Annotated in this window: 56 protein-coding genes, 4 tRNA genes and 1 riboswitch (1 of these 61 running past the window's edge); of the genes, 34 read left to right on the top strand and 26 right to left on the bottom strand. The window is 41.3% G+C overall.

Annotated features, from left to right (window positions below; genetic code table 11):
* From KQH97_RS01935 to KQH97_RS01925, 3 genes are all read left to right on the top strand, one after another.
* A protein-coding gene (locus KQH97_RS01935) for an IreB family regulatory phosphoprotein (RefSeq protein WP_022288225.1) crosses the window boundary here: on the top strand, positions 1 to 145 show its 3' portion. It extends 101 nt beyond the left edge of the window; the window shows 145 of its 246 coding nt (coding positions 102-246); its start codon lies beyond the left edge, outside the window; it ends in the stop codon at positions 143 to 145.
* Positions 146 to 275: 130 nt separating this feature from the next.
* The gene (locus KQH97_RS01930) at positions 276 to 1,115 is read left to right on the top strand and encodes a polysaccharide deacetylase family protein (RefSeq protein WP_216552382.1); all 840 of its coding nucleotides are present in this window, start codon (positions 276 to 278) and stop codon (positions 1,113 to 1,115) included.
* 159 nt (positions 1,116 to 1,274) lie between these two features.
* The gene (locus KQH97_RS01925; protein WP_216552379.1) at positions 1,275 to 2,912 is read left to right on the top strand and encodes a DUF6583 family protein; all 1,638 of its coding nucleotides are present in this window, start codon (positions 1,275 to 1,277) and stop codon (positions 2,910 to 2,912) included.
* Positions 2,913 to 3,016: 104 nt separating this feature from the next.
* Here the strand turns inward: KQH97_RS01925 and KQH97_RS01920 are convergent, their stop codons facing one another.
* From KQH97_RS01920 to KQH97_RS01905, 4 genes are all read right to left on the bottom strand, one after another.
* Positions 3,017 to 3,259, bottom strand: coding sequence for an RNA-binding S4 domain-containing protein (locus tag KQH97_RS01920; RefSeq protein ID WP_022288222.1), 243 nt, complete (start codon positions 3,257 to 3,259; stop codon positions 3,017 to 3,019).
* Between the two features lie 66 nt (positions 3,260 to 3,325).
* Entirely contained in the window at positions 3,326 to 3,616 is a 291-nt protein-coding gene (locus tag KQH97_RS01915) for an HU family DNA-binding protein (protein WP_256319968.1), read from the bottom strand.
* Between the two features lie 24 nt (positions 3,617 to 3,640).
* Complete coding sequence (mazG, locus tag KQH97_RS01910; RefSeq protein ID WP_216552378.1) at positions 3,641 to 4,438, bottom strand: nucleoside triphosphate pyrophosphohydrolase; 798 nt, start codon at positions 4,436 to 4,438, stop codon at positions 3,641 to 3,643.
* A 58-nt stretch (positions 4,439 to 4,496) separates the two neighbouring features.
* Positions 4,497 to 6,209: a polysaccharide biosynthesis protein gene (locus KQH97_RS01905; protein WP_216552376.1), complete on the bottom strand. Its 1,713-nt coding sequence runs from the start codon at positions 6,207 to 6,209 to the stop codon at positions 4,497 to 4,499.
* 223 nt (positions 6,210 to 6,432) lie between these two features.
* Here KQH97_RS01905 and KQH97_RS01900 point away from each other — a divergent pair, with 223 nt between their 5' ends.
* The 5 genes from KQH97_RS01900 to ychF are packed head-to-tail and all read left to right on the top strand — an operon-like array spanning position 6,433 to position 12,313.
* Complete coding sequence (locus tag KQH97_RS01900) at positions 6,433 to 7,626, top strand: PLP-dependent aminotransferase family protein (RefSeq protein WP_216552373.1); 1,194 nt, start codon at positions 6,433 to 6,435, stop codon at positions 7,624 to 7,626.
* Between the two features lie 6 nt (positions 7,627 to 7,632).
* Complete coding sequence (locus KQH97_RS01895) at positions 7,633 to 8,097, top strand: hypothetical protein (RefSeq protein ID WP_216552371.1); 465 nt, start codon at positions 7,633 to 7,635, stop codon at positions 8,095 to 8,097.
* Between the two features lie 23 nt (positions 8,098 to 8,120).
* On the top strand, positions 8,121 to 10,928 hold the full coding sequence (locus tag KQH97_RS01890) for an ABC transporter permease (RefSeq protein ID WP_216552369.1): 2,808 nt from the start codon (positions 8,121 to 8,123) through the stop codon (positions 10,926 to 10,928).
* Positions 10,929 to 10,942: 14 nt separating this feature from the next.
* Positions 10,943 to 11,200 (top strand): hypothetical protein, encoded by a 258-nt coding sequence (locus tag KQH97_RS01885; protein WP_195220347.1) that lies wholly within the window; start codon positions 10,943 to 10,945, stop codon positions 11,198 to 11,200.
* A gap of 18 nt (positions 11,201 to 11,218) precedes the next feature.
* The gene (ychF, locus tag KQH97_RS01880) at positions 11,219 to 12,313 is read left to right on the top strand and encodes a redox-regulated ATPase YchF (RefSeq protein ID WP_041337323.1); all 1,095 of its coding nucleotides are present in this window, start codon (positions 11,219 to 11,221) and stop codon (positions 12,311 to 12,313) included.
* A 145-nt stretch (positions 12,314 to 12,458) separates the two neighbouring features.
* On the opposite strand, the gene KQH97_RS01875 is transcribed toward ychF, so the two are convergent.
* Together KQH97_RS01875 and KQH97_RS01870 are read right to left on the bottom strand one after the other, a co-directional pair.
* Positions 12,459 to 13,403: a DDE-type integrase/transposase/recombinase gene (locus KQH97_RS01875; RefSeq protein ID WP_216552367.1), complete on the bottom strand. Its 945-nt coding sequence runs from the start codon at positions 13,401 to 13,403 to the stop codon at positions 12,459 to 12,461.
* A gap of 452 nt (positions 13,404 to 13,855) precedes the next feature.
* On the bottom strand, positions 13,856 to 14,041 hold the full coding sequence (locus KQH97_RS01870) for a hypothetical protein (protein WP_216552365.1): 186 nt from the start codon (positions 14,039 to 14,041) through the stop codon (positions 13,856 to 13,858).
* A gap of 183 nt (positions 14,042 to 14,224) precedes the next feature.
* On the opposite strand from KQH97_RS01870, the gene KQH97_RS01865 reads away from it, so the two are divergent.
* Together KQH97_RS01865 and KQH97_RS01860 are read left to right on the top strand one after the other, a co-directional pair.
* On the top strand, positions 14,225 to 14,410 hold the full coding sequence (locus KQH97_RS01865; RefSeq protein WP_216552363.1) for an Arc family DNA-binding protein: 186 nt from the start codon (positions 14,225 to 14,227) through the stop codon (positions 14,408 to 14,410).
* Between the two features lies 1 nt (position 14,411).
* Positions 14,412 to 14,648: a hypothetical protein gene (locus KQH97_RS01860; protein ID WP_216552361.1), complete on the top strand. Its 237-nt coding sequence runs from the start codon at positions 14,412 to 14,414 to the stop codon at positions 14,646 to 14,648.
* 47 nt (positions 14,649 to 14,695) lie between these two features.
* Here the strand turns inward: KQH97_RS01860 and KQH97_RS01855 are convergent, their stop codons facing one another.
* From KQH97_RS01855 to KQH97_RS01820, 8 genes are all read right to left on the bottom strand, one after another.
* Positions 14,696 to 15,487: a zonular occludens toxin domain-containing protein gene (locus tag KQH97_RS01855; protein ID WP_117958251.1), complete on the bottom strand. Its 792-nt coding sequence runs from the start codon at positions 15,485 to 15,487 to the stop codon at positions 14,696 to 14,698.
* A 4-nt stretch (positions 15,488 to 15,491) separates the two neighbouring features.
* Positions 15,492 to 15,692 carry a hypothetical protein gene (locus KQH97_RS01850; RefSeq protein ID WP_118164636.1) on the bottom strand — a complete coding sequence of 67 codons (201 nt, stop codon included), beginning with the start codon at positions 15,690 to 15,692 and terminating at the stop codon, positions 15,492 to 15,494.
* Positions 15,682 to 15,882, bottom strand: a complete 201-nt coding sequence (locus KQH97_RS01845) for a hypothetical protein (protein ID WP_117958249.1) — start codon at positions 15,880 to 15,882, stop codon at positions 15,682 to 15,684. Before KQH97_RS01845 ends, KQH97_RS01850 begins: the two co-directional genes overlap by 11 nt.
* 260 nt (positions 15,883 to 16,142) lie before the next feature.
* Complete coding sequence (locus tag KQH97_RS01840) at positions 16,143 to 17,801, bottom strand: hypothetical protein (protein WP_216552359.1); 1,659 nt, start codon at positions 17,799 to 17,801, stop codon at positions 16,143 to 16,145.
* A gap of 73 nt (positions 17,802 to 17,874) precedes the next feature.
* Positions 17,875 to 18,057 carry a hypothetical protein gene (locus KQH97_RS01835; protein WP_118164627.1) on the bottom strand — a complete coding sequence of 61 codons (183 nt, stop codon included), beginning with the start codon at positions 18,055 to 18,057 and terminating at the stop codon, positions 17,875 to 17,877.
* Between the two features lie 22 nt (positions 18,058 to 18,079).
* Entirely contained in the window at positions 18,080 to 18,343 is a 264-nt protein-coding gene (locus KQH97_RS01830; RefSeq protein WP_216552357.1) for a hypothetical protein, read from the bottom strand.
* Positions 18,344 to 18,492: 149 nt separating this feature from the next.
* Complete coding sequence (locus KQH97_RS01825; RefSeq protein WP_186491970.1) at positions 18,493 to 18,684, bottom strand: hypothetical protein; 192 nt, start codon at positions 18,682 to 18,684, stop codon at positions 18,493 to 18,495.
* 17 nt (positions 18,685 to 18,701) lie between these two features.
* Positions 18,702 to 19,694: a replication protein gene (locus KQH97_RS01820; RefSeq protein WP_186491971.1), complete on the bottom strand. Its 993-nt coding sequence runs from the start codon at positions 19,692 to 19,694 to the stop codon at positions 18,702 to 18,704.
* Positions 19,695 to 20,042: 348 nt separating this feature from the next.
* Here KQH97_RS01820 and KQH97_RS01815 point away from each other — a divergent pair, with 348 nt between their 5' ends.
* Positions 20,043 to 21,410, top strand: a complete 1,368-nt coding sequence (locus tag KQH97_RS01815) for an MATE family efflux transporter (protein WP_216552355.1) — start codon at positions 20,043 to 20,045, stop codon at positions 21,408 to 21,410.
* Between the two features lie 44 nt (positions 21,411 to 21,454).
* On the opposite strand, the gene KQH97_RS01810 is transcribed toward KQH97_RS01815, so the two are convergent.
* From KQH97_RS01810 to KQH97_RS01760, 11 genes are all read right to left on the bottom strand, one after another.
* On the bottom strand, positions 21,455 to 24,808 hold the full coding sequence (locus KQH97_RS01810; RefSeq protein WP_216552354.1) for a DUF4132 domain-containing protein: 3,354 nt from the start codon (positions 24,806 to 24,808) through the stop codon (positions 21,455 to 21,457).
* A complete protein-coding gene (locus tag KQH97_RS01805) occupies positions 24,805 to 26,535 on the bottom strand; it encodes a hypothetical protein (protein ID WP_216552353.1) in 1,731 nt (576 codons plus the stop codon). Before KQH97_RS01805 ends, KQH97_RS01810 begins: the two co-directional genes overlap by 4 nt.
* 11 nt (positions 26,536 to 26,546) lie before the next feature.
* A complete protein-coding gene (locus tag KQH97_RS01800; protein WP_216552352.1) occupies positions 26,547 to 27,689 on the bottom strand; it encodes a VWA domain-containing protein in 1,143 nt (380 codons plus the stop codon).
* A complete protein-coding gene (locus KQH97_RS01795; protein WP_216552351.1) occupies positions 27,686 to 30,082 on the bottom strand; it encodes a DUF5682 family protein in 2,397 nt (798 codons plus the stop codon). Before KQH97_RS01795 ends, KQH97_RS01800 begins: the two co-directional genes overlap by 4 nt.
* Positions 30,043 to 31,149 carry an AAA family ATPase gene (locus tag KQH97_RS01790; protein ID WP_216552350.1) on the bottom strand — a complete coding sequence of 369 codons (1,107 nt, stop codon included), beginning with the start codon at positions 31,147 to 31,149 and terminating at the stop codon, positions 30,043 to 30,045. The genes KQH97_RS01795 and KQH97_RS01790 overlap by 40 nt, the downstream gene beginning before the upstream one ends.
* A gap of 194 nt (positions 31,150 to 31,343) precedes the next feature.
* On the bottom strand, positions 31,344 to 31,745 hold the full coding sequence (gene rpsI, locus KQH97_RS01785; protein ID WP_041337331.1) for a 30S ribosomal protein S9: 402 nt from the start codon (positions 31,743 to 31,745) through the stop codon (positions 31,344 to 31,346).
* A gap of 16 nt (positions 31,746 to 31,761) precedes the next feature.
* Positions 31,762 to 32,190, bottom strand: coding sequence for a 50S ribosomal protein L13 (gene rplM, locus KQH97_RS01780; RefSeq protein ID WP_022287500.1), 429 nt, complete (start codon positions 32,188 to 32,190; stop codon positions 31,762 to 31,764).
* A gap of 393 nt (positions 32,191 to 32,583) precedes the next feature.
* Positions 32,584 to 32,790, bottom strand: coding sequence for a helix-turn-helix transcriptional regulator (locus KQH97_RS01775; protein WP_117877749.1), 207 nt, complete (start codon positions 32,788 to 32,790; stop codon positions 32,584 to 32,586).
* Complete coding sequence (locus KQH97_RS01770) at positions 32,790 to 33,257, bottom strand: hypothetical protein (RefSeq protein ID WP_117877750.1); 468 nt, start codon at positions 33,255 to 33,257, stop codon at positions 32,790 to 32,792. The genes KQH97_RS01775 and KQH97_RS01770 overlap by 1 nt, the downstream gene beginning before the upstream one ends.
* Before the next feature lie 10 nt (positions 33,258 to 33,267).
* Entirely contained in the window at positions 33,268 to 33,750 is a 483-nt protein-coding gene (locus tag KQH97_RS01765; protein WP_216552349.1) for a hypothetical protein, read from the bottom strand.
* Between the two features lie 217 nt (positions 33,751 to 33,967).
* A complete protein-coding gene (locus KQH97_RS01760) occupies positions 33,968 to 34,732 on the bottom strand; it encodes a hypothetical protein (RefSeq protein ID WP_216552348.1) in 765 nt (254 codons plus the stop codon).
* 211 nt (positions 34,733 to 34,943) lie between these two features.
* On the opposite strand from KQH97_RS01760, the gene KQH97_RS01755 reads away from it, so the two are divergent.
* The 10 genes from KQH97_RS01755 to KQH97_RS01710 all read left to right on the top strand — a co-directional run bounded on the left by KQH97_RS01755 (position 34,944) and on the right by KQH97_RS01710 (position 47,745).
* Positions 34,944 to 36,926, top strand: a complete 1,983-nt coding sequence (locus KQH97_RS01755) for a type IIA DNA topoisomerase subunit B (RefSeq protein WP_022287505.1) — start codon at positions 34,944 to 34,946, stop codon at positions 36,924 to 36,926.
* 21 nt (positions 36,927 to 36,947) lie between these two features.
* A complete protein-coding gene (locus tag KQH97_RS01750; protein WP_216552347.1) occupies positions 36,948 to 38,072 on the top strand; it encodes a DUF6688 family protein in 1,125 nt (374 codons plus the stop codon).
* 5 nt (positions 38,073 to 38,077) lie between these two features.
* A complete protein-coding gene (locus tag KQH97_RS01745; RefSeq protein ID WP_216552346.1) occupies positions 38,078 to 40,315 on the top strand; it encodes a DNA topoisomerase (ATP-hydrolyzing) subunit A in 2,238 nt (745 codons plus the stop codon).
* A gap of 129 nt (positions 40,316 to 40,444) precedes the next feature.
* Positions 40,445 to 41,227, top strand: a complete 783-nt coding sequence (locus KQH97_RS01740; RefSeq protein ID WP_216552345.1) for a zinc ribbon domain-containing protein — start codon at positions 40,445 to 40,447, stop codon at positions 41,225 to 41,227.
* A gap of 127 nt (positions 41,228 to 41,354) precedes the next feature.
* A complete protein-coding gene (locus tag KQH97_RS01735) occupies positions 41,355 to 43,181 on the top strand; it encodes a PASTA domain-containing protein (RefSeq protein ID WP_216552344.1) in 1,827 nt (608 codons plus the stop codon).
* A 129-nt stretch (positions 43,182 to 43,310) separates the two neighbouring features.
* Positions 43,311 to 44,273 carry a 6-phosphofructokinase gene (gene pfkA / locus KQH97_RS01730; RefSeq protein WP_117939498.1) on the top strand — a complete coding sequence of 321 codons (963 nt, stop codon included), beginning with the start codon at positions 43,311 to 43,313 and terminating at the stop codon, positions 44,271 to 44,273.
* 38 nt (positions 44,274 to 44,311) lie between these two features.
* Positions 44,312 to 44,413, top strand: a riboswitch (THF riboswitch).
* 117 nt (positions 44,414 to 44,530) lie between these two features.
* A complete protein-coding gene (locus KQH97_RS01725) occupies positions 44,531 to 45,169 on the top strand; it encodes a folate family ECF transporter S component (RefSeq protein WP_216552343.1) in 639 nt (212 codons plus the stop codon).
* A gap of 175 nt (positions 45,170 to 45,344) precedes the next feature.
* The gene (proC, locus tag KQH97_RS01720) at positions 45,345 to 46,145 is read left to right on the top strand and encodes a pyrroline-5-carboxylate reductase (RefSeq protein WP_216552342.1); all 801 of its coding nucleotides are present in this window, start codon (positions 45,345 to 45,347) and stop codon (positions 46,143 to 46,145) included.
* A gap of 50 nt (positions 46,146 to 46,195) precedes the next feature.
* On the top strand, positions 46,196 to 46,789 hold the full coding sequence (locus KQH97_RS01715; protein ID WP_216552341.1) for a stage II sporulation protein M: 594 nt from the start codon (positions 46,196 to 46,198) through the stop codon (positions 46,787 to 46,789).
* A 71-nt stretch (positions 46,790 to 46,860) separates the two neighbouring features.
* On the top strand, positions 46,861 to 47,745 hold the full coding sequence (locus KQH97_RS01710) for a YesL family protein (RefSeq protein ID WP_216552339.1): 885 nt from the start codon (positions 46,861 to 46,863) through the stop codon (positions 47,743 to 47,745).
* A 45-nt stretch (positions 47,746 to 47,790) separates the two neighbouring features.
* On the opposite strand, the gene prfB is transcribed toward KQH97_RS01710, so the two are convergent.
* Positions 47,791 to 48,909, bottom strand: coding sequence for a peptide chain release factor 2 (prfB, locus tag KQH97_RS01705; protein ID WP_117898073.1), 1,119 nt, complete (start codon positions 48,907 to 48,909; stop codon positions 47,791 to 47,793).
* A gap of 159 nt (positions 48,910 to 49,068) precedes the next feature.
* Between prfB and KQH97_RS01700 the strand changes: the two genes are divergently transcribed.
* The 13 genes from KQH97_RS01700 (at position 49,069) to KQH97_RS01640 (ending at position 57,175) form a co-directional block, all read left to right on the top strand.
* Positions 49,069 to 50,013, top strand: a complete 945-nt coding sequence (locus KQH97_RS01700) for an RING finger protein (RefSeq protein ID WP_022287516.1) — start codon at positions 49,069 to 49,071, stop codon at positions 50,011 to 50,013.
* A 130-nt stretch (positions 50,014 to 50,143) separates the two neighbouring features.
* Positions 50,144 to 50,434 carry a 30S ribosomal protein S6 gene (gene rpsF / locus KQH97_RS01695; protein WP_022287517.1) on the top strand — a complete coding sequence of 97 codons (291 nt, stop codon included), beginning with the start codon at positions 50,144 to 50,146 and terminating at the stop codon, positions 50,432 to 50,434.
* Positions 50,435 to 50,456: 22 nt separating this feature from the next.
* On the top strand, positions 50,457 to 50,981 hold the full coding sequence (locus KQH97_RS01690) for a single-stranded DNA-binding protein (RefSeq protein WP_117877763.1): 525 nt from the start codon (positions 50,457 to 50,459) through the stop codon (positions 50,979 to 50,981).
* 46 nt (positions 50,982 to 51,027) lie between these two features.
* Positions 51,028 to 51,273: a 30S ribosomal protein S18 gene (gene rpsR / locus KQH97_RS01685; RefSeq protein WP_022287519.1), complete on the top strand. Its 246-nt coding sequence runs from the start codon at positions 51,028 to 51,030 to the stop codon at positions 51,271 to 51,273.
* A 160-nt stretch (positions 51,274 to 51,433) separates the two neighbouring features.
* Positions 51,434 to 53,845 (top strand): endopeptidase La, encoded by a 2,412-nt coding sequence (gene lon, locus KQH97_RS01680; RefSeq protein WP_216552337.1) that lies wholly within the window; start codon positions 51,434 to 51,436, stop codon positions 53,843 to 53,845.
* Positions 53,846 to 53,856: 11 nt separating this feature from the next.
* On the top strand, positions 53,857 to 54,579 hold the full coding sequence (yihA, locus tag KQH97_RS01675; RefSeq protein WP_041337343.1) for a ribosome biogenesis GTP-binding protein YihA/YsxC: 723 nt from the start codon (positions 53,857 to 53,859) through the stop codon (positions 54,577 to 54,579).
* A gap of 111 nt (positions 54,580 to 54,690) precedes the next feature.
* A complete protein-coding gene (locus KQH97_RS01670; RefSeq protein WP_041337345.1) occupies positions 54,691 to 54,993 on the top strand; it encodes a YerC/YecD family TrpR-related protein in 303 nt (100 codons plus the stop codon).
* Positions 54,993 to 55,745, top strand: a complete 753-nt coding sequence (locus KQH97_RS01665; protein ID WP_117904242.1) for a class I SAM-dependent methyltransferase — start codon at positions 54,993 to 54,995, stop codon at positions 55,743 to 55,745. The genes KQH97_RS01670 and KQH97_RS01665 overlap by 1 nt, the downstream gene beginning before the upstream one ends.
* Positions 55,746 to 55,749: 4 nt before the next feature.
* The gene (gene hslO, locus KQH97_RS01660; RefSeq protein ID WP_195387668.1) at positions 55,750 to 56,619 is read left to right on the top strand and encodes an Hsp33 family molecular chaperone HslO; all 870 of its coding nucleotides are present in this window, start codon (positions 55,750 to 55,752) and stop codon (positions 56,617 to 56,619) included.
* Between the two features lie 162 nt (positions 56,620 to 56,781).
* Positions 56,782 to 56,857 (top strand) — tRNA-Val (locus KQH97_RS01655).
* A 26-nt stretch (positions 56,858 to 56,883) separates the two neighbouring features.
* Positions 56,884 to 56,960 (top strand) — tRNA-Asp (locus KQH97_RS01650).
* A 61-nt stretch (positions 56,961 to 57,021) separates the two neighbouring features.
* A tRNA-Gly gene (locus tag KQH97_RS01645) sits at positions 57,022 to 57,097 on the top strand.
* Positions 57,098 to 57,101: 4 nt separating this feature from the next.
* Positions 57,102 to 57,175, top strand: a tRNA-Cys gene (locus KQH97_RS01640).
* The last annotated feature ends 496 nt before the right edge of the window (positions 57,176 to 57,671 follow it).

Here is a 57,671-nt window from a genome sequence, read left to right as displayed (position 1 = left end):
TAATCCTATTAATCAGATCGTAGGTTATATTCTTTCTGAGGACCCGACCTACATAACAACATACAATAATGCCAGAAGTCTTATTCGTCATATTGACAGAGATGAGCTTTTGCAGGCATTGGTGAAGTCCTATCTTGAGTCATAACTGATATTTAAAGGCGGTAGTTTTTACCGCCTTTTTTGTTTTACGTCAGAATTTACCTGAAACGTATTTTTGTATAAAGCCGTTTTCTGAACATAATAGTATAAGATGATAAGAAAACGGAGGGTTTCATATGAAGATAAGAAATTGCATGGCACTTATTTGTGCAGTTGTGGCACTCAGTGCTTGCGGCAGGACAGTGATAATGCGTGAGGAAAATTCATCAGAGGGAACAAGCTCGGCGGTCATCGAGCCTGTGGCTGTGGGAAAGAAAACAGCTAAGGAAAAGATAGATCTTTCGGGGCTTTCACATGACAAGGTGGGATATGGTCAGGGCGTTTTGGTCGATGATAAGAACAGGACAACGGGTGCGCTTGATTTTAATGCACAATACGGTAAGCTTAACGCAAAGGCTATAAATAATGATGACAAGATATATCTGACCTTTGATCAGGGGTATGAGAACGGATACACTGAAAAGATACTCGATGTGCTGAAAGAGAAAAAGGTCAAGGCGACGTTTTTTCTTTTGCAGGATTATGCAGAGAAAAATCCTGAACTTGTGAAGCGTATGATAGACGAGGGGCATATTGTGGGAAATCATTCGGTACACCATTATTCTATGCCGACGCTTGGGCAGGCGGAATGTGAGTCGGAGATAAAGGATTTCCATAAGTATATGGAGGATAACTATGATTATACCATGACAGTGTTCAGACCGCCTATGGGCGAGTTTTCGGAGTTCTCTCTTGGAGTGACGGCAAACTGCGGTTATAAGACTGAGCTTTGGAGCTTTGCTTACGCTGATTGGGACGTAAACGATCAGCCTGATGAAGGGCAGGCACTTGAAAAGCTTGTGAATTCGGCTCACCCGGGGGCTATTTATTTGCTTCACTCGGTATCGAAAACCAATACTGATATTCTTGGGGAATTTATCGACAGAGTGAGGGCTGGCGGATTTGAATTTGGCTGATAAGAGAATATGATGAAGAGAGGCCTTGTGCCTCTCTTTTTGTTGTTTTAGGGGAATTTGTAGCTGATTTGTAATATATTAGTCTATTGACAAATTGTTAAAAGTATGTTATATTTTAAATACGAACAGAAACATGAGTTTCTTTAAGGAGGAAATAAAATGGTAAAAAACAAGGTGCTTACACCTGTATTGGCAGGAGTTTTGGGTCTTAGCATAGTTGGTTCAGGTCTTGGCTATTATTTTGTAAATAAAGACAGTAATGATGGTAAAACTGAGGGCGGCAAGGCTAAGCTTACTCAGGTGGCAGATAATATAAACAACACTCTTGGCACGGCTGAAAAGGCTATCAAGGGCGAACTTGATTTTGCTTACAACGCAACGGCTACTGTTTCATTCGGCGAGGGCTTCACAGAGCAGGCAGGCGTTAGCTTACAGCCTATTTCTGTGACAACTGTTACAAAGCAGAAGGGAAGCAACACTGCAGCAGATGTTTCGCTGACATATGGCGGAAATAATCTTGTGTCTGCTAATGCTGTATATTCCAGAGATAACAAGTCGGCTTATGTTCAGATACCTGAGCTTTCTGACGCTTATCTTATGGTTAACGTTGACAGCCTTAAAGACAAGGTAGGCAGTGAGCTTTCTTCACAGGGCATTGACCTTGATTCTCTCTTTGATTCTGCTGAGGGCGCTGATGTTGATTTTGATACTGACGCACTTGAAAAGGATCTGGAGGAATACAAGAAGGTTATGGAGGACTCTTTCCCTAAGCCTGTTGACGGTGAGAAAAAGACTGGTGACATTGACGGAAACGAGTACAGCTATACAACTAAGGAATACACTATCTCAGGCAATGATGTAAAGGCTGCTCTTAAGGCTGTTCTTGACAAGGCTAAGGACGACGCTACGCTTAAAGATATGTTCAACAAGGCAGGCGTTGCTGAAGAGCTTGGTATGTCATATGATGAGATAATCTCACAGTATGCTGATTCTATGGATTCACTTTTTGCAAGTGATAATCTTGACGAAACTGCAACATTTAACGCTTACTACAGCGGTGATGATCTTGCGGGCTTTAGCTTTGAAAAAGACGGCGAGGGTGCAACTCTTTACACTATTCTTAAGGACGATGTTGTGGCTGTTGATTTTAGTCTTGACATGGGCAGTGAGGGCAGTGCATCATTCAAGGGTTCTGCAAATACTGTTGACGGTGTTACAAATGGCAAGTTCACAATGAAAATGGAAACTGCGGCTGATTCAGATATAGACGCTGACAAGACTTCTGCTGACGGTGGACTTTCCCTTGAGCCTACCATGGCAGTTTCACCGAGCATAAACTTTGACACAATGGAAGCTGAGGTGACTCTCAAAGACCTTAAAGAAGAGGGTGACGCATTCTCAGGTACTATCAGATTTGATGTGAATGGTACATCTGATTCTCAGGCTGTATCAGGCTGGGTAGAGCTTGCTTCTGCTTCAACTGCTGACAAGCTTGACCTTTCTGTTGAGTTTGGCATGAACGGCAAGCAGTTTGTTACAATGGCAGTTACAGGAAATAAGACAGAGGCTTCTGACATCACTGTTCCGTCAGGTGACAAGATCTATGACATCACAAATGACGATCAGATGAATACATACCTTGCAGGCTGTGACAGTGACGGATTTGTTGCTAATGTAAAGAAAGTTCTTGGTGACGAGGTCTACAATATGCTTGTAAATGCAGAGGGTGATCTTGAGTCAGATTATGATGACTATGGTGATTATGATGATTATGATGACTACGATTTCTCTGAATGATGACTACGATTTCTCTGATATTGATCTGTCAGATTATGATTTGAGTGCAAACGCATAATAATAGATAAAAAAATTAAGAGGATCGCATTGAGCGGTCCTCTTTTTTAGCTGATAACACGATAATTCTCGGCTGCTTCTTCTTTTTTTACATACTCGGTGACATTGAGAACTTCCACCTTGACAGGCTTCTGACCCATATTTATGGTGATAATGTCGCCAACTTTCACGTCATATGAAGCTCTTGCAATCTTATCGTTCACAAGCACCTTGCCTGCATCGCAAGCTTCGTTTGCAATGGTACGTCGTTTAATAAGTCTTGTGACTTTCAGGTATTTATCAAGCCGCATATTTTCCTCCTTTGTAGTAAAAAAGACCTAACCCGCAGGCTAGGTCTGAGTGGCATAAGCTTTAGATTACTTGTTTACAGCGTCCTTAAGAGCCTTGCCTGCCTTGAATGCAGGAACTTTCTTAGCTGCAACAGTGATCTGCTCCTTTGTACGAGGATTGATAGCTGTCTTTTCAGCTCTCTCTCTAACCTCGAATGTACCGAAACCTACCAGTGAGATCTTCTCGCCGTTAGCAAGTGTCTCTGACACAGAATCAATAACAGTTGTAAGTGCCTTCTCAGCGTCCTTCTTTGAATAATCGCCCTTTTCTGCGATAAGATTGATCAGTTCTGCCTTTGTCATTGTTTTTACCTCCAAATTATTTTTAACGAATAAAGTTATTCATTCATTTTGCTCTCGCCAATAAGCGTCAAGCTCATTTATGCTCAGGGCGTTCATATCCTGCCCGTTTTGCCTTACAGCATTTTCTGTTTTCTCAAACTTTTCGATATAATTATTATTTGTATCCGTCAGCACTTCTTCAGCGTCAAGGTCAAGCTTTCTTGCAAGTGAAGCACAAGTGAACATTATCTCACCAAGCTGTTTTGCAACTACGGCTTTATCACTGTCAGCACTGTTTTCAAGAGCCTTAACAGCATTTTCAAGTGCGCTGATATCATGAGCATTGTCATACTCGATACCTGCTCTTGCTGCACGTTTGCTTAACTTCTGAGCTCTCATAAGTGCAGGGAAGTTCTTTGGAACGCTTTTAAGAGTATCGGAATAAGTTTCCTGTCCCTTGGTTTCTTTCTTGATAGTGTCCCAATTTTTAAGCACTGTTTCAACGTTGTCAGCTTCTACGCTTCCGAAAACGTGTGGGTGTCTGATGATAAGCTTTTTACAGATATCAGTTATCACATCGTCAAGTCTGAAATTGTTGTTTTCGGTCTCGATAACTGTATGGAAAACCACCTGCAAAAGAACGTCGCCAAGTTCTTCTCTCATCATTTCAGGAGAGTCACAGTCAATTGCTTCCATGACCTCATAGACTTCTTCAAGAAAATCTTTCTTGATAGACTTATGTGTCTGGACCTTATCCCACGGGCAGCCGTTCTCGCTTCTGAGAATTACCACGATATCCGCAAGATCATTGATATCGAAACTGTCTTTAGCAAGCAATTCCTTAATTTTATCGCTCATTACATCATTACCTTTCCAAAAGGGTGCTTATTAATAATAAACCATTTTGCTCAAAATTTCAAGGGTTTTGCGGATTTTTTTTTGAAAATATGTAATTTACAATATTTTTCGGCGTTTCGCACAATAAATATAAACAAAAAAAGTACATTGTGCTACCAATTCCTATAGAAAAAAGGGTCACAAATCTATGATTTATTTGCAAATGGGCTATTTTCGTAAGTGTTTCGTGTGACAAAACGGCTGTCACACTGCACATGATAGCGGCGTAGGTGGGCTTTACGAAAATTTCGCTCACTTTTGGTTTTAGATCCGTCATTTTGCAAACTGAGCGTACGGATAGGACGCATATGAAAACCTCTGAAGCAAGAGTAGAAATAGCTGCTCCAGATATATTTATCACTGGCTGTCTTATAAGTATAATGTTCAGAAATAGCTTGATAATTCCACCTGCCAACATAATTATTATGGCTTTGTGAGGTTTTCCGAGGGTTTGCAGGATAGCAAAGCAGGGAGTTGCTATGGCAAGGAATATTACTGCTATTCCAAGAATGGACATTGGCATTATGCAGACTTGTATCTCAGTTTCACGGCCTCCAAAAAGAAAACGCAGGATAGGTTCTGACAAAACTGCTATGCCCATGCCTGCGGGTATGGCTATGATACTGGTGACGATGAGCATTTTTGTAAGGCCTGACTGCATGGCTTTTTTATCGTTCTTGGCACAGCTTTCGGCAAGTGAGGGGAGTATGCTTTTGCCAAACATTGCAGTTAGTGTTGGAACAAGACCGAAAACTGTTACGGCAAGACCAGTGTAAGAGCCGTAGATAAAGTTTGGGAGCATATCTGCGGTGAGTTTGTCAGAAAGCAGGCTGTCAAATGCGTGTGGAGAAGCTTTCATGGCGGCTTTGATACATGGATTGACAGTGAGCATATCTATCATGTTGGCAAAGGTCATTATCACTGAGATAAGTGCGATCGGAAGACAGCAGACGACAAGCTTTTTGGCTGTTGCTCCTGTGGGGTCTGTTATTGTATCTCTTTGAAGCATTTGCTTTGTTACGCTGTCGCCTTTGATCTTGCCTGATATGAGAATATACAGACAGGCGATCGCAGAGGCTATGGACGAACCTAGGATAGCTGCGGCAGCTATAAATGGAAGTGCGGCGGAGGCTGCCTGACGTGAGTTTTCATAGGCTGTGCCGAATATCATGCCTGTTTTATCATACATATCGGAGATATGATACATTAGTCCGTAGGCGAAACCAAGACCTAGGATAAGTTTGAAAAGGGTTTCTATCACTTCTGATACAGCGGTCGGTATCATATTCTGCAAGCCCTCACAGTAACCGCGTTCCACTGACATAATGGTACAGAAAATAATAGATGGGGCAACGCACATGAGAGCATATTTTGTACTTGGCTCGCCGACTACATTGCGTGACAGAAAATCTGAGGTGAGTATCATTACTGCAGCAGCGGCTGCGCTGATGATCGTGTAAAGAAAAAATGCAGTTCGCTTGGTATGACGCATATTTGAAAAGCGTTCAAGGGCATAGTTTTCAGCGGTAAGGCGAGCCATGGTGGAGGGGATACCTGAAACGACTATGGCGAAAACTGGTGTGAAAACTGAGAATGCTGAAGCAAAATATCCCATGCCTGTGCCGCCCAGAAGATTGGTAAGAGGTATCTTATAGAGAAGTCCGAGAATTTTTGTTATCAGAACCATTGCAAGCAATATTGCTGAGCCTTTTATAAAGCCTTGTCTTTTCATCTGTCAACCTGCTTTCTGACTTGTTTTTATATGATCTTATGCTGTTAAGGTGGGTTTTATTACGGTTTGTCCATATGTCAGGTGGATATGCAGTTGTTTAAATTGCACAAAAATAGAACTTAGGGTGCTAATACTAAAAAAAGTTTGCGTAAACACTTTATTTTATAGGAAAAATGTGATATAATCATATTATGTATTTTTAAGAAAAAGAGGTAAAAAAGTTATGACTTATAAGTTTTCAGAAAAGGTTTCTCATTTGCAGGCGTCTGCTATCAGAGAGATACTTAAATTTACTTCTGACCCAGAGGTAATTTCATTTGCGGCAGGCAATCCTTCTCCTGAGGCATTCCCTGTGGAAGAGCTTAATAGAATATCAGAAGAGATATTCAAGGAAAACCCTATCGGCGCACTCCAGTACAGCCTTACAGAGGGATATACTCCGCTGAGAGATCTTCTTAAGAAAGAGCTTGAAAAGAAGGGTGAATTTGACCCTGAGAGAGATGATCTTATCATCACAAGCGGTGCTCAGCAGGCTAACGAGCTTGCTTGTAAAGTTCTCTGCGACCCAGGCGACGTTCTTTGCTGTGAAGCTCCAAGCTTTATAGGCTCACTTAATGCGTTTAAGTCTTACAATGTTGAGCTTAAGGGTATCACGCTTCATGAAGACGGAGTTGACCTGAAAGAGCTTGAAGAAGCTTTCGCTACAGGCAAGGTAAAGGTATTCTACATCATTTCTAACTTCCAGAACCCTACTGGTCTTACAACTTCTCTTGAAAAGAGAAAGGCTATCTACGAGCTTGCTAAGAAGTACAGTGTTATGATACTTGAAGATAACCCATACGGCGACCTGAGAATAAAGGGTGAGGCTATCCCGTCTATCAAGAGCATGGACAAGGACGGTCTTGTTATGTATTCAAGAACATTCTCAAAGATACTTGCTCCTGGTATCAGAGTTGGCTACATTTCCGCTCCAAAGGAGATAATCGGAAAGATAGTTGTCTGCAAGCAGGTGGCTGACGTACATACAAACATCTGGGCGCAGATGCTGGCTTACAACTTCATGAAGGACAATGATATGGAAGCACATCTTGCTTCGCTGAGAGTGATCTACAAGCATAAGCTCGAACTTATGATAGAGCAGATCGAGAAGAATTTCTCTTCACAGATCAAGTTCACAAGACCTGAGGGCGGTCTGTTCATTTGGTGTACTCTTCCGGAGGGCAGTGACATGACTGGTTTCTGCAAAAAGGCTGTTGCAGAATATAAGGTAGCCGTTGTTCCGGGCAATGCTTTCATGGTAAGCGAGTCTGACAAGACAGCTTCATTCAGATTGAACTTCTCAACTCCTACAGACAAACAGATAATCGACGGCTGTGAGAAGCTTGGCAAGCTTTCTAAGGAAATGTTCGGCGATTAAGATAAAATGAAAAAAGTTCCTTTTACGCCTTTTCAGCTTGTGCTTACGGTGGTAAATACGGCGGCTCTAATGTTCTGCATGGGGTGTGATTGCTTTGTGCTGATAGTGGGCATGACGGCAGGCAGGACAAAGCCTTATGTGGTGGATCTTGTGCTGAGTCTTCTTGCTATGGTGGTGTTTATTCTGCTTGTGTTTTCAGCAGGCAGGATAAATATTTTCAGTGATAAAGCTGACCCCGATGGGGACACTGCACCTGCGGTATCGGCACTTAGGACGTATTTTTGTATCTTGTTTTTTGATATATCAGGAGTGCTGGGTCTTATGCTTGCGGGAGCGTTGGGGGTTGAGTGGGCTAAAAAAGCTATTATAATTTTTGCTCCTGTCGTTTTTGTCCTTGCGGCGATTGTTTATTTTATTTTATCGGGCAGGATAGGTCTTGATGATTTTTCGGATAGTGACGGGGAAGAATGATATTACAAGGGGGGAGGTCTGTCATGAAAAGTGCATTGAAAAAGGATACTGTCAGAGAGATAAGACACTCGTTGGGCAGATTTCTCTCTATTTTTCTGATAGTTCTTCTTGGCTGTGGATTTTTCTCTGGTATCAAGGCGACTATGCCTGATATGATAGACGCGGCGGAGAAATATTTCAGTGATAACAGACTTATGGATATTAAGTTAATGTCGTCTATAGGCGTTAAGTCTGAGGACGTTGAGGCTGTGAAAAAAGCTGATGATGTTCAGGGCGTTATGGCGGGATATTCTAAGGACGTTTTCTATTATCATGAAAATCAAAACCTTGTGCTGAAATTCATGTCCTTTAACGACGTTGTTGATGAGAACAGCCCTAATAATCTTGATAAGCCTGTTTTACTAGATGGCAGGTTGCCTGAAAAAAAAGGTGAGTGCGCAGTAGAGGTAAAAATGAGTTCACCTGACACCTTTAAGGTGGGCGGAGAGATAAAGATCAATGAGCCTGACTCGTCAAAAAAGATAACTGATACTTTGGCAACTGACACATATAGGATAGTTGGTATCGTGGCTTCGCCACTTTATATCGGCTATGAGCGTGATGCGACCACGGTGGGCAACGGAACTGTGGTAAGCAACGTTTTTGTGCCTGAGAGCGAGTTTGTGTGCGATTATTACACAGAGCTTTATGTGAAATTCAAAGGCACTGACGAGCTTGACCCGTTTTCCGACGAGTATAAGCAGGCTGTGAAAGATAAGAGCGTTCAGGCGGTGGAGTTTTTTGAGGACAGTGTGAACGCAAGGTTTGAAAAACTAAGCGGTGACGCTCAGGACAGTATTGACGTCGCTCAGGAGAAAGTTGACATCTTGAAACAGGCGCTTGCCTGCGACGAAAATCAGCTTACGGAGCTTTTGGCAACAGCGCAGAAGTCGGTTGAGGAAGCTCAGGAGGCTTATGATAAGGCTGAACAGAGTGGTTCTAGTGCAAAGTATCTTGCAAGGTCACAGCTTTTAAAAGCACAACAGCTTGAAGAAGTGGCAGGAAAGCTTCTTGAAGACAAAAAGACAGGAAGTACGGCGGCTTTTGATGAATATAATGGTCAGCTTGCGGCGGCAGAAGATGAGATAGCCGGAGCGAAAAAAGAACTTGAAGCCGTTAAAACACCTGCATTCTATCAGTATGACAGATTTGAGGCTAGCTCTGATTATAGTTCCTTTTATGGGGACGCTCAGAAGGTCGACTCTATCGCAAAGGTGTTTCCTGTGTTCTTTATTCTTGTGGCGGCGCTTGTGTGCCTGACCACAATGACTAGAATGGTAGAGGAACAGAGAACGCAGATAGGTACATACAAGGCTTTAGGATACAGTGGGGCAAGAATAGCCGGAAAGTATCTTTTCTATGCAGCAGCAGCGGCATCAGCAGGAAGCTGCATAGGCGTTGTTGTTGGATTGCAGATCTTTCCGAAGATAATTTATAGTTGCTATAATATTTTATATAACATTCCTGATATTGACACACCGTTCAAGCCTGTTTATATGGTGCTTTGCTTGGTGGTGTCGGTTATTTGCACTTGCTCGGCGGTGCTTTACGCTTGTATCAAAGAGCTTAAGTCACAGCCGTCACAGCTTATGCGTCCAAAGCCACCGCAGAATGGCAGGCGTGTTTTGCTGGAGCGTGTGGATCTTATATGGAATCGGCTTGACTTTCTTGCAAAGGTCACTGTGAGAAATTTGCTGAGATATAAAAAGCGTTTCTTTATGACGATCGTGGGAGTGGCAGGCTGTACGGCGCTGATAGTCACGGGTTTTGGTTTGAAATATTCTATAAAGACTATTGCCGAAAAGCAATTTAATGAGATATTTCTGTATGATGGGATCGCGGTACTTAATTCAGCTGATTTTGACGAGAAACAATTGGAGGACAAGATAAGCAGTATCCCACAGGTAGACAAATCTATGCTTATGCAGAGTACAGAAGGCATTGCAGAAAATGAAAGTGAAAACCAGTCTGTTTCTATGATCGTGCCGAAAGCTCCTGAAAATATGGGAGATTATATCGATCTTGTATCTGCTGAGAATGGATCAAACCTTAAAGTGAAAAGCGGTTCTGTTATCATAACACAAAAGCTTGCAAAGCTTCTTGACCTGAAAACGGGTGACACTATTACTATAAAGCTCAGTGGTCATGAGGAGAAAGAGTTCAAGATAGGCGGAGTAAGCAAGAACTATGCTTTGCATTATATTTACATCACTCCTGATGATTTTGAAAGTGTATATGGTGAGAAGCCTGTTTATAATCTTTCTTTTATTGACCTAAAGAAAGACACTGATGAAAACTCTTTCAAGGAACAGCTTATTTCAAATGACGAGTTTTATGGAATAAGCTTTAAAAATGATTCAAGCAGAGGTTTCCTTAATTCTGTGGACAGCCTTGACGCTATCGTTATTTTGCTAATCGTTTGTGCGGGAGGCTTGGCGTTTGTGGTGCTTTACAATTTGGCAAACATAAACATAACTGAGCGTGTTCGTGAGATAGCGACAATAAAAGTGCTTGGATTCTATGACGGAGAGACTTCAGCGTATATTTACAGAGAAAATCTGATATCGACGATTGTGGGCATTATCGTGGGTCTTGTGGCAGGAAAGATACTGCACTATTTTGTTGTGATAACTTCTGAGGTCGACCTTGTGCTGTTCAACAGACAGCTTGTTTGGTGGGCGTATGTGCTTGGTGCATTGCTCACATTGGCATTTGCATTTATAGTTAATTTGGTTCTTCATTTCAAGCTTAAAAAGATAGATATGGTAGAATCTTTAAAATCAGTAGAATAGACGGAGGTATTATTATGGATATTTTTGAAGAAAACTGCGATACTGAAAATAACTGCACAGTAAGCTATTTTTGGAAAGGTCTTGCACTTTTTCTCCTTGGCGTTATAATTGGTCTGTTTGTTTCGCCTATCAAGAAAGGCGTTACTATCGGTTGTAACAACAAGATAGACAAGGGTGGCTGTAACGATCATTTTGACCCTGACGAGTATTATGATGATTATGACTTTGATGATGATGAAGATGATTTTGACCATGATGGCGTAAAATTTTAACGAAAGGCGTATATTGATATGAAACTTGGCATGGTAGGACTTCCTAACGTAGGAAAATCAACACTTTTTAATGCACTCACAAATGCGGGTGCAGAATCTGCAAATTATCCGTTTTGCACGATCGAACCGAATGTGGGCATTGTTTCGGTGCCTGATGAAAGACTTGACAAGCTGGCTGAGATGTATCACCCTGTAAAGTTTACTCCTGCAACACTTGAATTTGTTGACATTGCAGGTCTTGTAAAGGGTGCTTCAAAGGGCGAGGGACTTGGAAACAAATTTCTTTCAAACATAAGAGAGGTGGACGCTATCGTTCACGTTGTAAGATGTTTTGACGACCCTAACATCATTCATGTTGACGGCTCTATCAATCCTCGCAGAGACATTGAAACTATAGATTTGGAGCTAATTTTCTCTGACGTTGAGCTTATCGAGAGAAAGCTTGACAGAACTAAAAAGGCAATGAAGGGCGACAAATCTCTTGCTTCTGCTGTAGAGTTCCTTGAAAAGCTCAAAGAGCATCTTGAAAGCGGCAAGCCTGCACGTTCTTATGACATGACAGAGGACGAGCTGGAGATACTTAAAGAAACACCGCTTCTTTCACTTAAGCCTGTTATCTATGCGGCTAACCTTTGCGAAGATGATTTCAGAAACAATATCGAAAGCAACGAGCATTACAAGGAAGTTTGCGAGATTGCAAAAGCCGAAGGCTCGGCTGTGTTCCCGATATGCGCGCAGATAGAGGCTGAGATATCTGACATGGACGACGAGGACAAGGAAATGTTCCTTGCAGACCTCGGTCTTGAAACTTCAGGTCTTAACAGAATAATCAAGGAGGGCTATTCGCTTCTTGGTCTTATTTCATACCTGACAGCAGGCGAACCTGAGGTAAGAGCTTGGACTATCAAAAAGGGCACTAAAGCTCCGCAGGCGGCAGGAAAGATACACACTGACTTTGAAAAGGGCTTCATCAGAGCTGAAGTTGTTTCATTTGACGATCTTATGAGCTGTGGCTCTATGACGGCGGCTAAGGAAAAGGGTCTTGTTCGTCTTGAGGGTAAGGATTACGTTATGCAGGACGGCGATATCGTTCTGTTCAGATTTAACGTATAAAGTGTAAGCTACACAAAGGCAGGCTGAAATATGCTTGCCTTTTTTTATGTGCAATATGTATGTTTTTTTGTTATTATATTTGTTTAAAATCACAAAAGTAAATTTAATTTGTTGTTAGTTTGTCAATGATGTGTTACACATTTTTTTATTTATTGTAGTTAAATTCGTAGACTTCACCAAAATTAACATAGTCATTATATACACTTTGTGGAGTTCTCCAATCAAGTGAACGAGTTGGAATATTATTATACTGATAGTTCCAACGTTTAAGCTGTCGCTTGAAGTCCTCAAAATCATAGAATTTGTGTGTTGCGTAAAAGTATTCGTTATCCTTGCGATGAGAGCGTTCAACCTTGCCATTATGACGTGGTGTCATTGGCTTTATAAGCTTATGTATACAGTTATGTTTCTCACACCAAAGGTCAAGCAACGAGGGCTTATCCTTATTTGTGGTAAAGCGGTTTGTAAACTCAGAGCCGTTGTCGGTCTGTATGCACTCTATTTTGAACTTCCAAGCGTTCTGCAAGGCATTAACAAATTGATATGTACTATATGTGCTTTGCTCTTTGAACGCCATTAGAAAGCGTTTACGGCTGTACTCGTCTATTGCGGTGTACTGATAGTATTTTTCAATACCGATTATGCAAGAAGTCGGAACAACTTTAACATCAATTTGAACACGCTGACCGCAATAAAACATTGTTTCGTATTTCTTTGGATTTATCTTCGGATTTGGTAGCTTTACAGTGATAGCGTTAAGCTTTCTAAGCTGTCTGTAAAGGCTTGTGATAGAACGCTTGTAGCCTGCTTGTACAAGCTTAACATAGAGCATTACAAGCCCTGTGTGCTTGTTTCTGCGGTGATAACTCTTAATGAGGTTTATTTCACTTTCTGTATGAGCAGTAGGAAAAGAGTTAGGGCGGTGAGAACGATTAAGCAGGCTCTTTGTAGTGCCGTTATAGCGGTTTTTCCAACGATAGACATATTGTCTATTTGTATTGTACTTGATAGCTGTTTTTGTAACTCCGTACTTAAGAGCATATTTCACAAGGCTTTCACGATACTTTGCAAGCTGATTAGAAGTTTTCATTTTCAATCGTCCTTTCGTCATAACCATAGGTAAAGAGGGGGAATCTTGAACGGCGTTCCCCTCTTGTGAATCATTGAAATCATTGAAATGTTGAAAACCTGAAAGCTGTTGTTTCCAACATTCCAACAATTCCAACAATTCGCAATTCACCCCCAGCCGTCCGCTTGATAAATTTCACGGATAGAAAAATCAGAAATTATTCTGAGAATTAAGTACGCCGAACTTTTCACAAGTACGGCAAGAAAGATTAAAGAGCCTATCATGAAGGGCACAGTGAAATTGATAGTCAAGAGAAAAATCTCTCCGCAACTCGCCGAGAGTGTATTCTATTTTCCCATACAAAAGAAAAGCATCAAATATATTAATTACTTTACGATATTCACGATAAAGGTGAAGATACTCACGAACGTAATAGTTTGAAATAGTCATTTTCAACAATCCTTTCTATTATTTTATATACCCTCATAATCTTCGAGTTCAAAATATCTTGTGCTTTCATCAAAAATTCCTATGCCAATATATTCGCCGTGTTCACCAGTGATATTGTGAGTATCACAATAATTATGACATTCGCCAACAGTTTCACCAAAGAATATTTCATTATTATATTCATCAAAAACAATTGCAACTTCTCTCATTTTAATCAACCTTTCTGCGGTTTGTGGGTTATCCGCTTTCCTTTTGTCTGTATATATTATAACATATCGGGTACGATATATCAATAAGCAATTCAAACAAAGATATAGGGTACATATTGTACAAAGTGTATATTGTACACATATAGAAAATATGATATAATAATATACAAAAGAGGTGATATTATGCCGTACACTGAGGCACAAAAAAAAGCAACAGCTAAGTATATGAAAAATAACCTTGATGATATTAAAGTGAGAGTACCAAAAGGAAAACGTGAAGTATACAAGGCGTATGCAGAAAGTAAAGGTAAAAGTCTTAACGCTTTTATTATAGATCTGATTGAAAAAGAAATGAAAGGAGCAAAATAATATGGATATTTTACAAGCGAGTGGAGAATTAGCAACAGTTTTGATTACTGTTGCGGTGATAGGTATAATCATAAATATAATATTGTTTGTAGCAATATTATGTACAGCAGGAAACACAGAAAAAACATATAAAGAGTTGAAAGAAACTAATAAGCGACTTGAAATGATGAATAAGAATTTATTAGATACCAACATGATTCTTATAAATAAATTCAGTCAAAACAATAATATGCAATAGCAAAAAACACCGCTGAGAGCCTAAAGGCAACCTCAGCGGTGTTTTTTTTACCATTTGCTTTGCTTACGCATACGCTTATTCTGTTTGCGGTCAAGGGGAATATTATTGCTTTCGCTATCACGATTACGCAATATTTCTTCATCAGATATATAATCTTTGTTGAGCATATTCGTTACAAGTTCCGAAGTATCGTAAAGCTTGCGGTACTGGTTACGTTGCAAATGTGTGACCGTGGACGAACACACAGGCGTGTAAGAATGATTTTCAGAATACATTTCATACTCCTCTATATCATACTTATAGCCTGTCATAAGCCGTGTAAAAGGGTGTCTGAAATGTGTTCGGCAGGCGGTAACGTCAGCGGTTATGTCACGTATCTGCTTGTCTAAGAGGTTAAACCGCTGAACTGTGGCAAGTATCATCATACGGCGTTTTCTGCATTGGCACAAATGCTGATAAAGACTTTTAGGAACGCTGTTGCGACCGCCCGAAAAATCACGGCTGTTGAAAATCGTTCCTATCTCGTCAATCAAGACTAAAGTATTTTTAGGAGCGTTCAAGATATCCTGCGGAGAGTTAAGGGGATAAATCTTTGTATATTCGGGAAAGCCCGAAAGCTTGATATTTGTGACGATATGAAGTTGCGGATACTTACAGCACAGCTTGTACGCCTCAGTAACCATAAGAGAAGTTTTACCTGCACCGAATTTTCCGACGTATAAATGTATACCCCAACCTTGAAAAAGCTGTTTCCAGTTGAAATAAAGGGCGGTGGCTTTGTCATATGCAACATAAGCCGTGAGGGCGGGCAGACGGACGAAATAATCTAAAATAACCATATTATCACCACTTTCTTGGATTGAAAAATCTTATCATAGCGTTGTACAACATCTTCCACAGCAAATAAAGCATTATGCAGGCGAATATAAATTCAATACATAATACACCGAACTGTTTCCAAGTTGTTATAGAGTCTATAGCGGACAAATCACAGCCTAAGAGTTTAAGAAGTTGGTAACAGGAATTTTCAACATCATACAGCATTATTATCACCGCCCTTTTCAAGTTCCTGTTGGTCTACATACCGCTCTATAAGCTTTTGGCGTGGCAGGCTCATTTGTGTATCAAGCTTAAACCGCTTGATGTCAGAAATAAACACAACCACACCACAGAGGGCAGAGAAAAAAAGGACAACAAAAAGTATCATCACAAAGAGTTTGAGTATAGCTAACATATCAATATCCTTTCTTGTTATAATGCCATAGGATAAGCATTACTATGAAACATAAAAATAAATATACTGAGAGGTCTAACATATTAATCACCATTAAGCAAATAATGTAACAAAGCGATAGAGCAGGAGATAACAAAAAGACCAACAATCATTGACCCAATGGTAAAAGTAAAAGAGCCTAGAGTTATTTTGAAAGCCATAAGCCTTAATAGCGAATTGAAAACAGTTTGCATAATAGTGAAAAAGCTCATAAGCACCTCCTACTTTAATACCCATTTTACAACACAGATTGCAAGCATTGTAACAAAAAACGCACCTAAGATTAAAAGAAAATATGGTGGAAGAATACTTATACTTGCAGTAAGAAACTTATAAAAGCTTGATGTGCCGTTAAATATAGACGATATATCATCTATACCGAAATTAACATTGGAGAAGTTTTCAGCCTGTTGCTTTTGCTTTTTGTAGTCATCAAAGTCATCTTGATTTTTCTTTTCACCATTTTTCCAAAGTTCATAGTCCTGAACAGTGTCAGCTTTGTTCTTAAAGTCAAGCGGTGAATTTTGGTCAATAGTTGTGCCGTCACAAGTCTGCTGAACATATTCGGGAATATCTTTAAGGCTAAAATCATCAGAAACAACAGTATAGTAATCATACAACTCAACATTATCATACTTGGTAGGATCATCAGCATTAGCCTTTATAGGGTACTCTTTTTTACTTTCTTTTGAAAGGTCCTCACAATCAGAAGTGAAATAATAGGGGTATGCCGTCCAACCATATTCAGTTTTGCGAATAACGTGTGAAAGAACAACAATATTATAGCTGTCATAATCGTATTTAGACCAATTAACAGTATGTAAATCAATGTTTACTGTTGAAGTAGTTGATTTACTTCCGTCACGAGGAATATAAAAACAATTCGTAATACCATTAGCATTAGCCCATTGGTTATCTACATCTTTGGAAGTATCAATATCAGTTGCAGGCTCACTTGTTTGACTATGGTCTATATCTAACCGCTCATTTCCCGTGTATAGAAATTGTGACTTGTTGACAGCGGTATAAATAGCCTTATCAGACATAGTTTTAATATCACTGTCTTTAAACTGAGACGGAACAATAAACAAAGTATACTGATAACTGTATTCAAGATAGCCATTTTGTACGGCAGTCTTTTTCAGAAAATCATCAGTAAGCTTGACCTTTACCGAAAGATTATAATTCTCGTCCTCTACAAGTCCACTACTGTCAGCATTTGCACCGCCTTTTGACGGATAATAAATTTTGTTAGACATCTCTTTACAGAGTGTAGGGGAATACTGAACGGAAAATGGAACAATAGGAGCGTTAGGGTCGGGGGGTTCTAACTCGTTTTCTATGTTATCAAAATCATATACTTTTGTATGGAAATAAACTTTAACTGTTGATTGAACATAGTCATTAAGACTAATTAATGCACGACATTCAGGTTTTGAAAAGCCACTAGGTTTTGTAACATTCCAACCGCCATAACCAACAGATTCAGTTTTATTATCAGAGGAATCGAATTTGAATAAAAGACGTTGTGAATCATACTCATAATTTGAACCAAACAAAAATTGATTATTTGTAAAGCTATAATATGCAATAGCGGTAGGGTCAAAATAAAGAATATTAGTTTCTGATGTGCCGTCAGATTTTTTACCATAAACAGCAATATAATTATAGGTTTTAGATATCAATGACTTAAAATTATCATATACTTCTTGAAAATGAGGAATTTTAAGAGGACTATCAACAAAAGACCATTTAACACTTGATAAATCGTTTTTAGTTACTGTATCATCAGCAAACGCAGGAACAGCAGACAATACACAGCATATCATACACAGCATAGCGGACAAAACAGCGGTGAACCGCCGTAGTTTAGTTTTCATTTTGTTTTCTCCTTTCGATAAAAATAGAGGACGGAGCAGACGCTCCGCCCCCAAGCGGTTGTACACGAAAAAATTAAGCTTTACCCTTTGTAAGCTTTCTTACAACACCGATGCCAACACCGAGAAGTGAAGCACCGACAAATGCCATTACAAGCGGATTGCCTGTCATTGTTGTCCAAACCTGACTTACAACTGATGTAATTGTGCTGATACCGCTTGTAATTGCGACATCATCAGCAAGAAGTGAAGCACCCATTGAATATTTCTCCTTTCATTGATTAAAGTATATCAATACCTACAACAACAGCCTTATCCTGTCCGCCGTAAGTTCTGATTTCATAGTTGACTTTGATTGCAGTGTCGATAAGTGCGGAACTGTCGGGAAAAGTGTCATGCAATATCTTTGTAGGAACTTTCACAGCCTGCACGGCATATCCTGTTACGCCATTTTCTTCTTTAAGGCAAAACAACGTGTAGTTATCCCACGGCTTGCCGTTTTTAAGCGTTCCAGAATTTTTCTTAAAACCTTTGATTATGTACATAAACGTACACTCCTTTCATTTACTGTACAATTATTTGTACTCTTTGCTATGTTTAGATATTACAACACATCACGCGAAATGTCAATACAAATCAAGCTTTTTCGTATGTTTATATTTTTTAAGGGCGTTTTTTTGTGCAGATTGTACAACTAGCACGATTGTATTTTCTTTTTGAAGTAAAGAGCCTTTTTCCGACACTCATATTCACCGCTAAGAAAATATTTAGCCATATGAATATTATAGCTGTCAAGATACGACTTGAGGAATTGGTGGGAAAGCACAAACCTTTCAAGGCTGTCTGCCTCATCACGGAACATTTTCGGATTGTCATAGTTTTTCATTTTCATTCGTCCTTTCATTATGGTTGTAAGTTTTCATCTTTTTCAAGATTATACTTCAAATTATATGATTTGAGGTCTGTTTCCTCAAAAATCATGCCGTCTTTATATGTAACTATCTTGTCAATACGTCTAACAAAGGCGTTCCACGTTTCATAATACTTGTGCTGAATAGCGGTGTACTGTTCTTCAAAATTCCAATTTGATATGATGTACACCTTTGTAAAACAAGCTATCCTATTCATATATCTTGCAGGAAGTTCAAGAGGGTAACCGTCAAGGTAGTTAAGCATATTATCAATTGGAAGGCTGTTTCTGAACTCCTCGAAGACAATAACATCTTGACCGTGGTAGCTGTCAAAGGGGTGTTTATAGTCAGTGATACGATAAACTTTATCATAGCCGTATTGCTCCATAACACTTCTTGTTTTACCTGTTCCCGATTGTCCACAGATATATGTGACCTGAACATCACGGAACACATTCCGCCATTTATCAAAGACGTATAAATCACGGACTTTTTGCAGGCGGTCAATTTGATTCCAAAGTTGCGGAAATTCTTCAAGAAGTCGGATATCGTCAGCACCTTCTTTTATACGTTGTAGAATATCCTCATTTGTAAGTTGCTTACCGCCTTTTGTTACACGCAGTTCGCCCCACTCCTGCACATCGCCTATGCGAGTATCTGACTTCTTGCAATAGTCGCTTGCTTGTTGTGCTGTGCCGTTGGCGAACTCTCCGTGAAAGAACTGTGGTGGAAACATATTCTGCAAGGTAGTGCCACGCTTGCGGTTTTTAAATTGGATAAAGCCTTGAATATGTTCGGTATTCTCGTTGTGACCTCGTTCACGCTGAAAGACGTAATAGTTTACTTCCTCATACTGCATAATGAAGTTTATCACCTTTTCATCAGTATCAAACGTAAGGTCTTTGAATTTATCCTTTTCTCCACAGGTCTTGACCTTTGACGGATTATTTATTGTAAAACACCAATTACAAGACTGTTTCGGCATTATTTATCACCCCTGTGCGATTATGTTTGTGCGTGTGCGATTGTTTTTGCATATGACCGCACAGCCGTAAACGGCGTGTTTACTTGCCTAACTGCCTGCTTGTGCGATTGTGCGATAGGGGGTAAAGGGTAATACTAACCTTTACCCCCTGCATACCTACTTCCGATTTTCTCAGATTTAGGCATAAAAAATAGATGTGATACGTTTCGTAACACATCTATTGTAAACCAACAAATCACAAAAGTAAATTTAATTTGTGTTATAGATTTTTTCATATATTGATGATAGAATGTGATAGTAAAAATTAAAGATGATAAATGTAATAGTTAGATTTTTGGAGGAAAAGTAATGACAAAAAACATGACAACGGGCAGTCCGTTCAAGCTTATAATGAGCTTTGCACTTCCTCTGCTTTTAGGAAATTTGTTGCAGCAGACATACAATCTTATCGACGCTGCCATCGTGGGAAGATTTCTTGGTTCTGACGCTCTTGCAAGTGTCGGAGCTTCAAGCAGTGTGCAGTTTTTGGTGCTTGGTTTCTGCATGGGAACAGCCTGCGGCTTTGGCGTGCCTATTGCAAGGCATTTCGGAGCAGGGGACATAAAAAAGCTGAAACAGTATTTTTACAATTCTATTGTTATAACCGCCGTTACTGCGTTTGTTTTGACCACAGTTTGTGCGGTGCTTTGTAGTGAGATATTGAAGCTTCTTTCAACTCCGTCGAATATTTTTGATGACGCATATAAATATCTTCTGGTGATATTTCTTGGCATACCGTTCACACTTTTGTATAACCTGCTTTCAAGCGTATTGCGTTCTGTTGGCGACAGCAAAACGCCATTTGTATTTCTTGCTATATCAACGGTTTTGAACATTGCACTTGACCTTGTGTGTGTTATCGTGTTCAGGTGGGGCTGCATGGGTGCGGCTATCGCTACTGTTGTTGCTCAGGCGATAAGCGGAATACTATGTGCTGTATTTATCATGAAAAAGGTCAGTGTGCTGAAACTTACCAAAGAGGACAGAGTGATGTCAAAGCCTGCGGTGCTGAACCTTATAATAATGGGCTTTCCTATGGGACTTCAATATTCCATAACGGCTATTGGCTCAATGGTCATGCAGTCGGCTAACAACAAGCTTGGAAGCATTTATGTGTCAGGATTCACTGCTGGGGCAAGGATAAAGCAGTTCACAATGTGTCCATATGACGCTTTTGCAACAGGTGCATCTGTTTTTGCAAGCCAAAATCTCGGTGCAGGAAATCTCAAGCGTATCAAAAAAGGTATACGCATTGGAGTTGGCGTTGGCATGACATATGGAGTAATAGCCGGGATTGTACTTATATTCTTTGGCAGAGAGCTTTCGCTTATCTTTGTGAATAAGTCAGACGCAGCAGTGCTTACTGCTTCAGCCAAATATCTTTTCTACGCAGGCTTTTTCTATTGGACGCTCGGTATACTCAACACTTGCAGAATGTGTACGCAGGGTCTTGGATATTCTGGACTTGCTATATTCTCAGGAGTGACGGAAATGATAGCTCGAATTTCTGTAAGTATGATATTTGTTCCGAAATTCGGTTATCTTGCAATCTGCTTCACAGATCAGGCGGCATGGATAGCGGCTTGCTTATACATAGTTCCTGTTTGCATATATTGTGTGAACAAGGCAGGCAGACACATTGCAGGAGATCACGGACTTCCTGTGGAAAATAAATAAGCAAAAGGCAGCTCTGAAAAAATCAGAACTGCCTTTTGTTATGCCTACTTGTTTATAGCTTTTTTAAGTTGTAAGACAACTTCGCTGTAGTATCTTGGATTGACATCGCCAAGTTTCATGTTGTCATTGTATGCAGCGTCGGGAAGTCGGAAGTAAAGCTCTTCCACGGTCACGTCCTCTATCTCGTAATACCCGATGTATGTTCCTGAGAATTTAAGCTCGGCGGTCATGCCTATGTTGACGAGCTTGCCGTCAGGATCTTTCTCCTTGCCTGAGATATCATTTCTTATGAACTCATAGAAAAAGCCTGCGTCCTGTGCCTGACCTTTATACCAGCCTGCTTTGGTCATGCGGTTGACTAGAGTGGTGTTCGTTATCTCGGTATTCTTAAAGATCTCGCAGGCGGTCTTATTCTTATCGCTTTCCGCTACTTTGTATACCTTTCTTCTTAGCTGGTCGAATGGCTGTATTATCTCGTAATCATCAAGCTGTTCCAGCCAAGCTTCTTTTTCATGTTCAGTAAGCTCCAGCGGGTGAACAAGCCCTATCTGCATAACCTCGGACAGCTCTATCTCATCATCATCTGAGTTTGTAAAGCTGCCGTCGTCAAGATAACGGAACGAAGTTTTAAGGCAGCCATTTTCGTAAATACCCCATATAAGACCTATCGCAAAGCAGTGCATGAGAGGATTTTTTACAAAGAGAGCTTTCCAAGCTTCTGCTGACCACTTACGGTCAAGCATAAGCACATATTCAAGACGCTGTTTCTGTGCGCTAATAACAGTTTTCATTTGCTTTTTCATTTCCTTGAAATCAGCAGTAGCCTTTTCTGCAAGGGCAGGGTCGTCATTAACGCCTATTTTAGGGAGATTTTTAAGCTTTTTCTCGCCCTCGAATATTTCTATATCGAGCTGTGGAGTGAGATAAACGGAGAATTTTCTGCTCCCAAAATCAAAGGTGCGGCACATTTTCTCGTCAAAGCCCATGTCAGGTACTATCTTGTCCGCAAGCTCCTGCGTTGTCAAGCCAAGCTGTTTAGCGGCATTGGCAAGTGCGTCAACTGCGGCTGCTCTGACCGCACGACTCTTATATTTTCTTGAAATATTGTCTACAGTCATAAGTGCATAGGAACTGCCGTTCAGAGCTACGGCATTGACGGCTTTAACCGCAAGGGCAACACGCATATTTAATGACTGTTTCGACCATTCTTTTATGTAATCCGTCAGGCAATTTATTGCTTCATCACCGCCGTAAATGGCCGCAAAATACATTGTCCACTTTGTTTTCGCTTCTGCACCTTTTTCAAGCCAGCGGCTCAAGACTTCAAGGGCGAATGTTTCAAGCTCGTCAGCTTTGAGCTTCTGGGCAAGTGTCTTGCCCTCGGGTGGGAGGGTACCTTCGTTGGCGTTTGCATATGTAAGCAGGAGAGCCTGCAAATAGATATCCTCAGTGGCTGTATCATCGGTGAAGTGAACAGGTGCAAAAGGCTGTTCAAAAAGCCAGAGAACTTTCTTGCTTTTTGTTCCTTTGGTGAGCGCAGTCACAATGTCTTCATCTGATATTTCGGCAGGCTTTGCTTCGCTGCCCAAAAGTTCAGATATTTTCGATTTGAGTTTGTCGGATTTTTCTGTGGCATAGGCTTTTTCAAGCTCTGTGCGGTAGGCGTCAGCACCTTGATTTTCAATTATCATAAGTGCAGTTTCACGCTTGGCTGATTTTTTCTGAGCAAGAAGTTTGCAAACTTCATCGTGCCAATCCTTGTGGGCGGATATAACTTTCACAAGCTCTGCTTTTATCACCTTGCTGTTATCATCGCAAAGTTTGAAAAACTCGTCTTTGTACTTGTTGCTGTCTGCGATATCAAGAAGCCTTATATACAAAAGTCGGCTGGACACAGCCATTTTACTTACGTCGATAATGGCGGCTTTGTCTTTAAATTCAGGCATGATAGCCGTGATCTTTTTGATAATATCCTCTTTGAAGTAAGAGTTCTCTGTCTGCCAGCCCAGTGCCCGTATGATTATCTCAATAGGCAGTCCTGCTTTTATCATTGCACGGACGGTGAACTCGGTATCATGTTGAAGTTCTCTGTCTATAAGCTTGAGCGGGTCGTTCGTATCCTTTGTAGCACCTATGGAAAGGGCGGCGATACAGCGGATTATAAAATCGTCCTCGCCATATTCGCCAACATAATTCATATTCTGATGTCCGCCATTACAGGATTCTTCGTCTGCAAAAGGGAGTATGGTGTCTAATTCGGCTTTGCCTGTGATATATGCGTATATCTCGTCACGGTGTTTGAAATGCTCGGCTATATTTTTTGAGATATGTTCCTGCTGGGCGGCTTTAAGACCTACTGCCTTTGCATCATAATTCGGGTCAGTGGCTTTGAGCATTTTCTCCATTATTATGCCTAGATCAAAGCGAGCGTTCTTCATTGTTTGTATGAAGATATTGGGGTGATCTTTTGCGAGCTTTACCATTTGCACAGGGTAGTTTCCGTTTTTGTCAGGTAATTTGACAAAGTGCAGAATGTATCTATCTGTAAGACACTGTGGTTGAGCTTCGATAAGGTCGAATATCCTGTTGGTGGAAAGCTTCATATATATCAGCCCTTGGGTAAGATCGTCGCAGTATTTCACAATGTTCTTATCAAAAAATGCACGATATTCTTTTGCAAAATATGACGCTTCTGCATATGCGGCAAGAAAAAGACAGAAAACGGCTGTAGTTGTTTTGGGCTTTTTTTCGACTACTTCGCAAAGCTTTTTTATGGCAATTTCGGCTGTATCAGGAATTTTTGTTTTGCCGAGCAGGCTCTTTTTAGGCAGCTCGGTTGCGTCCAATGCGTAAACGCACAGGAGAAGCTGTGCTATGATATCGTCAGGGCTAACGTATTTGAATGTCCTTATAGCAACATCTGCGGAATAGATAGGATTTACAGTGAAAACGTAGTGTATGGATTGATCTGATCTGTGTGATATCTCTGTTGATATCCAGACTGCTTCTGCGTTCTCACCATAAAAATCAGTGAGCGGCTTCATATACATGGCTTTGTTTTCGGAATATATATAGGCATTGCCAGACAGCGCTTCTGTCATATATCGGAAATATGGACCCGTTGCCATTGAACTGAAAATAATATAACGGTCTTTAAGCTCCTCACTATCTGAATTTGATATCTCACTTTTTACAGCTTTGATAAGCTTTTCACGATAACTATACTGCATGAGTTTTGGATAGTATCTTGTTATAATTTTTCTCATCAGGTCATTGTTTCTTGGCTTTGTGATGTCAAGATATTCAAGGGCAAGGTCTATGGTCTGCTGGTCAAAACCAAGCTCCTTTAGGGCGGTTTCAAGCTTTATAAAGCTTTTGGTGCTTTCGTTGTAGATCATTTTTTCTCCTCCATATTATTTATCGCACTGAATAGTGCTAATTTTTGTGTGCAAAGTCTGATATACCGCATTGTGTTGCCTGCGGCGGTGAAGATATCAAGGCTTTTGTCTGCGGTGGTGTGTCTTGCATTTTCGCACAGCTTTGTGAAGCATTCATAACGTTTTGCAAGTTCTTCAAGTCCGCATTGGCGTATGCTTTGAGCGTGTTCGTCTGCGATAACAGAGTTCACTCCGCACTCCATTGCCGTGACTATCCTCTTGTCGGTTTCTTCGGTGGTGTCAAGAAGCTCACTACACATTCCATAGTCTTGGTCTGTATCATTCTCGACAGGTACAGGAACATTGTCAGGCGGATCAATAAAATCATAGACCTCTATTGGGAAAAGCGTTAGCCTGCCGTGGTCGATATACCCCTGTGCCAGCAGGACGTAGTTTTTGTGCTTTTCTTTTAGCATTTTGCCACCTATGGTTTCAAGCGTGGAAATAAATTCACGATTTTCTGCTGTGTATTTTGCGGTGACGGATATTTGTCTATCACAGCCGTCTTTTATAATAAAAATCTGCTGTTGAGTGTGCTTGTCAAAATATGAAGCGACGCACTCTTTGGGGTGAACGAAATAAAGTCGGTCGGTCTCCTCGTCACTTTTGCTTGCGGAGATCTTTTCCGCAAGCTCTTTGAAATCGCTGACAATAAGCTCACGGAGGGCAAAACAGTTTAGCTGTGCAGGACCTGCGCCTATGGCGTTGGTCTTTGACGATGAGGACAAATGACCCATGCTCACCTTGGCGTTTTTTAGTTTTAGTTCCGTGTGCATATAGTTGTTTAGGGAGCTGTCAAGATCCCATACAGTTGTGCTTTCGGCAAATCGTCTTGACTTTTTTTCATAGAAAGTGGGGCGCAGATCACTGTAGGTTAGAAAGCGCTGGTGAGATGTTCTGTCTTTATTTAGAAAATAGTAGATACAGCCAGTGTATTCGCCACTGACATTTCTTGTGCCTATAGGCAGGAGTTGGAGCGCCCCCTCATAGTCGGTGTATTCTCTGCGGAAGGTGCCGAGCATTTCTTCTGTGATGTCGGCTTTTATAAGCTTGTTCATGCTGTCCGCATATTCAAACATTTTGTGAGTGAATACCTGCGGGCTGAATGAAGCTCGCCTTGAAACACAGTCTTTAAGTCGGCTGCCAAGTTCACGCATTTGTCTTTCTGCCTCAGCCATTCTCAAAGCGTGGCAGGAAACTGCGGCAAGCTCAAAATTATCGGGGTCGCTCTCTTCGGCTCTTACAAGACCTCGGGTAAATATTCCAGACATTATTTTCATGCACTGTTCGGCACATCCTTTTATCTTTTTCTGGGTATCCTGAGAAAGCGAATTTATTTCAGGTTGGTCGGGAAGTTCAATTTCTGCTTGTTGAGGCTCGGAGGTTATGACCTCTGGAGTGATATCCTCGCCGTCGTACTGTGGAAGCTGTGCTTTCAAAAGCAGTATGGCCGTGATAATGTGCCTGCACATTCCTCTTGAAACACAAGTGCATTGACTTTCATCAAGTGGTGATTTTATGGTGCAGGTTTCACCGTCTAATTTTACTATGTAACATTCATGGATTTTTTCAGCCGAAAGGGTCATGTTTTTGGATTCCTTCAACGCACGTTTGTAAATGCCCTTGTTTGAAAGCTCAATAAGCGTTTGTTCGTTTGCAATGGCAAGCTGTTTATCGATTACGTCCAAGATGTCATCTCCTATGCAAATATTTTTCCGATGTAATCCCCAAGCTTATCAGGGGTAAGACCGCCAACGAATGAGCCAATATCTGCAAGCTTCTGACCTGTCGCCTTGTCATAGGCAGGGTCGGCATTTTCATCAAGGGCGGTAAGGAATGAGAGATGTGCGCCGCTTGTGATTATATTTTTGCTGACGTTCATAAGCTGTGCTTCACTGCCGCCCTCGTAAAGGTCTGTCACCACAATAACACAAGTGTCACGGGGCGTAACGATAAGGCTTTCGCAGTAGGAAAGGGCTTTTGCAATATCTGTTCCTCCCCCAAGCTGAACGCTCATTATTGTCTGAGCAGGGTCGTCTGCATGGTCTGAGAGGTCAACGATGCTTGTATCAAATATGATGAGCTTCACCTCTGCAAATGGCAGTTCGGAAATTATCTGCGCCATTACTGCACTATAGATGACTGAACCGAGCATTGAACCGCTTTCGTCTATGGCTATGATAATGCGCTTTTTGTTATGCTTTTTCACACGTCCACTGAAATAGATATCTTTAAGTATAAGCTGATTGCTTGCTTTGTCATAGTTTTTCAGGTTTCGGCGGATAGTCTTTTTGAAATCGAGGTTTGCAGAGCATTTCATAACTGACGATGTGTTTTTATCAAGCCTGCCTGTAAGGCTTCGCTTTATGGTCATATCAAGCTTTTGTTTGATATCGTCTGCCACCTGTTTTGCTATTTTTACAGCCGCCTGCAACACCTCGCCGTTCATGAGATGTTTGAGCTGAATGATAGTTTTAAGCAGTGCTATATCTGGCTTCATTTCTTCAAGAACCTTTTTATCGGTAAGAAGCTCGGTCATGTTGAACCTTTCCAAAGCTTGACGTTCAAGCACATCGGCGGTCTGCTTTGGAAAAAGCGTTCTGACTTTTGTTATCCATTCTGCGGCGTTTAGCACACTGCCACCCTGACCGCCTTGCCTGCTGTTCTCGTTCCTTACATCGTCACCTTGCGCACGGCTATAGAGATAATCGAGTAGCTTTTCCATATCCTGAAACGTTATTATCTCTGCTTTGTCACCGGTAAAGGAAAGGCTTTTGTCAGACATTCCGCCCAGCACGAGCCGCCAGCGGTTGACGGATATGGCTTTGTTTTCATCTGTCATGGCTTTTCCTCCTCAGACAAAAGTTTGACTATCTCTTTATCTATTTCCCCACCGAAGCTGTATAGCCTTTCGTTTATAGGTTTTTTCACAAGAAGCTCAGCACTGTCAGCGTCATAAAGCTTTGCGACAGCGGTGGCTGTTTGCTGTATTTCATAGGGGGTGAAACAACTGAAAGCAAGCTTCATGGAGGGAAGTATCTCTATAAAATCGTCATAGTCAAGTCCGCAGATAAGCGTGTCTGTCATTCTGATGAAAGAATCGTCCGTCATGATGATATCACGGGCGGCATTGAAAAGTCCGTGAAGGAACTCCGCTCCTTGTATCTGAACATTCCTGTCGCCTTTGAGATAGCTTGACATTGCCTGTTCAGCAAGCTTGCGGCGGTGGGGGTCAAAGGCATAAAGTATGCCAAGTGCTGTGCCGTAAACAAATGGGTCTTTATCAGATTTGCCGCAGAGGGAAAGCAGGGCGTTTTCATAGTCCTGACGATATTCTCTAAAGCCGTCAGTGACAGCTTTCTGCATTGCGTACATTATCGCTGCACATTCTGCAATGTGGTCGTCTTTCACCGACGCCATATCAGGCAGTGCTGTGATTATCCTTGTCATGCACCGCTTTGCACAATTTTCTGCGGCGGAAAACTCGGTATTATAAAGCTGTTGGAGTTCCATAAGAGTTATAAAATGCCTTAGACCTCTGCCTACAGAGAAAAAGTCACCGTCTGAGTTAAGAATGTTCTCGGCACAAGCTTTGTCATCATCAGAGAGTTCTAAGCCCATTTGGAAGCAGTCCACAAGGATATGCGCCGCAACATCACAGTGCTTTTCGTGGCGAAGTGTTCTTGAAGCACAGGTGCGGCAGGCTTCTTCAATGGTGAAGCCGTCGGCAGTATGGTCTATGAGTGCAACGTCTGTGGCAGGAACTTTTTTGTATGCCCATTCTTCACGGACACGGCTTCTGTCTTTTCGCCTATGTAAATCAGGTCCTTTTGTTCGCTGGGCAAAGTATGTGCCTAGAAACACCATTCTATGGAAAAATCTGCTTAGTTCCATGCCGTTTGCAGTGGTAAAAAGTGAAACTTCCGCTTTATTAGGAGTTACTGTTTTTATTTTAAGTCGAAACTTTTTGCACTGTTCTTCAAAATCAGCGATAAGCGGAGGAACGTGGTTTATATCACCTATATGACCTGTCTTGTCGCCTGTGGCAAGTTTGTGCATAAGGTCGATAGGCAGGGCGGAGGATATTGTTTTCTCTCCCTTGATAAATGACGAGGTTATGGCGTCCTCAAGCTCGTAAAGTCCACATTCATGACAGCCACGAAGTGCGGCAAGTCCACTCATCATAGACTGCGCTGCGGAAGCGTCAGCCATTGACACTGGGATATCATGTTTATCACAGGCTCTCACTGTACCTATGAGCAGGTCAAGAACTGTGTCGCTGTAAACACCTGCCGGGTCATTGCAGTGGATTAGCTTGTTCATCACGCAATCATAAAAATAAGGACGCTGGATACCAGAGGCATATCCACTGAGAGCGTCTGCTGCTTCATAAGAATAAGCTACGGGGAAACAGCCCTCATCTTTTTGAGAGAGCTTGTGAAGCTTTTCTTTTTGGATATTGTCACTTTTCAAAAGTTCATAAAGTCCCAAACTGTGGAATCCGCCTGTTACAGCAAGGACTTTTTTGTTATCTTTAAGTGCTTCTTTGATACGCAGAGCCATATGGTTTTCTCTTGCAAGAGTGCCGTCTGCCGCAAGATCATCTTCTGTTTCGTCATTTCGTGTGATAATGCAGTAGGTGTACATTTGCTGTACAAAATCTTGTACAGATAGTCTGAGCCCCTCTATCTCAAAATACTTCTCCCAGAACTCTTCAAAGGTCCTTAGATCTGTTTTCTCGCAAAGCTTTTTGCAGAATTTGCTGTATATAAGTCTGCTGTCATCAGTGTAGCTGTGTTTGTCCTTATTACTCCGCAGGCCTTTATTTTCTGCGGTGGTAATAAGTATCTCGCTGTAGGGAAGATCTATAAAGCGTGCTTCTATATCCATGGCTGCGGCTATTTTCAGAGCGTTATACTCAGGTGAAGCATAGATAAAAGGGTAGTAGCATTTATAGTCCTCGGCTTCATCACTGATGAGCTTTTTTCTGTCCTTGTAGTAATAATAGAAAGCCGCAGGGAGCTTAGTTCTCTCGTCCGTCAACACACCTATCATATCATTGGCGTTTTCAGGACCCTCTATAAGTATGACATCGGGCTGATATTCTTTAATTGCTCTGATGAGTTGCCACGAGCAGACAGGGCTGTGGTGTCTTACAGGAAAAAGCAGAAATGGCTGAGAATAGTCAAAAGGTATTATTTCAGATACTTGGCTGTATCCAGATATTCTGTCCATATGCCTCCCTCACTTGCACTTTTTTCCTTAACAGCGATCCTGAAATAGCTTTTGAGCTTTTCAAGGTCGTCTTTGTTTTCCTTACAAACTGCTCCTAAAAGATTCTGCGTAAGCTCTTTGAGATCAGTTTTTCCGTCACCATAATAATATGCATTGCTCATAGTCTGATAGAAAACTGACACAGCTTCTGCTGTACTCATAACAGCGTTAGGTCTTTCAAGCTTTGTTCCCTCTGAGGTAACGCCCTCACGAAGCTCATGATATGTGACAGCAAGAAGTTCAGCAGCGTCGGTGTCTATAGGCTGGTCGATATGACCTGTTTTTGCAAGGTCTTGTGCTTCGCGGATAATGATCTCCTTTTCAAGCCTTACGTCACGGACAGGCTCGACGGTCTCAAAATTGAAACGTCTTTTCAAAGCACCTGACATTTCATTTACGCCTTTATCACGGGTGTTTGCAGTACCGATTATATTAAATCCTTGCTTGGCGAAAACAATTCCTTCGTTTTCAAGCTCAGGGATATTGAGTATCTGGTCGCTCATTACAGAAATAAGGCTATCTTGGATTTCTGCAGGGGTACGAGTTATTTCCTCAAATCGTGCGAAAATGCCTTGTTCCATGCCTATGAGCAGGGGAGCAGGCACAAGGGCTTCACGGCAAGGACCTTTTGAAAGAAGCATGGCATAGTTCCAGCTATATTTTATCATATCCTCGGTAGTTCCAGCCGTACCCTGAACTGTGTTCGTGCTTATGCCGCAGCAGGCAGCAGAGAGAAGCTCGGAGAGCATAGTTTTAGCAGTGCCTGGCTCACCCACCAGCATAAGTCCACGGTTTCCAGCGAGGGTGATTATACAGCGCTCAACAAGTGCGTCATTGCCATAAAATTTACGCTTTATCTGCATTTTGCCATTGGCAGTTTTGATGATTCCGCCTAATATAAATGTTCGCACAGCCTTTGGCGACAGCACCCAATTTTCAGGCTTTTTGCCAATATCAACACTTTTTAAGGCGTCGAGTTCATTTTTGTAGCGTATCTCAACAGGCGGTTTTATGTATTCATTCGTCATAGCAATTATCTCCTAAAAGTTAATTTATCAGTAATAATTATATCATATTTTGCTGTTATTTACAATAAGCAGGGGGATATTCAGCTAAATTGACAACGAACAGATGTTTTGGTTGTGCATTTTGACAGTTAGGATCGGGTATAAAAAAAACCGCTTCGCATTTCTGCGAAACGGTTTGATAAATGAGAATGAAATTATCTCTTGGAGAACTGTGGAGCACGTCTTGCGGCTTTGAGACCGTACTTCTTTCTTTCCTTCATTCTTGGGTCACGAGTGAGGAAGCCTTCCTTCTTGAGGAGAGGTCTGAACTCATCGCTAGCCTGAAGAAGAGCTCTTGAAAGACCGTGTCTGATTGCACCAGCCTGGCCTGTTACTCCACCGCCTGTTACTGTGCAAACGATATCGTACTTATCCATTGTATCTGTTACAGCAAATGGCTGACGAACGATGAGCTTGAGTGTCTCAAGACCGAAGTAATCGTCAATGTCTCTGCCGTTGATTGTGATCTTACCTGTACCCTCGTAAACACGAACACGGGCAACAGAATGTTTTCTTCTACCTGTGCCATAGAAATATGGCTGCTTTGATTCGTACATCTAAATTGCTCCTTCCTTACAGTTCGTATTTAACAGGCTTCTGAGCAGCATTGTTATGCTCAGCACCCTTGTATACTCTGAGTCTCTTTGCAGCAGCTCTGCCAAGTGTGTTGTTAGGGAGCATACCCTCAACAGCAATTGTCATAGCTCTGTCTGACTGATTAGCCATCATATCTGAATACTTGATCTCCTTAAGACCACCGATCCAGCCTGTGTGCCACTTGTAAGACTTCTGATCAAGCTTCTTGCCTGTGAGAACAGCCTTATCTGTGTTGATGATGATTACATGGTCGCCGCAGTCAGCGTGTGGTGCGTAAGTTGGCTTGTGCTTGCCACGAAGAATGTGAGCAGCCTTAGCAGCAACTCTACCGAGTGACTGACCTTCAGCGTCGAGAATATACCATGTGCGAGTAATGTCGCCTGCTTTTGGCATATAAGTTGACATATTATTTCCTCCATTCAGAATTTTAAAAAGTCTGTTCACAGCCGCGTTTTTCGCCCTGTGAACTCACAACGTTGTCTATTATACAACAGCTTTTCACGATTGTCAATAGTCAAAACGTCGAATTTTTAATTTATATCCCTCATTCTCTTTAATTCTCTTCGTTTTGCTCCATTTCTCTCGATTTCTCACAATTCATTTCACTTTTGCCTTTTACACTAATATACACAGTAATATGGCGTAAACTAAAGATAATCATAGTATAAGCAGCGTATATTCAATATTTATCTTTTCACGTTAGAATATGTGCTTATATGTCTGTATTTGCATTTTCAGTATATGCTTTTCTTCTGCACCGAAATCCTGCAAACCGTCTGCTTTACTGTATTTTCAGCTTTATTCATCATCAAAAGAGAAGATATCCTCTACAGATACACCAAATACCTTTGCAATATCCATTGCAAGCTTTAGGGACGGATTGTATTGTCCTTTTTCAAGACGTATGATAGTTTCACGTCTGACGCCCACTTTTTCGGCAAGGTCACCCTGCTTCATGTCAAGCTTGGCACGGTATTCCTTGAGTTTCGTTTTTAGCTCCGGCATTACTCGTCCTCCTCATCGGTGCTGAGTTTGCCCTCATGGTGGAGGAAAAATCCGCTTTCAAGGGTCATATAACTGAACCAAAATATAAACCATACCTGATACAGTCTGTCGCTGTTTATCTTTATGGTTATACTTCCGTCCCAGAACATTGATATAAAGATCGCCACTGCTAATATTATCAAGAACATTTTTGTGATACTTTGATGTGCCTTGAGCATATTTTCTTTTGCCATTTCGTCCTCTTTGTCAACTTTCTGACAGCTTGCATACAGCCATATTACTGCAAATAAAGCCGTCATGGCAGCCAACACAACGAATATCACCGTCGCCCAAGTTGTATTATCAAGCTTGTAATGCTCCACCGTGTTTTCAAATATCTCTGTGACAAGTATTGCAATTCCTGTTACCATACGCTTTTTGTGATATTCTCTCAGAGTTATCTTTTTCTTTTCTTTTTTCGCTTTCATTTTTATCCCCCTAGTTCTCGTCATCATCGAACTTACTTTCAAAATACAGCCCTATAAAATTGTACACCGCATAGCAAAACCATATCAAGCCCGTTATAACATATTCATTTAGTGTGACCTTAAATCTTCCTAAAATATCGGAAAACAAAGTCATAACTGAAATAAACAGGCAGGCAATCGTGAACAGGAACGTTATAAAAGTCTGATTGACCTTTGCTGTTGTCTGCTGAGTAAGCTCGTCATTTGTATCTCTTTTGCCGACCGTGGATATCATCTTTGTTATGCATACGGCGATCAGCGCAAGCGTTCCCAAAGATACGATAAGGTTTATCACATTGGTAAGTGTGTGCCCTTTCTTTATCGCAGGCAGCACCTTTTCCATAACCCAATAGAATATCCACATCGCTCCACCCAGCGTGCCCAAAATACCCATCTGTCTGTAATACTTTTTGTATGATATTTTGTCTGTTTTTATCTCCGTTTTGTCATTCATTTCTACATCTTCTTTCATTTGTGATTTAAACAGCTGCATATACAAGGTGATTTATTTATCACCTTATGTGACAATAATATCACTTTTACCTTGCAAAGTCAATAAAAAAGTGACAAATTTATCACCTTTGTGCATATACACAAATCGTGCCATATCTGCTAGTACACATTTATGTACACTGACAATAAAAAGAGCGGAACAAAGTCCGCTCATGAAATTATTCTATTTGTGAATTTGAACTTTCTTCATTGCTACTGTCGGTGTCGCTTTTATCTTCTGTGAATATCTCTTTGCATACAGCACTAAATTCATCGTCACGGAGTGATACTTTATTTTTTATCACGTCTGAAATGGTGAATTTTCTGTAGGTGAAGCCGTCATATACTATTAAAAAGGAAATGGTGTAGTTATCAGAGCCATGTTTGCCTTTTACTGTTACTGTGTAGTTGTGACCGTTCTTTGTGCAATCCCACTTTGCGTCCTCACCCAGATAAGAAGCTATGCACTCACCGATTATATTTGATGAATTTCCCGAAAAGTTGTCAAGACTCTGTACATAACTGTTCTGTGCAGATACGAGCATATAGTCGTTGTCTATTTTTATGCTCTGCGTAAAACCATTCATGAACAGTGCAGCTATAATGAAAAATCCACACATTATTGCTTTATAAAGCTCTCTGCCGCAAAGCTTTTCACGCTTATAAACATAAAAAGGCGTTAGCCATACCCATTTGAAAAGGTGTGCAGCATCAATGCCATGCTTTATAAGCTGTTTGCAATCTGCAATGGAACAGCCTATCATGAACATCGGAACAAGTATCCACAGGAACGCTCCTGCGGTGGCAGAGTTTGCATAGTTTTCAAGAAACAAGCCGATAAGCGGAACAAAGCATATAAACCATATCAGCCCATTGTTAAGGGACATTGCTTTGGCAGAGTTTGAGTTGCTTTCGGTCTGCGGTGCATTTATCGTAATATCCATTTTTTCCTCCGATTTTTTTAAGCTACCTATATTATATAATATTTTTTTCAAATAATCAATAGCCTATGTTTTTGTTTATTAGTAACAAAACAAATGTTCGGCTTTGCTCTGAAAAATGTTTAATTAATGTATTTACAAAATCGTTGACTTTGTGTTATAATATAATTTGCATGTAAAAAATTCTTCAGATCCGTAAGAAAGGAAATGAGAAATGGCAAATAAAAAGGAATATACAAATGAAGATATAGTATCCCTTAAGGGGGAGGACAGAGTAAGAAAGCGTCCTGCGGTAATATTCGGCTCTGACGGACTTGAGGGCTGTAAACATTCTGTTTTTGAAATTCTTTCAAACTCTATAGACGAGGCTCGTGACGGTCATGGCGATAAGATAATCGTTACAAAGTACAATGACGATTCTATCGAGGTGGAAGACTTCGGACGTGGTTGTCCTGTTGACTATAACCAGCGTGAGAAAAAATATAACTGGGAGCTTGTTTACTGCGAGCTTTATGCAGGTGGCAAGTATAATAATAACGGCGGAGATAACTATGAATATTCTTTGGGTCTTAACGGACTAGGTGCTTGTGCGACGCAGTATTCATCTGAGTTTATGGACGTCGAGGTTTTTCGTGACGGATATAAGTATGACCTGCACTTTGAAAAGGGAAGAAACGTTGGCGGTCTTAAAAAGGAAGAAACAAAGCAGAAAAAGACAGGTACAAAGACACATTGGCGACCTGACCTTGAAGTTTTCACTGATATAAAAATTGAGAACGAATATTTTGAGGACGTTCTGAAAAAGCAGGCTGTAGTAAACCCTAATATCACATTTATCCTGCGTATACAGCGTGAGAACAATTCTTTTGAAGAAAAGACGTTCTATTATGAGAATGGTATCGCTGATTATGTTGCAGAGATAGCGGGTGAAAAGCCTCTGACCTCGGTGCAGTTTTTCACAGGCGACCGCAAGGGTCGTGACCGTGAGGACAAGGACGATTACAAGGTAAAGCTTTCTGTGGCGTTCACTTTCTCTAATCAGGTAAAATGTCTTGAATATTATCACAATTCAAGCTTTCTGGAACATGGTGGCTCACCGGAGGACGCTGTGAAGAGTGCTTTCACATCTCAGATAAATGCTTATCTCAAAAGCAACAATAAGTATCTGAAAAACGAGAAGCCTATTACTTTTCAGGATATCGAGGATTGCTTGGTGCTTGTTTCAAGTTCGTTTTCTACACAGACTTCATATGCCAATCAGACAAAGAAAGCCATCACGAACAAGTTTATCAAGGAGTGCATGACAGAGTTCTTGAAGCACAATCTCGAGATATACTTTATTGAAAATCCTGACGAAGCGGTGAAGATAGCAGAGCAGGTTCTTGTAAACAAGAGAAGCCGTGAAAAGGCTGAGAAGTCAAGAATAGACCTGAAGAAAAAACTTGCAGGCTCTATCGACCTTTCAAATCAGGTGCAGAAATTCGTTGACTGCCGTTCTAAAGATCTTTCACAGCGTGAGCTGTATATAGTGGAGGGCGATTCGGCGCTCGGTTCTGTAAAAATGGCAAGAAATGCAGAGTTTCAGGCTGTTATCCCTGTGAGAGGAAAGATACTCAACTGTTTGAAAGCTGACTATGATAAGATTTTCAAGAACGAGATAATCACAGATCTTATAAAAGTCATAGGCTGCGGAGTTGAGGTCAAGACGGGCAAGAACAAGGAGATATCTATGTTCAATCTTGACAATCTCCGTTGGAACAAAATAGTTATTTGTACCGATGCCGATGTTGACGGCTTCCATATCAGAACGCTTATACTCACAATGCTTTACAGGCTCGTGCCGACCCTTATTGAAAAAGGATATGTTTATATTGCGGAGTCACCGCTCTTTGAGATAACGACTTCCGACAAGACTTACTTTGCGTATGACGAGAACGAAAAGACAAAGATACTCAAAATGATAGGCAATAAAAAGTTTGATATCCAGCGTTCAAAAGGTCTTGGCGAGAACGAGGCGGAGATGATGAGCCTTACGACAATGGACCCTGCCACAAGACGTCTTATAAAGATAGAGCCTGACGATATCGAGCAGACACAATGGATGTTCGATATGCTCTTGGGTGACGATCTGCAGGGAAGAAAAGATTTCATCACCAATAATGGTGTTGATTATCTTGACATGGCGGATATTTCATAAGCTGTTTGAGGGGAGAGCATTATGGACGCAATTTTTATATGGTCGTCTGCGCTTGTGATATGTGTTGGACTTCCATTGTTTTTCACAGTAATAAATGTTATAAGGCTTTTTGAGAATGCACCTAAAGAATTGGACAGACCGCTGTTTGATGTGCTGACGGTGGTAATCGGTTCGCTGCTGTCTTTTTTTGACCTTGACTGGTTAGGTCTTGGTGTTGAATATGATGTTCCTCTAACTGTTCATGGGGAATTTCATACACCCATAGCAGGGGAGTATAGGTTTGGTTTTTTCTTCCTGTTTTTTATAGCAATGGTGTGCATTGTACTGTTGAGTGTTATAACAAAGAGAAAACCGCCGTTGTTTGCGGCTATGCTCATTGCAGGGGTGTATATGGGCAATGTGCTTGATATACTGCTGGTGATACAGCTTTTGAAGAATATGGATAACTTTTTCACGGTGATGATGTTGGTTTTTCCAATGAATTATATGCTTATGTCCGTAAGGCTCATTCGCCGTGAAATAAAGGCGCAGACGGGATATCTCAGTAATTCGGCGGAGAAAAGCGGCTTTATGGGTTGGCTTAATAAGCTTCTCACAAAAAGCCTTTGTTGGTATCTTATCAGCTTTGTGGCAATGATACCGCTCCTTGCGGTGATGCTTTTGATACTTGTTTTATTTGGACAGCGCCCTGACAGCATAGTAAAGGCTTTCACGGAAACAGCCGATTGGACGTTTTCTCAGCAGATACCTCCGCCGCCTGATTACTCCCAAGGGCATTATCTTTGCACAGTTGCGGCAGGGGGACACGCTAAGCTTGTCAAACCTCAGCGAATGGGTCTGCGGCGTGGGGATAAGATAGTTGTGAACAGACAGCTTTGTGTTGCAAACGCATTTGAAGAGCTTATACAGGATAAGCTTCCACGTTTTCACAAATGTGTGAGAAGCTTTTACGATAAACACGGATATCCCATTTCACAGCATATATCGACGAAATTGCGTGCTGATGTGGTCTATATCCTTATGAAACCACTTGAATTTATTTTTATTGCGGTGCTGTATATGTTTGACGCCGATCCCGAAAGCAGGATCGCTATGCAGTATACAGGCAAAAAGTGCACCGACCTTACGAACTTTATGAAAGGATAGATTTTATGGCAAGAAAAAAGGCAGAGCCTAAAAAGACTGCTAAACCAAATAACAACGCATATATCGAGGGTGCAGGACTTGTTGCAGATGAAAAGATAACAATGTCTCTTGAAAAGAACTATATGCCATATGCCATGAGCGTTTTGGTATCAAGAGCGTTCCCTGAGATAGACGGCTTTAAGCCCTCACACAGAAAACTGCTTTATACCATGTATAAAATGGGACTTTTAAACGGAAAGCTCACAAAGTCTGCCAATATCGTTGGTGCGACCATGAGGCTCAATCCTCACGGCGACGGTGCTATATATGAAACCATGGTAAGACTTTCACAGGGCAATGAAGCGCTTTTGCACCCATATGTAATGAGCAAGGGTAACTTCGGTAAGGCATATTCAAGAGATATGGCGTATGCTGCCTCTCGATACACTGAGGCAAAGCTCATGCCTATCTGTCAGGAGCTTTTCGGAGATATAGATAAGGATACCGTGGATTTTGTCCCTAACTATGACAACACGACCACAGAGCCGACCTTGCTTCCTGCTACTTACCCGTCAATACTTGTTAATGCAAATGTTGGTATCGGTGTTTCTATGGCTTCATCAGTTTGTCCGTTCAATCTCAGCGAGGTTTGTGAAACAACTATCGGACTTATGAAAAATCCTGATTTCAACGCTCTTGAAACGCTGAAGGGACCTGACTTTCCGGGCGGTGCTTCACTTCTCTATGATGAGGAGGAGCTTGATAAGATATACCGCACAGGAAAAGGCTCTGTAAAGCTGAGAGCAAAATATCAGTATGACAAGGAGTCAAGGTGTCTTGAGATCGTTGAGATACCTGCCACTACCACAGTTGAAGCAATAATCGAGAAGATAATTGCTCTCGTTAAGGCAGGCAAGATAAGAGAGGTATCATATATCCGTGATGAAACGGACATCAACGGTCTGAAAATAGGTATAGATATCAAAAAGGGCGTAGACCCTGACAAGCTTATGCAAAAGCTTTATAAGCTGACGCCGCTTCAGGACTCGTATTCATGCAATTTCTATATACTTGTTCACGGCTATCCAAGAATAATGGGCGTTTATGATATAATTAAAGAATGGGTAGCGTTCAGAATGGATTGCGTTCGACGCAGAACAAGCTTTGACCTTGCAAAGAAGAAAGACAAGCTCCACCTTCTGAAAGGTCTTGGAAAGATACTTCTTGATATAGACAAGGCTATAAAGATAATCAGAGAAACGGAAGAAGAAACAGAGGTCGTTCCTAACCTTATGGTTGGCTTCGGCATTGACGAGATACAGGCTGATTATGTGGCTGAAATAAAGCTCAGACACCTTAACCGTGAGTATATCCTCAAAAGAACTGCCGAAACTGAGGATCTTGAAAAAGCTATTGCAGAGCTTGAAGATATTCTTGGAAGCGACAGAAAAATAAAGAATATCATCATTTCCGAATTAAAGGAAGTTTCAAAGAAGTATGGTCAGCCAAGAAAAACTCAGTTCTATTATAAGACTGATATCGAGGAGATAGACATAGAGGACGATATCCCTGACTATGCCTGCAAGTTTTTCCTATCTCAAAGCGGTTATTTCAAGAAATGTACTCCGCAATCACTGAGAATGGCAAGCGAGCAGAAGTATAAAGAGGGCGACGGTCCGCTTCAGGAAATGGAAAGCACCAACAAAACGGAGCTTCTGTTCTTCTCTGACAAGGCGGCTGTGTATAAGACCAAGGTATCGCAGTTTGCCGACACAAAGGCAAGCTCTCTTGGCGACTATATTCCTGCAAAGCTTGGTTTTGATGACGGTGAGGGCGTTGTGTCCATGGTGAATACTGTAGATTATTCGGGCTATATGATATTCTGTTTTGAAAACGGAAAGGTGGCAAAAGTGCCGCTCAATGCCTATGAAACAAAGACCAACAGAAAGAAGCTTGCCAATGCTTATTCTGCAAAGGCTAAGCTTGTGGGAATGTTCTTTGTGCTGGATAACGCTGAGATAATGCTTCGAACAACTAACGGCAGAGCAATGATATTTGATACTGCACTTCTTATGCCTAAGTCCACGAGAGATACTATAGGTGTTCAGGTCATGACACTTAAAGCGAAGAATGCAGTTGTTGATAAGGCATTTATCGTTGACGGTGAGACAGCAGCAGGCCTTTCAAAATATCGCAGCAAAACGATACCTGTTGCAGGCTGTTTTGCAAAGGATATCGAAGACCCTGACCAGATGCACTTCTGATATACGTTTTTTACAGCGGATAGACTTCTGTCCGCTGTTTTTCGTTTGTTGACTTTTTACAGAGATTATGGTATACTTGTTTTGAAAAAGTGTGCAAATGCACGGATGTTGCAAAAGGGAGTTGTTTTTATGGAGTGTCCTAAATGCCACAAGTCAGTTGACGATGATGACATTTTCTGTCCTAACTGTGACACAAGATTAAGACCAGACAAAAATACATCTATCATGAAGCGTTTCAAAAAGCAGAATAAACCGCTAAATGTGGAAATAGTGGGTGAGAAAAAACATAAATTGTCTGAAAGCAAGCTCAAGCTTATTCTTATAACGGTGGCGGTAGTGCTTCTTGTGGTGCTTGTCGTCCTTATCGTTGTGAATATTATAAGCGGAAAGGGTGAAAACACCGCTGAGAGTATTTCTGAATATATCGGCGTAGATGTTGCAAAGGCTCAGAAAAAGCTTGATATGCACTTTAAGGACGAATCAGCTTTTCAGGGAGTGAACAATGCACTGAATTTTGATTATATCATTGAGTCTGATGACAGTGTTAATGTTGATGGCATAAATTATCCTGAATGGGCAGCGCTTGTTACTGTTGATGATGAAGAACGTATACAAACTGTAAAATATTCAAATTTCAAGGTGCTTAAAAACAATGCAAACGGTGAAAAAAAGAGTAAAGCTATCGACCTTGATAAGTTTGAACAAGGAGCAAAGTGGAGTAGCTTGTCAGATGCCATAGACCTTGAATATTACGGCATCGTATGGTCAAAAGACACTAAAAATTATATATATCGCTATTGGTATGAGAATGACGCAGGCGATGATCAGCCTGTGGTGCTTAATGTAACGTTCGATACGGATAATAAGTATCTGTATTATTCTTCTACGCTTATTTATCCTGAGTATCTGTAAAAGGGTCATAATGTTACAAAAGAAATACAAATTGTTGCGTAAATTCTACAATTTCACAAAAAAACTTGACTTATGCTCGGTTTGTTGCTAATATAAATTGATGAATAACGTAAAAAGGAGGTTCGGTATGGATCCTAGTACTAAATTATGTATGGGCTGTATGAACGAACTTGGTTCTGACGGTCGCTGTCATTATTGTAACTATACCGACGATATCCCGCATTTACAGGCTTATCTTGCACCGAGAACAGTGCTTGACAACAGATATATAGTTGGAAAAATGCTTTCATATAATGGTGAGGGTGCGTCTTACATTTGCTACGATATGGTTGGCAAATGCAAGTGTGTGGCAAGAGAGTATATGCCTGACACTCTTTGCGAAAGAGATAGCGAAAGCCAGCGGCTTGTGGTGAATCCGGATTGTCTGGCTAAGTATAAGACATTTATGTCTGAGTTTGCGGACGTGAACAAAGTTCTTTCACGCATGAGAAATCTTCAGCATATCGCCACGGCAAAGGATATGTTTTGCGAGAATAATACGACCTACGTCATACTCGAATATGTGGAGGGCGTGACGCTAAAGAAATTTTTACAGTCAAATACAGGCTTTCTCACATGGGAACAGGTCAAAAAGCTTTTTGTGCCATTGTTTACAACATTGAGCATTATACATAATGCAGGTATCATACACAGGGGAATATCTCCTGAAAATATTATTGTTACAACTGATTGTGAGCTTAAACTTACAGGCTTTTGCATAAGTTCTATAAGAACATCTAATACAGGGCTTTCTCCTGAATTCTATTCAGGATATACCGCCCCTGAGCAATATTCTTCGTTAGAATGGCAGGGCACATGGACCGACGTTTATGCGCTTGCAGCAGTTCTTTATAGAATACTAACAGGCTGTATGCCCCTTGACGCTTATACCCGTACTAAGAATGATACGATGGTCGAAGCTTGCAGAGTCAATCCGAGAATACCACAGCATATCTCACGAGTTCTTTCAAGAGCTATGAGAGTTCGTGGCGAAGAAAGAATACAGACAGTTTCAGAGCTTGTTACTGCACTTTTTGAGCAGCATACAACGCATATGGAACACCCTAAGGGTTCAACTCAGACTATTCCTATACAGCATGTTCCAAGACAAAGAACGCAGTCAAGGCAAGTGCCACAGCAGACTCGTGAGGAAGAAAAGCCTAAGAATAAAACGGCTACGATAATAGGCTGGACGGTGCTTGTGATAGTGCTTTTGCTTTCAGTTTTTCTGCTATATGAGTTGTTTTCAGGTCCGTCGGACAGCAATAATGATTCGTCTGAGGATAAGGTCATTTCTTCTGATGATGCAGATGGAGTTGACAGCGAGGTATTCGTTTACAGCACCACAGTTGCTACGCCTAAGGTGACTGATACTGAAAGTCAGTCAGAATATGGCTATGGCGCTATAATGCCTAACGTTGTGGGTCTGGAATACAATACTGTTGTAAAACAGCTTGGTGAGGATTTTACTATCAAGGCTGAATATTATTATTCTGATGTTGACGATAAGGACGTTGTTAAAGAGCAGAGCATACCAGAGGGTACTGATTTTGATCCGTCTTTGAAAAATGAGCTTGTTCTTAAAGTATGTGCAGGCCCTGAAAATGTTCCTGTCCCTGATTTCTCTGGCCTGTCAAAGAAGGCTTACCTTGAGCTGCTTGATTCTTATAATATCAAGTATAAGGTCGTTACCGATTTCTCAAGCTCTGTTTCTGCAGGATATGTTATGGCGACAAGCGTTAATGTTGGAAACACTGTGAATGTTAAAAATGGCGACGTGCTTACAGTTACAGTTTCCGCTGGTCTTGTGACTACTACGACCACTACAACAAAGACAACAGAGCCTAAGCCTGATACGAACACAGGCAGCTCTTCTGAAACAACACCAGCTCCGGCTGTTGTGCCTGCTGAATAACGAAAACGTTTAATAAAATGTTAAAAAATAAACAAAGCCCTTGACAATTCAGGGGCTTTGTGCTATGCTCATTATAGATTATTAGGAAAGTAACAGGATAAGTTGTTTCCTGGTTTGGAGGTATTTTACATGGCTAAGAAAATTGGTGTACTTACCAGCGGAGGAGATGCTCCGGGAATGAACGCTGCTGTCAGAGCAGTATGCAGAGCTGGTCTTGCAAAGGGTATGGAAGTCGTAGGTATCCTCAGGGGATATAACGGCCTTCTTAACGGTGAAGTTATTGAGATGAATGCAAGAACTGTTTCAGGCATAATCCAGAGAGGCGGTACTTGCCTTTACACAGCAAGATGTCCTGAATTCAGAGATATCGAGGGCGTAAAGAAGGGCAGAGATAAGTGCCTTGAAATGGGTCTTGACGGTATCGTAGTTATCGGTGGTGACGGTTCATTCAGAGGTGCGGCTGACCTTTCAGCACAGGGTATCCCATGTATCGGTCTGCCTGGTACTATAGACAACGATATTTCATGCACAGAATATACTATCGGTTATGACACAGCTATGAACACAGCTATGGAAATGATCGATAAGATCAGAGATACAGCACAGTCACATGACAGATGTTCAGTAGTTGAGGTAATGGGCAGAAACGCTGGTTACATTGCTATCAACGTTGCTGCTGCTGTAGGCGCTGAGGCTGTTATCACACCTGAGAAGCCTTATGACCTCAATGCTATCGCTCAGAAAATGGAGCAAACAAAGAAGTCAGGCAAGACACATTTCATCATCGTGGTTGCTGAGGGCGTTGGCAAGACAGAGTATATCACAAGAACTCTTCAGGATCTTACTGGTATCGAGTCAAGAGCTACTATTCTCGGCCACGTTCAGAGAGGCGGCTCTCCTACAGTAAGAGATAGAGTTGTTGCAACTGAAATGGGTTATCACGCTGTTGAACTGCTTGAACAGGGCATTGGCAACAGAGTTGTTGGTATGAAGGACAACAAGATATATGATGTAGATATTCAGGAAGCGCTTTCAATGAAGAAGCCTTTCGAGGATGAACTTTACAAGATCCTCAATGAAACTGCATTCTAATTTTTTACGAGGTCTGAGTCTTTAAGACTTTGACATATTACAGAGTAGAAAACTGAGCGTTAAGTGTCCGTCGGACGGGGAGTTGCCGTCGGAACGAAAAAGGCAGAACCTTTGCGGTTCAGTTTTCGCATCCCGCTGAATGTGTAATTGAAGCTTTTTATAGCGGCTCTGCACATCCCGCATGGGTAGTGTGCAGAGCTGTTTTTATGCTCCGTTATGCACAAAGCGATAAGCTCGCAGAATAAGGAGGTAAATTTATGAAGAGCTTCGGAAGAATGTTCTATGACTCTTTCAAGTCACTGAAAGATCTTAGAACATTGACAACAACTGGAATATTGATAGCATTGGCGTTTGCTATCAGATCATTTTCCATTGAGGTAACGCCTGACTTGAGGATCGGTTTCACATTTCTTGCGACCTGTACTATAGGTATGCTTTACGGACCTGTGGTATGCGGAATGTCTACATTTGTCCTTGACTTTCTGGGATACATAGTGCAGAACAAATCCCCGAGAGCCTACAGCCCACAGCTTGCAATGGTAGTTATTATTTCAGGTATCATCTACGGCTGTCTGTTGTATAAGTGCGATTTTAACAACAAAAAGCTTCAAAGCTACATAAGGATCGCAATTGCAAGAGGAAGTGTTATACTTTTCTGTAATATAGGACTTAATTCTTATTTCCTGTATACACTTTATGTAAACAAGACTTTTGGCATCACAAACCTCAACAAAGAAGGAATGAGTGGTTTTCTCACATACTGCACACCGAGAATAGCGAAAAATCTTATCCAGCTCCCTGTGGATCTGATCTTGCTCATGATATTCCTGCCTGCTGTGAAGTTTGCTTATGAAAAAGTAAGAACACAGTTTGGACATAAAGCGACAAATACATGATTTAAAGCAGCGGCAGAAATGTCGCTGCTTTTTGCGTGAAAATATACAATAAAAATGGGGTGATAATGTGAAATTTAGGTGAAACACTTGAAATCCGTTGAGATTTAGTGTATAATTAAAATTAAGTTATTTTTAGGGCAGGCTTCTGCCTTTTATTCAGAAAGGTCTTGAGTGTATGATAAATGTTGGTTTTATCGGTGCAGGAAATATGGGCTATGCTATCATGAAAGGCATTGCAGGCAGTAAAATGGGTAAGGATATTCAGCTTTACGCTTTTGATAAATATGCTCCGATACTTGATAGACTTGACGAGCTTGGAACAGTAAAATGTTCAGGCTGTGCAGAGGTAGTTGAAAAGTCAGAATATGTTTTTCTTGCAATTAAGCCTCAGCAAATTGACGAGGTGCTTGATGAGATAGCTCCTGCGGTAACGAAAGATACGGTCATAGTTTCTATCTGCGCAGGCATTACAGATGATTATATCGCTTCAAAAACTGTGACTGGCGCAAAGGTAGTCCTTGTTATGCCAAACACGCCTCTTCTTCTTGGGGAGGGCGCAACTGCTCTTTCGCGCTCTGACAGCGTAACAGATGAGGAGTTTGAGCTTGTTTGTAATATCTTTGGCTCATGTGGTATGTATGCCGTCATATCAAAGGATAAAATGAAAGAGATAATTGCAATAAACGGCTCATCTCCTGCTTTTATCTATCTGTATGCTCAGGCATTCGTAGAGTATGCAAAGAGCGTTGATATTGATGAAACAGTTGCAAGAGATCTTTTTGCAAAGTCGCTTATCGGCTCTGCTAAAATGATAACTGACAGTGGCAAGTCACTTGACGAGCTTATTGAAATGGTATCATCAAAGGGTGGCACAACTATCGCTGGTCTTGAAAAGCTCCGTGAGGGCGGTCTGCCAAAGGCTGTTGAGGACTGCTGTAAGGCTTGCACTAAGAGAGCTTACGAGCTTTCAAAATAGTTATTTTTTCTGCATCGTGGCATATACATTACTCAAAGGAGTGATGTATAATGAACAGCGGGACAGGCATATACAAAAGCGGAGTTCTTGCATTTTTTGCAGGAGCTATCCTGATTGGTGCGCTTTTGGGTGCTGTTACTTTTTGCTTTATGGGCAGCGACGAGCTTTCAATGCTGTCGGTGTTTTCAAACAGCTTCGTTGACGTGAGGTCGTCAGGTGATCTTGAAGAAATACTTGTGAGGTCTTTTTTCAGTTCGACTGTTTTTTTAGCGGTTGTGTTTTTGTCAGGTTTTTCTTCATTTGGACAGCCTTTAGCTGTTGCAGTATTGCTGTTGCGTGGCATGGGCTGGGGTGTTGCAATGTCTCAGCTTTACAGCATTTACGGCGGACATGGTGCATTACTTTCAGCGATGTTTGTACTTCTTCCTGCGGTCATAACAGCGGCGGTACTTATGATAGCCGCAAGGGAAGCTGTTGCTATGTCAAATATCCTGCTGTGCATTGTTTTTTCTGAAGGACAGCATAGCGGTCTGCGACAGACGGTGCGGTTTTATGCTGTTAAGTTTCTTGTGCTTGAAGCGGCGGCGGCTGTTGCGGCTGCGCTTGAATGTCTGCTGACGATTATTTTTGCAGGACGAATTTAGTATACAGTATACAAAGAATGAAATAAAATTCGGGGCAATTTCGGGGACTATTAATTTTAAGGAGCAGTGTAATGTCTTTATTTGGTAATTACAATACCCCTGGCAGAGGTGTGCTTAAAGCACCTCAGGAGAAAAAGGGTATTTTTAAGTTTTTTGAAGTCTATGGCAGGCATATGTGGAAGCTTATGGAGCTTAATTTGCTGTATTTCGTTTTCTGCATACCGCTGACGCTTATGGTTATACTTATGCTTATGACATCAAATCCAATATGGCTCTTACTGGCGATACCGTCAGTATTGGTAGGACCTGCAACGGCTGCAATGACAAAGGTTTGCCGAAATTATTCTCAGGAAAGAAATGCGTTTTTGCTACATGATTTCTGGGATTCTTTCAAGAAGAATTTCAAGCAGGGCACTATCATGGGTGCCATAGACATCATCTTCGCTATAGGATTTATGGTCGGGATCCCAATGTATAAATATTGGGCAGAGCAGAACTCCATGATATATATTCCGTTTGTTATCTGCATAAGCTGTCTTATCGTATTCTTCATGATGCACTTTTACATCTATCTTATGATAAGCTCCACTAACCTTAACATGAAGCAGATAATAAAGAACTCGTTTTATCTTGTGAGTCTTGGCATAAAGCAGTCTCTTTGGTCACTTCTGGTATCGCTTATCGTTATTGTTATGATGTATCTTTTCCTGCCGTATTCTCTGTTCATATTGCCATTTTGGCCTCTTTCGTTCATATGCTTCGTGACTTGCTTCAATTGTTATCCTGTTATCAGAAAACACGTTATCCAGCCTTACTACGATCAGCGTGGTGAAAGCAATCCTGAGTTTGCATATAAGGATGCAGACCCTGACGAACAGCTCTTTGAGGATAGAGCAGCGGAAGAAACTCCTGTCAAGACCAAGGAGAGCAGAAAAAAAGGCAAAACAATCTCATAAAAAACATAAGGACAGCTCGTTTGAACTGTCCTTTGTTTATGCTAATTATTTTTCGATCTCGCCAAGTGAAAGCGCTTTGAGATAAGCGTTTATGAAACCGTCAAGGTCGCCGTCCATAACAGCGTTTACATTGCTGTTTTCAAAACCCGTTCTGTGATCTTTTACAAGAGTGTATGGCATGAAAACATAGGAACGTATCTGAGCGCCCCATGCGATTTCTTTCTGAACACCCTTGATATCCTCTATCTTCTCTAGATGTTCACGCTCTTTTATTTTGATAAGCTCTGCTTTGAGCATTTTCATTGCATAATCCCTGTTCTGGAACTGTGAACGCTGTGTCTGGCATGATGTAACGATGCCTGTTGGTATGTGGGTAAGTCTTACGGCTGATGAGGTTTTGTTGATGTGCTGTCCGCCTGCACCGCTTGCACGATAAACGTCCATTTTAATGTCCTCAGGACGGATATCTACTTCGATTGTATCGTCTATTTCAGGCATAACGTCCACCGCTGAGAATGACGTGTGTCTGCTTCCTGAGCTGTCGAAAGGTGAGATACGCACAAGTCTGTGTATTCCTGCTTCGCTTTTAAGATAGCCATAAGCGTTTTCACCCTCCACGATAACGGAGGCACTCTTCATGCCAGCCTCTGAACCCTCGAGATAATCAAGAGTAGTCATTTTGAAGCCGTGGCTTTCACACCATTTGTGATACATCCTGAAAAGCATTTCGCTCCAATCCTGCGCCTCAGTTCCGCCTGCTCCTGCATGAAAGTTGATGATAGCGTTGTTGTGATCATACTCGCCTGTGAGCAGAGTGTCAAGCTGTGCGGCGTCAAGACCCTCTTTTAGAGTTTTAAGCTCAGACTGTATTTCGTCGATCATGTCCTCGTCACCCTCATCGGCTGCCATTTCAATAAGCACTTCGATATCCTCAAATGACGACTTGAATTTATTGTATTTTTCCAGTTTACCCTCAAGATTTCTTGTTTCCTGCAAAACCTTCTGCGATTTTTCCATGTCGTCCCAAAAATTAGGCTCTGCGGCTTTTTCGTGAAGCTCCGCGATCCTTTCCTGAGAACGTTCAATATCGTATACGTCATGCAGCTCGCTGATGATAGGTCTAAGAGCTTCAAGCTCTGACTTTAAGTTTTCTAAAAATACCATATCTTTTTCTCCTTATTTTATATCATTATATATTATAAAACTTTTTTTGTGAAAAGTAAAGGAAAAATATAAAAAAACTATAGCATTTTCCTGAAAGTTGTGCTATAATGTTATTTAAAGGCTTTAAGAAGCCTGTTTCAGCAAGAAAGGAAACCTGATATGGCTAATTATACAGGAAAAAAATGCTTTTCCTGCGGAGAAGTATTCAAAGATGGTGACGATATAGTTGTATGTCCTGAGTGTGGCACGCCTTATCATCGTGAGTGTTATCTCAAAGAAGGAAAGTGCATAAATGACGCTTTGCATGAAAGTGGTCAGAGCTGGGAGCAAACTCAGGAGAGTGTAGAAAGTGAGAATATACGCTGTATACGCTGCGGTTTTGAAAATCCGCCTGACAAGCTATTTTGTGAAAAGTGCGGAACACCGCTTACGAAAAATGACACTGAGGAACGTCCATTTAACGATATGGATACGCAAAATAACGCTCAGCAGACCGGCCCTGACGGACAGCCTTACGGTCCGTTTGGCAGACAGGTTGTATTTGATAAGGACTCAGATCTTGAAGGCATTAAACTAGATGACTATGCAAAATTTGTAAAGACAAATCCGCTCATATTTTTGTCTAACTTTATACGTTTTGGTAAATTTGGTGGAAAGATTTCCATAAACTTTGCTGCTTTCCTTTTTCCACACCTGTATTTTCTGTTTAGAAAAATGAATCTTGTGGGTATTATCATGCTTGTGGCTACGGCACTGCTCAATATTCCTACTGCGATAGAATATCTTAGTGCAGGAACAATGGGTTTCTCGCTTGATATCGGCATCGATGTGACCGGAAGGGTTTTTCAGGGCATTTCCGCTGCTACATGGTATGTTTCAATGGCACTTCAGTTTGTGGCAGGCTTTTTCGGCAATTATATGTATTATAAGTTCGCACAAAAAAAGATCCGTGAGATAAGGTCGGAGGACGGCACTGAGCAGGAGATAGCCGAAAAGATAGTAGCAAAGGGCGGTACATCATGGGGGGCTGTTATTCTTGGCTTTGCCGTTTATTCTGCGATAGTTGTGTTTGGCATTTTTGGTGTTACAAAGATATTTGCATGATTTTACAAAAAGTTCATAAAAAAACGCAAGTGACACTTGACAGATAATCGGTCTTGTGTTATAATAATTGAGTTATCCTTGCTTGTGCAAATTGCGGCACAGGCGAAATCCAAAAGGAGGTGCAAATGCAATGGCAAAAATTAATGAGTCTTATGAGGCTATGGTAATTTTCAGCTCTAAGCTTGACGAGGAGGCTGTAAACACACTCACAGCTAAGTTCAATGACTTGATCGAGGCTAACGCAAGTGACGTTACACTTAGTAACTGGGGCAAGCGTAAGCTGGCTTATGCTATCAATTATGAAACAGAAGGTACTTATGTACTGTGGTCATTCACATCTACGCCTGAGTTTCCAGCTGAGCTTGAGAGAATTCTTGGTATCACAGACGGCGTGATCCGTTTCTTAGTAACGGTCAAGTAAAACTGCGAAAGAGGGAAAAGTTATGCTTAACAGAGTTATTTTAATGGGTAGGATCACTCAGGATCTTGAAGTAAGACAGACTCCTAGTGGAAATGCAGTTTTGAGATTCAATGTTGCAGTTGACAGACCAGTTCGTCAGGGTGCTGAAAAGCAGACTGATTTTATTACTTGCACTGCTTGGGGGCAGAGAGCTGAATTTATCAACAGATACTTTTCAAAGGGCAGAATGATCGCTCTTGAAGGTCAGATAAGAACAGGTTCTTATGATGACAAGAATGGTGTAAAGCATTATACAACTGAGGTCAATGTTGACAGTGTGTCTTTCACAGGTGAACCAAAACAGCAGGGAGCAGGTAACTATTCCAATAACTACGGAAATGGTGGTTATCAGCAGAATAATTACCAGCAGAACAATGGTGGATATTCACAGCCTGCAAACAATTCTAATCAGAATAACTATAACAATGCTCCATCAAATGACGCTTTGTCCATTGGTGACCTTGATGATTTTGAAGAAGTATTGACCGATGACGGAGTACCGTTCTAAGCAGAGGAGTTTTGAAAAAATATTTCTCTAAGGAGGGAAATTTACCATGGAAAAGGAAAGAAATACAAGCAGACCAATGAAGAGAGGTCGTAAGAAGGTTTGTATGTTCTGTGCAGACAGAGCTGAAAAGATCGACTATAAGGATATCGCAAAGCTTAGAAAGTGCATGACAGAGAGAGCTAAGATCCTCCCTAGACGTGTAACTGGCACTTGTGCTTATCATCAGAGAGAACTTACAACAGCTATCAAGAGAGCACGTCATGTGGCACTTCTTCCATATGTAGCTGACTAATAGTGTTTTCTATTTTGAGGTACCTTTATAGGTGCCTCTTTTTGTTAAGGGGAAGTTTCTGAGTGGGGCTTGCAAATGTATCATAAATGTGATATTATATACTAAAGCTGTATAACAAAGCATTACAGTATTTGTAAAGCTGTAAGGAAATGGAGCAACTATGAAAGATAAAACTGATGTTAAAATAAATAATATTATGCCGTGTGTTCCAACGAGAGATCTGGTAGTTTTTCCTGGAATGTCTATGCATTTTGATGTTGGCAGACCAAGAACTATAAAGAGCATGAAAAATGCCATGGACGGCGATCGACTTGTTTTTCTTTGTGCGCAAAAAGACGTTTATCTTGAAATGCCTGAAAAAAAGGATATGTTCAAGGTGGGTACTGTAGCAAAGGTAAGACAGATCGTTAAAGCACCTGATGGAATATACAGATGCTATGTAGAAGGTCTGCGTAAAGCGAGACTTGCTGAGTTTTATCAGTATGATGATTGCTATGAAGCTGATGTAAGACTTGTACCAAATTATTCAAAGGATAGGCTTGACGATGACGAACAACTTGCTGTTTTTCGTTCGGTCTTAGATGAGTTTGAAGAGTATGTTAAGGTGGTTCCTAAAATGCCTGAAGAGCTTTATGCCCAGATACTCGGTTCTAAAACGCCTGTTCAACTTTTTGAAAGTTTGGCATTTAATATTCCATTAGCTTTTACTGACAGACAGTCGCTTCTTGAAGCCCCATCTGTTTTAGATAAGCTAATTCTTATGATCACTATGCTTTCACGAGAGACCAATGTTTTATCTCTTGAAAGAAGGATACATAGTCAGGTCCATTCTCAGATAGAAGAAAGTCAGCGCGAATACTATATTCGTGAGCAGATCAAGGCGTTACAGAATGAGTTGGGCGAAAATGAAGACGGCTCAGATGTAAATGAGATCGATGATTACACACATAGGATAGATTCACTTGTATTGTCCGAAGAAGTTCGTGATAAGCTTATGGGCGAGGTCAGAAAGCTTTCCAAGATGGGTATGATGTCACAGGAGGGTGTTGTGCTGAGAAATTATCTCGACACAGTGCTTGCATTGCCGTGGAATGCTGTCACAAAGGATAGGACAGATGTTAAAAAGGCAAAGCAGATACTTGACAAGGATCACTATGGCATGGCAAAGGTCAAGGATAGAATACTTGAAAATCTTGCTGTAAGAGCGCTTACTCCTGATGTCAAAGGGCAGATCCTCTGTCTTGTTGGTCCTCCAGGCGTTGGTAAAACTTCAGTGGCAAAGTCTGTCGCGAGAGCACTTAATCGAAACTTTGTAAGGGTCTCATTGGGCGGTGTTAAGGACGAAAGTGATATCAGAGGTCACAGAAAGACGTATGTTGGTGCAATGCCAGGAAGAATAATGAATGCCATGAAGCTTGCAGGAAGTAAAAATCCTGTTGTTCTTCTTGATGAGATAGACAAGATGAGCAATGATTTCAGAGGCGATCCATCGTCTGCTATGCTTGAGGTTCTTGACAGCGAGCAGAATAATGCTTTCAGAGATCACTATATTGAAGTGCCGTTTGACCTAAGTGATGTGCTGTTTATTACAACTGCAAATACTCTCGATACTGTTCAAGCACCTCTTCTCGACCGTATGGAGGTCATAGAGTTGTCTAGCTACACTAGGGAGGAGAAGTTCCATATTGCAAAGGAACATCTTATTAAAAAGCAGGAAGGTAAGAACGGTCTTAAAGCATCTCAGATACGCATCTGCAATGATGCTATCTATAAGCTTATAGACAGCTACACAAGAGAGGCTGGCGTGAGAAATCTTGAAAGACAGATAGGCTCGCTTTGCCGAAAGGCTGCTAAGGAGATAGTTGAAGACGGCGTTAAGAAAGTTACTTTCAAGGCGGATAATCTTGAAAAATATCTTGGTCATGAGAAATATCTCCCTGATGTTGTATCAGATAAAGATGCTGTTGGCTCTGTAAATGGTCTGGCATGGACGTCAGTGGGCGGAGTTGTCATGCCTTTGGAAGTCCTTGTACTTGACGGAAAGGGCAGAATAGAGCTTACAGGCTCACTTGGCGACGTTATGAAGGAGTCTGCAAAGATTGCTGTAAGCTATTGCAGAAGCGTTGCTGACAAATATGGCATCGATAAAGACTTTTACGAGAAAAAAGATTTGCATATACACGCTCCAGAGGGTGCTGTGCCTAAGGACGGTCCATCTGCAGGTGTTACCATGATAACGGGCATTATCTCTGCATTGGGTAATATAAAAGTACGCAGTGACGTTGCTATGACAGGCGAGATAACTCTTAGCGGCAAAGTACTGCCTATAGGCGGTCTCCGTGAAAAGACTATGGCTGCATACAAGGCGGGGGTCAAGACTATCATAGTGCCTTTTGCTAACAAGGGCGATCTTGATGACGTTGACGATACAGTAAAGCTTTGTTGCGAGTTCGTGTTCGCAAAGACTATTCAGGATGTGCTTGACATTGCACTTGTTCCAAACAGCAAAAATAATGTTCCGCTTGAACTTCTAAGCAAGAACGAGCCGGAGCGAAAAAAATTAACGGTATAGAAAGGGCGCCTATGAATTATAACAAAGCAGAATTTTATACTTCATTTGGAAAATTCTCGCAGATACCTAAGTCTGACAGACTTGAATTTGCCTTTTCCGGCAGGTCGAATGTGGGGAAGTCGTCGCTGATAAACAAGCTTCTTAACAGAAAAAACTTGGCGAGAGTAAGCTCTATGCCGGGTAAAACTGTTACAATAAACTTCTTTTCTGTGGAGAATATCTATATCGTTGATCTGCCTGGATATGGCTATGCCAGCGTATCAAAGTCTGAGAAAAGGCAGTGGGGCAGTCTTATAGGCGGCTATCTTGACGACGGCAGCAGACAGCTTGCTCTTGTTTTTCAGCTTGTGGATATGCGTCACCCACCGAGCAAAGACGATCTGATGATGATAAATTATCTTATTGACGCTGAGATACCATTTATAATCGTGTTCACCAAGGCGGATAAGCTCAAGCCTAACGCCAGAAAAGCACGTATGGAAGCTTTCAAGACAGAGATACCATGCTTTGAGGACATCACCTGTGTGGAGTTCTCTGCGATCACAGGAGAGGGCGTAGATGAACTGAGGGCAATAATAGACGATATATCCGAGGGGGCTGAGATAACGCCGCCAGAGAAACTAGAAAGCGATACAGAGGACGAAGAAGAGGAATATTACGATGATAAAGAGGATATTTCTGATGAGCCGAAGTCATTCGGCGGTTTTCTAACGCCTAATAGAAGAAAAAATTAAGAGTAAGTAAATAAAAAATTCATAATTCTCCTTTACATTTTTCATGACTTGTGTTAAAATATATTTATGGTTTAACACTTTACACCATGAAACGTAAAGGAGATTTTTTTCATGAAAGAGAAACTTGAGATCAAAAATTTAGACGATCTTTATGAAGCAGTGCTTTGTCTTGAAACTGTCGAGGAATGCAGGTTGTTTTTTAAAGATCTTTGCACTATACCTGAGCTGAAAGCACTTTCGCAGCGTTTTCAGGTTGCAAAAATGCTTACAAAGGATCATGTTTACAGCGATATAGTAAACGAAACAGGTGCTTCAACGGCAACTATAAGTCGTGTAAACCGCTCGCTTTCTTATGACGGCTCAGGCGGATATAATATCGTTTTTGACAGATTGGATAAGAAGGAAGATAAGTAATGAGCGGATACGGCAGATTTGCCTGTTACTATGATAAGCTTACAGAGAATGTCGATTACGGAAAAATTGCGGCACGGTGTCATGAACTTATAAAACGATACAGTTCAGAGCATGAGGTAGTTTTGGATCTTGCCTGCGGCACAGGTTCGCTCAGTGAAGCACTTGCACGTCTTGATTATGATGTGGTAGGCGTTGATCTGTCGGATCAAATGCTGGAAGAAGCCATGGATAAGCGCTATGAAAGCGGTCTGAACATACAGTATCTTATGCAGGATATGACTGAGCTTGATCTGTATGGCGCAGTTGATGCTGTTGTTTGTGTTCTTGACAGCATAAATCACCTTGAAAATGAGGAAGCTGTCAGAAAGACTTTTGAGTGTGTATCAAAATTTACCTGCGATGGTGGACTTTTCATATTTGATGTAAATACTGTGTACAAGCACCGAGTGATCCTTGCAGACAATGCATTCTGCTATGATCTTGATGGGCTTTTCTGTGCATGGCAGAATGAGCTTAATGATGATGACAGCGTGAGCATATATCTTGACTTCTTTGAGGAGCAGGAGGACGGCTCTTATTGTCGTTTTAGTGAGGATTTCACAGAGAGGATATATACGGACGAGTTTTTGAGCGAGCTTGTAAAGTCAAATGATTTTGAGCTTATAGGAAAGTATGACGGATTTGAGGACTCTCCAGTTAATGATAAAACGCAGAGAGTTCTTTATGTGTGCAGGAGAATAAACAGAGGGTGATCTTATGGGTAGAATAGTTAGAGTTATAAGCAAAGACGCTTCCGTTGTGTGCAGTGCTATCGACGGAAAGGATATTGTTTCACGCATTGAGGAGATACATAAAACTTCCGCTGTGGTCACGGCGGCACTTGGCAGACTTGCTATGGGTACTTCGCTCATGGGATTTGGACTTAAAGGCAAAGATGATTCTATTACTGTAAAAATGGACGGTGACGGTCCTACAGGTGCGCTTATATGCGTTTCTGACAGCATGGGAAATGTTAAGGCATATGTACAAAATCCAGTGGTGGAACTGCCGCTTAACGATAAAGGCAAGCTTGATGTCAGAGGGGCTGTAGGCTCTAATGGTACGCTTAGTGTGGTCAAGGACATGGGACTTAAAGAGCCGTATTGCGGACAAGTGCCTATTGTTTCAGGCGAAATAGCAGAGGATATAACTAACTATCTTGCTGTCAGTGAGCAGGTGCCAAGCGTCTGCGCTCTTGGCGTACTTGTAAATCCAGATCTGACAGTGAATTGTGCAGGCGGATTTCTTATTCAGCTTTTGCCGTTTGCACCTGAGTCAGCTATAGATCAGATAGAGAAGAATATAAACGGAATGGAGTCTGTAACAAAGCTTATATGTGGTGGTATGACCACAGAAGCTATTGCAATGAAAGCCTTGGAGGGTCTTGAACCGAACGTTCTTGATGATTTTGAGGTTAATTATCGTTGCGATTGTTCAAGGGAAAGAGTAGAGAATGTTCTTATATCTTTGGGCAGGGCAGAACTTGAAGATCTTTCTAAAGACGGTGGTACTGACGTTGAGTGTCACTTCTGTGATAAGAAATATCACTTTACTCCTGAGGAGATTTTAGGGTTAATAAAAGAATAATATTTAATGAATATTTTATGTACACTATTCAAATGCCCGATAATAAAGCGTTTACGGACTTAAACTTTTTTGAGAAATTTCAAAAAAACTCTTGACAAATGGCTTTGGATAGTGTATAATAAATATCGTCGCTGAGAGATACAACTCAAGACGACAGCTAACGGGAGCATAGCTCAGCTGGGAGAGCATCTGCCTTACAAGCAGAGGGTCACAGGTTCGAGCCCTGTTGTTCCCACCAAGCGGACTTATAAAGTCCGCTGATATGGCCGGGTAGTTCAGCTGGTTAGAACGCTAGCCTGTCACGCTAGAGGTCGTGGGTTCGAGCCCCATTCCGGTCGCCAATACATTCTTTATGTATCAGGTTTCGGTATCTTGCATATAATATTGTAGATACCACTAAATGCGGATTTAGCTCATCTGGTAGAGCGCCACCTTGCCAAGGTGGAGGTAGCGAGTTCGAGCCTCGTAATCCGCTCCAATATGGCGCTATAGCCAAGTGGTAAGGCATAGGTCTGCAACACCTTGATCCCCAGTTCAAATCTGGGTGGCGCCTCCAATAACTCACAGAGCTTCTGTTCTGTGAGTTTATTTTTTTTGTCAAAATATAATAAATAATCCAAAGTGACAGCTGAGCGACGCTCAGTTGTCACTTTTTGTATGAAAAGAACATAGGAGCGAAGCAAAATGGACAAAAAGAGATAAGAAAAGGGAAATAAAGTGTAGAAAAAGCAGAAAGCAAAAAAAGGGGTTGACAAAAGGGCATAAAAGTGATAAAATAAACAAGTCGCCTCGAGAGAGAGCGATAAAGAAAGAAGCGAAACGAAGGTAAAAAGGTTCGGGAGAACAGGAGAGACCTGAGAAGTAGCTTGAAAAGAACTTCGCAAAAGAGTTCAAATGAATTCATAAAGAATTCACAAAGAAAAGTCTTGACATAGCTTAACTAATATGATATAATAGATAAGCTGATTTAAGACAGCACATTAGAAAACACGAAAAAATCGGAAGTCAAAAAACTTTTTTGAAAAAACTTCAGAAAAGGGGTTGACAAAAGA

Source organism: Ruminococcus sp. MSJ-25 (assembly GCF_018917825.1).
In the GTDB taxonomy this organism is placed as follows: domain Bacteria; phylum Bacillota; class Clostridia; order Oscillospirales; family Ruminococcaceae; genus Hominimerdicola; species Hominimerdicola aceti.
The sequence above is the reverse complement of the archived record's forward strand: the minus strand, read 5'-3'. Positions and strand labels throughout refer to the sequence as shown.

Bases quoted from the DNA above. Each gene is read 5' to 3' on its own strand.
- KQH97_RS01690 (WP_117877763.1), top strand. From the start codon at position 50,457: ATGCTTAACAGAGTTATTTTAATGGGTAGGATCACTCAGGATCTTGAA.
- KQH97_RS01755 (WP_022287505.1), top strand. From the start codon at position 34,944: ATGGCAAATAAAAAGGAATATACAAATGAAGATATAGTATCCCTTAAG.
- KQH97_RS01840 (WP_216552359.1), bottom strand. From the start codon at position 17,801: ATGAAAACTAAACTACGGCGGTTCACCGCTGTTTTGTCCGCTATGCTG.
- ychF (WP_041337323.1), top strand. From the start codon at position 11,219: ATGAAACTTGGCATGGTAGGACTTCCTAACGTAGGAAAATCAACACTT.
- KQH97_RS01715 (WP_216552341.1), top strand. From the start codon at position 46,196: ATGAACAGCGGGACAGGCATATACAAAAGCGGAGTTCTTGCATTTTTT.
- prfB (WP_117898073.1), bottom strand. From the start codon at position 48,909: ATGGTATTTTTAGAAAACTTAAAGTCAGAGCTTGAAGCTCTTAGACCT.
- KQH97_RS01765 (WP_216552349.1), bottom strand. From the start codon at position 33,750: ATGAATGACAAAACGGAGATAAAAACAGACAAAATATCATACAAAAAG.
- pfkA (WP_117939498.1), top strand. From the start codon at position 43,311: ATGGCTAAGAAAATTGGTGTACTTACCAGCGGAGGAGATGCTCCGGGA.
- KQH97_RS01735 (WP_216552344.1), top strand. From the start codon at position 41,355: ATGGATCCTAGTACTAAATTATGTATGGGCTGTATGAACGAACTTGGT.
- KQH97_RS01830 (WP_216552357.1), bottom strand. From the start codon at position 18,343: ATGTACATAATCAAAGGTTTTAAGAAAAATTCTGGAACGCTTAAAAAC.
- rpsF (WP_022287517.1), top strand. From the start codon at position 50,144: ATGGCAAAAATTAATGAGTCTTATGAGGCTATGGTAATTTTCAGCTCT.
- KQH97_RS01855 (WP_117958251.1), bottom strand. From the start codon at position 15,487: ATGGTTATTTTAGATTATTTCGTCCGTCTGCCCGCCCTCACGGCTTAT.
- rpsR (WP_022287519.1), top strand. From the start codon at position 51,028: ATGGAAAAGGAAAGAAATACAAGCAGACCAATGAAGAGAGGTCGTAAG.
- KQH97_RS01825 (WP_186491970.1), bottom strand. From the start codon at position 18,684: ATGAAAAACTATGACAATCCGAAAATGTTCCGTGATGAGGCAGACAGC.
- KQH97_RS01850 (WP_118164636.1), bottom strand. From the start codon at position 15,692: ATGCTGTATGATGTTGAAAATTCCTGTTACCAACTTCTTAAACTCTTA.
- KQH97_RS01775 (WP_117877749.1), bottom strand. From the start codon at position 32,790: ATGCCGGAGCTAAAAACGAAACTCAAGGAATACCGTGCCAAGCTTGAC.
- KQH97_RS01920 (WP_022288222.1), bottom strand. From the start codon at position 3,259: ATGCGGCTTGATAAATACCTGAAAGTCACAAGACTTATTAAACGACGT.
- KQH97_RS01900 (WP_216552373.1), top strand. From the start codon at position 6,433: ATGACTTATAAGTTTTCAGAAAAGGTTTCTCATTTGCAGGCGTCTGCT.
- KQH97_RS01905 (WP_216552376.1), bottom strand. From the start codon at position 6,209: ATGAAAAGACAAGGCTTTATAAAAGGCTCAGCAATATTGCTTGCAATG.
- KQH97_RS01795 (WP_216552351.1), bottom strand. From the start codon at position 30,082: ATGGACAGAATATCTGGATACAGCCAAGTATCTGAAATAATACCTTTT.
- KQH97_RS01790 (WP_216552350.1), bottom strand. From the start codon at position 31,149: ATGACGAATGAATACATAAAACCGCCTGTTGAGATACGCTACAAAAAT.
- KQH97_RS01895 (WP_216552371.1), top strand. From the start codon at position 7,633: ATGAAAAAAGTTCCTTTTACGCCTTTTCAGCTTGTGCTTACGGTGGTA.
- KQH97_RS01700 (WP_022287516.1), top strand. From the start codon at position 49,069: ATGGCTAATTATACAGGAAAAAAATGCTTTTCCTGCGGAGAAGTATTC.
- KQH97_RS01760 (WP_216552348.1), bottom strand. From the start codon at position 34,732: ATGGATATTACGATAAATGCACCGCAGACCGAAAGCAACTCAAACTCT.
- rpsI (WP_041337331.1), bottom strand. From the start codon at position 31,745: ATGTACGAATCAAAGCAGCCATATTTCTATGGCACAGGTAGAAGAAAA.
- KQH97_RS01890 (WP_216552369.1), top strand. From the start codon at position 8,121: ATGAAAAGTGCATTGAAAAAGGATACTGTCAGAGAGATAAGACACTCG.
- mazG (WP_216552378.1), bottom strand. From the start codon at position 4,438: ATGAGCGATAAAATTAAGGAATTGCTTGCTAAAGACAGTTTCGATATC.
- KQH97_RS01835 (WP_118164627.1), bottom strand. From the start codon at position 18,057: ATGGGTGCTTCACTTCTTGCTGATGATGTCGCAATTACAAGCGGTATC.
- KQH97_RS01810 (WP_216552354.1), bottom strand. From the start codon at position 24,808: ATGATCTACAACGAAAGCACCAAAAGCTTTATAAAGCTTGAAACCGCC.
- KQH97_RS01815 (WP_216552355.1), top strand. From the start codon at position 20,043: ATGACAAAAAACATGACAACGGGCAGTCCGTTCAAGCTTATAATGAGC.
- KQH97_RS01845 (WP_117958249.1), bottom strand. From the start codon at position 15,882: ATGTTAGCTATACTCAAACTCTTTGTGATGATACTTTTTGTTGTCCTT.
- lon (WP_216552337.1), top strand. From the start codon at position 51,434: ATGAAAGATAAAACTGATGTTAAAATAAATAATATTATGCCGTGTGTT.
- KQH97_RS01745 (WP_216552346.1), top strand. From the start codon at position 38,078: ATGGCAAGAAAAAAGGCAGAGCCTAAAAAGACTGCTAAACCAAATAAC.
- KQH97_RS01885 (WP_195220347.1), top strand. From the start codon at position 10,943: ATGGATATTTTTGAAGAAAACTGCGATACTGAAAATAACTGCACAGTA.
- KQH97_RS01870 (WP_216552365.1), bottom strand. From the start codon at position 14,041: ATGAGAGAAGTTGCAATTGTTTTTGATGAATATAATAATGAAATATTC.
- KQH97_RS01750 (WP_216552347.1), top strand. From the start codon at position 36,948: ATGGACGCAATTTTTATATGGTCGTCTGCGCTTGTGATATGTGTTGGA.
- KQH97_RS01670 (WP_041337345.1), top strand. From the start codon at position 54,691: ATGAAAGAGAAACTTGAGATCAAAAATTTAGACGATCTTTATGAAGCA.
- KQH97_RS01820 (WP_186491971.1), bottom strand. From the start codon at position 19,694: ATGCCGAAACAGTCTTGTAATTGGTGTTTTACAATAAATAATCCGTCA.
- proC (WP_216552342.1), top strand. From the start codon at position 45,345: ATGATAAATGTTGGTTTTATCGGTGCAGGAAATATGGGCTATGCTATC.
- KQH97_RS01725 (WP_216552343.1), top strand. From the start codon at position 44,531: ATGAAGAGCTTCGGAAGAATGTTCTATGACTCTTTCAAGTCACTGAAA.
- hslO (WP_195387668.1), top strand. From the start codon at position 55,750: ATGGGTAGAATAGTTAGAGTTATAAGCAAAGACGCTTCCGTTGTGTGC.
- yihA (WP_041337343.1), top strand. From the start codon at position 53,857: ATGAATTATAACAAAGCAGAATTTTATACTTCATTTGGAAAATTCTCG.
- KQH97_RS01860 (WP_216552361.1), top strand. From the start codon at position 14,412: ATGGATATTTTACAAGCGAGTGGAGAATTAGCAACAGTTTTGATTACT.
- KQH97_RS01800 (WP_216552352.1), bottom strand. From the start codon at position 27,689: ATGACAGATGAAAACAAAGCCATATCCGTCAACCGCTGGCGGCTCGTG.
- KQH97_RS01740 (WP_216552345.1), top strand. From the start codon at position 40,445: ATGGAGTGTCCTAAATGCCACAAGTCAGTTGACGATGATGACATTTTC.
- KQH97_RS01865 (WP_216552363.1), top strand. From the start codon at position 14,225: ATGCCGTACACTGAGGCACAAAAAAAAGCAACAGCTAAGTATATGAAA.
- KQH97_RS01930 (WP_216552382.1), top strand. From the start codon at position 276: ATGAAGATAAGAAATTGCATGGCACTTATTTGTGCAGTTGTGGCACTC.
- KQH97_RS01925 (WP_216552379.1), top strand. From the start codon at position 1,275: ATGGTAAAAAACAAGGTGCTTACACCTGTATTGGCAGGAGTTTTGGGT.
- KQH97_RS01710 (WP_216552339.1), top strand. From the start codon at position 46,861: ATGTCTTTATTTGGTAATTACAATACCCCTGGCAGAGGTGTGCTTAAA.
- KQH97_RS01665 (WP_117904242.1), top strand. From the start codon at position 54,993: ATGAGCGGATACGGCAGATTTGCCTGTTACTATGATAAGCTTACAGAG.
- rplM (WP_022287500.1), bottom strand. From the start codon at position 32,190: ATGTCAACTTATATGCCAAAAGCAGGCGACATTACTCGCACATGGTAT.
- KQH97_RS01770 (WP_117877750.1), bottom strand. From the start codon at position 33,257: ATGAAAGCGAAAAAAGAAAAGAAAAAGATAACTCTGAGAGAATATCAC.
- KQH97_RS01875 (WP_216552367.1), bottom strand. From the start codon at position 13,403: ATGAAAACTTCTAATCAGCTTGCAAAGTATCGTGAAAGCCTTGTGAAA.